The sequence below is a fragment of the Rhizobium atlanticum genome (genome assembly GCF_030182485.1).
Classification (GTDB): Bacteria; Pseudomonadota; Alphaproteobacteria; order Rhizobiales; family Rhizobiaceae; genus Rhizobium.
On the sequence record NZ_JAQJCJ010000032.1, the window covers coordinates 1 to 40,964 of the forward strand.

Sequence of the window (40,964 nt, forward strand, 5' to 3'; positions counted from 1 at the left end):
TGAGTGAGCCGCATCGGGTTCTTCACACCGAAGTCAGCACCCGTGGCCGAGCCGACCTCCAACTCCATCAGCCGCTCGGCAGCAAGACCGATCATCTCACGCAACAAATCTGCATCGGCACTCTTCTCAACAAGCGAACGCACGTTCATCATGTCATTGGTCATCGGTGATCTTTCCGTCAGGTTGGTCTTGAACAACCCGACCCTAGCGGAAAACACTGATGGCCGCCCGCAAAGCCGATCACCCGCTACAGCGCAACGAGAAGCGCGCGGGCGCTCGGCTTTACTCCCTACCGTCACCTACGCCACGTACTGGGACACGATCGGTAAATGGCCAACGCGGTTGCTTTGTGATCAGCCGTTATCTTCGACGAACCGAATAGCGTCTTGCAAGAAGCTCCGGAAATAGTCAGGATTTTCGCACATCGGAAAGTGCCCAAGCCCCTCCATAACGACATGACGGCTGCCAGGAATGAGGGCCGCTAGCGCTGCTCCGTCTGCAGGCGTCGCAGAGTAGTCATAGGTCCCGGAGAGAAGAACGGTCGGTGTTCGCTTGGCATCAATCTTCGGACCGACGACGGCACCGTCGAACTCGTCGCTGTAGAACGAAAGATCGCCGGGATAAACTCCAGGAGCACCCTGCGAGTAGATCCAACTGGCGCGGCGTCGCTCTTCTTGCGGGCTGAGCGGGCTCATGATTCCGCGGACATAGGCTGAGTTATGAAGCGACCCATGAACGTTGACGTTGTGTTGAAAGGGGTTGCGACGGCCCTTTGACTTCAACGGCGGCTCGACCGCAATTACACCCATTAGACGTTCCGGTCGCTCCGCCGCCAGCACCATGCACATCGCCGCGCCCATAGATCCTCCAACGACGATAGCTCTGTCTCCGACGAGCTGGTCGAGTATCGCCGTGCACCAGGTCAGGTAGAGATCCGTTGTGAGTTGATAGGGCGAGCCGTCCCAAGTTAAAGGAGGCATCGAACGTCCGTGAAACGGCAGATCAACTGAGATCAATCGGTTCGTACGCGCAAACCCAGTGTCGGAGAGTTGCGGTAGAAACTGACGGCCGTCTGCGCCAGCCGTATGGAGGAAAAGGATAGGAGTTCCTGCACCGGCTTCCTCGTAAAAGATATCGTGTTCTACGCCGCCGACCTCTACCCGCTTATAGCGTCCGGTGACCTGTTCAATATTTCGATCGATCTTCGGCGCAACTAGGGGCGGAGACGCTACGACGATTTCGAACAGTCGCTCCAGAGCGGGACGCGCTTGAGCGATTGCTACGGGCGAACCAGATAACGTGAACTCAGGGTTAGCGAGTTGAAAGGCGGTGAACGAATGGTAGGTTGCCGGCGGCGGCACCTGCATAACCTTTTCCCAAGCTCCTTCTGGGGCACTCAGTATGACGTCAGCATTTTCGTCCGCGCCGTCCAGTGCGACTATCCCGCCTCCCACAGCAAGTGATGACTTTTCTGGTCCAACTTGCAACGAGATCCGTGTTGTAAGACCTGGGGTCAGTCGCGGTAGCTCCGGATCTTCGATCGCCAGGGTTACGCGTTTAATCAGCTCGGCATGGGCGCCCATACGTCCTCCCTAACAAAATGATGTTGTTGGGAAGCCGCACTTCCTGTGTCTCACCTCCCATAAGAGAGGTAAGCAGATTTTCAGACAATCTGTCAACCTTAGCCGTCGCCTGAACTTCGTTTTGTGGAACTACTCGGAGGTTTCGACGGGGTTCTTGCTCAAGTAGTCCAACGCCACCTTAGCCGCGATTTCGATATGGCGCTTGCAAAGCGCGGCTGCCCTGTCGCCATCACGCAACGCAATAGCGGCCGCAATCTCTCTTATTTCGAAAACGCTGTTCTGCAGCCGCCCTGGCTGGGTCATCGATGTCATCCGCAACAATGTGACCCGGTTGTGCAACGACGTGAGCATTTGCTTCACAAACACGTTCTTGCTGCCGGTCATCAAACAATCGTAAAAAGCGGTCTTGGCTTCGATGATCCGCGTTCCGGAACCGCTCTTGGCTGCGGCTTCGAACGCTTCCACGGTCTCGAGGAGAGCAACGATCTCTTCATTCGAACCGTTCTCGGCGAACTCCTGGCCGGCAAAGCTTTCAAGCAGCGCGCGTACACTATAAAGCTGCCTAGCCTCCTCGTAGCTGATAGTGCTGACAACCGGCCCCCGATGCGGATAGCTAGTAATAAGCCCTTCAGCTTCTAACTGGCGTAGCGCCTCGCGAACTGAAGTTCGGCCAACCCCGATAAGTTCGCACAACTCGCGCTCCACCAGCCGCTGCCCGGGCTTGAAACGGCCACTTGAAATAGCCTGCCGGAGCTTATCCTCAACAAGGATTCGAAGAGAGGCGTTTTGACGTCTAATCTGGAGGTCGATCGTTCCCATTCACAACAAACCTTCGATGAAATTTCTAGTGACGCACAGAATCAATATACTGCCGGAGCGTTTCGTAGGACAACCCGATTGTCTGCAAACAGCAAAAAATTTCAATCGGTTTATTGTGGGTCACAGGAGAACTCTAGCGAACTGGAGGTCTGGCGCAAGGGGAGAAAATTTCTGTAGCACCTCAGGGTCATGACCCGGAATGATGAGTCCGTTTGCTCCGGCAAGGACGCGGAGCTTGTTGTAACCCTCGATGACCTCTAGGTAATCTGCAAACAGGGGAAACGCGCCGTCATTTTCAAGATAGTGCTGGAAATGAAGCGCGTCGGAAGCGATAACCAGCAAAGCGCCGCCTGTTGCCACCGTAACAACTTGCAAACCTTTCGAGTGACCGCCAACCAGATGCACCCTGCATCCAGGAACAATTTCCCCATCCCCATCATGGAACCGTACCCGTGACTGAAAAACGAGCCGGACCGCGTCGACGACACCTTCTGTAGCAAAAGGCCGACGCATTCGCTCATGGCACATACACCGCCCCGTTCCATACGCCATCTCCCGATCCTGAATGTGAAAAGTGGCGTTAGGAAAGGCCGGGAGGTTTCCGGCGTGATCGTAGTGCAGGTGTGTCACAACGACATCAGTAATTTCGCTGGATTTGATGCCAAGGCTGCTCAGTGCTGCCACCGGATGGATCAAGAGGGTCCGCCCTCTGGCCGCGCCCTCTCCGGCTTCGAAACCAGTGTCAACAAGAATTAATCGGTCCTCGAGACGGATCAGCCACACGAAGTAGTCGATTTGTGATGGACGATCATGAATGTCATTCGTCTCTAGTATCAGGTCACTTACTGGTCTTTGCGCGGTGCCGTAATGGATGGCGAGCACTGTCCACTCGTTCAAGAGAATTCTCCCCGCCATCAGTCCATCAAGACTAGGTGTCGATTGATCTCGGCCCTGTCAAGACGGTCGAAAACCTCATTGATCTCATCAAGGGGGCCAGTGCTCGACAGCAATTTGTCCACTGGCAGCTTACCTTTGAGGTAAAGGTCGATATAGCGGGGTATGTCGCGCGATGGCACGCAGGAACCCATATAGCTGCCCTTGATCGTTCTCTCCTCTCCGACCAACGGCAAGGGCGAAACCTCGAAACGGGAATTTGCGCTGGCCAGTCCGGCCGTAGCGGTCATCCCTCCGCGCCGGGTAATCTCATATGCAAGCTCGAATGCCTTTTTGGATCCAGCCATCTCTATCGCGTAGTCTACCCCGCCGCTTGTCGCGCCTTTTACTTGGGCAACAATATTCGGCGAGGTGGCCAAAAAAGTCTTCGTCGCTCCCAGCTCCTTGGCAAGATCCAGCTTCGCTTGGATTAGGTCGATCGCCACGATATCGCTTGCACCGCTCGCAACAGCGCCAAGTATCGCCGAAAGGCCTACGCCGCCGAGCCCGATTACCGCCACACTACGGCCTGGGCGGACCCCACACGTGTTCATCACAGCTCCAACGCCGGTCATAACGGCACAGCCGAAGAGAGCAGCTGTCGCCAAATCGATATCTTTGGTCACTTTGACTACCGAGCTCGCCGACACGACAGCATATTCGGAAAACGCAGAAACGCCGCTATGGTGGTTAATTTCGTATCCTCTCAAACGGATGTGCTTGCCGCCGGATAGAAGCGTTCCTGCAGCATTGGCCTGGTAGCCCGGTTCGCAGAGGCTGGCGCGGCCTTCAGCGCAATATGAGCAATGGCCACAAACCGGCAGAAATGACATGACTACATGGTCACCAACCTCAACCTTCTCGACACTCGGTCCGATTGCTGCGACGACGCCAGATGCCTCATGGCCTAGAGCGACTGGAAGCGGACGCGGTCTGTCCCCATTGATTGCGGACAGGTCAGAGTGGCAGACACCGGCAGCCTTGATCTTGACCAACACCTCCATGGGGCCAGGCGGCGTCAGTTCCACAAGCTCAATCTTAAGAGGTTTCGAATTTGAATAGGGCTTCGGCAGACCCGACTCCCTGAGGATTACCGAACGCATCTGCATCTTTGAAATTCCTTATCGATGTGCAAGCAACTGCATTGGAGAGGGGATATAGCGGAATCCGTCTCCGTTTCGCACCACATGCCCGGCACCTGGCCATGCGAAGTGATAGGACATTACCGCAATGCGATCTGTCGCCAGCATATCAAGCACGCGCGTGCGGGATCTAGCTGACAGCTTCGGGTCCGTGTCGTATCGGAATTCCATCATCGGCCTCTCCATCAACAGGATATGATGGTGCGTAAGGTCGCCGAGAAAACAGAGGCGATCGTTTCCCGACTGCAGCATAAAACAATGATGACCGAGCGTGTGGCCGGGGGCCGAAATCGCGTGAACGCCCGGCAAGAACTCCTCGCCGTCTTTGAAAAAGAAGGTCCGATCCTTGTGGGGAAGCAGGTTTCGCCGAGCGTTATCGATTTGAAATTGAAATGAAGAATCGATCGACGACCCGTCCGTCCAGTCCGTGAAGTCTCGCTCACTGATGAAGATGTCGGCGTTCGGGAAATTTAACCTTCCATTGGCATCGCACAGACCGCCGATATGATCGATATGGGCGTGCGACAGAACCACCGCATCGATCTCCGTCGGATCTCGACCTGCCTCTCTCAGGCTGGCTAGGAGTCGACCTGTGGTGGGCCCGAAAGCTTTGGAAGACCCCATCCCGGTATCAAATAGAATTGTTCTTCCATTTATCTCAACAAGCGGCACGTTTTGCTCGAGTACAACTTTGTTCGTTGGCAGGAAATTGTCCTCTAGCATCAGGCTGACCGTGCGTGGCTCTACCCCCAAGAAGTTCAGGCGAGGATCTCCTAGCTCTAACGGCCCGTCGGACAGTACCGTGATTTTTCCATCGCCAAATTCGAACGGATAAAAATACGGAAGCTTGGCCAGGTGATGCATACTAAGAGACACTGATTTTCCTCCCATCAGGTGCTTGGCGACATTTTTGGCAGATTGTATGATAATCTGTCAAATATTTTTGAAGAAAGCCATATCGAGAGCGACTGCCTTGCTTTAGGAGCCGGTGTACCGCGTTTTCCCCGGCCTACCGAATGCCGCGCAGTAGGAGCAGAGCATTCGAGAATGCGGCTCGCGGGGCCGCACAACGCATGGTCGTTGACCCAGCGTTGCCCCCTGTTCCGCGAAAAACCGCAGACATTCAGAGATTGACGAGGCTCAAGTTGAGTTGTCTCACAGCGCGCACCGCATCACCGTCCATCAGACAGGTGACATTTTCCCTTATTCGCGCTCATCATCGCGAAGCGGCGTAACGATCTGAAACGAAGCCGGTGGCGGACGCGCGCACCCAAAGAGCGATCAATTCCATCTTCGGCAGGGCCTTGCTGTAAAAGAAGCCTTGCGCCGAACCGCATCCGTTCGCTGCGAGAAATGCTGCCTGCTCGGCGGTCTCAACACCTTCCGCCACCACGTCCTGCCCAAGACATTGTGCAATGGACAGAATCGCTTTGACCAATTCTTCGTTCCTTTTGTCCGAGCTATTTATGAATGACCGATCGATCTTCAGCGTGTCGATCGGGAAGCGGGCTAGATAGTTGAGCGCCGAGTAACCGGTGCCAAAATCATCGATAGCAATCGAAAATCCCATTTGACGCAGCTTAAGAAGCGTCTGCAGGGTCTCGCCCTTCCGATCGAGAAGCAGACTCTCCGTGATTTCGATTTCGATCCATTCCGCGCGGCAACCGGTTTCACCGAGGATTGCAGCGATCTCGTTTACCAACCGTGAGCATTGGAATTGCTTACCCGAAAGGTTGACTGCAATCTTGTGCAGGTGGTGGCAATCGGCGTTCAGCTCCTTCGCCGTCTTGCACGCTTCACGCAGCACCCATCGCCCGAGTTCAACGATCAGCCCGGTATCCTCAGCGACCGGAATGAATCGAACCGGCGGAATCATGCCCATCTCGGGATGAGGCCATCTCAACAACGCTTCCGATCCTATCATTACGCCGCTGTCCAGAAGCACCTTGGGCTGGTAGTGCAGCTCCAATTCTTCGCGCTCGATAGCGCGGCGCAATTCAGATTCCAACTGCATCCGCTCCTCCACGCCCACAGTCAAATCCTTCGAATAAAAGCGAAAACTGTTTCTCCCCGAGCGTTTGGCAAGATACATCGCAGAGTCGGCGTATTTCACCAGATCGTTGACATCTGTGCTGTCGTCGGGCGAGATCGCGATGCCTACACTGCATGACACGTAGACTTCCTTGCCATCCAATAGGAAAGATTCCTTGAATCTCTCGAGGATCGAGCACGCAACCCAATCGAGATCGTCGGTTGTCTGGATTTCCGGCAACAGAATCGCGAACTCGTCGCCGCCGAGACGCGCAACCGTGTCGAGATCGCGGACAGATTTCTTAAGCCGGGTAGCGACCTGGCAGAGTAGTTGATCACCCACAGGGTGACCCATCGTATCGTTCACGACTTTGAAATGGTCGATGTCAATCAGCATTACCCCTGTCCGCCGACGTTGAGACGACGCGTCACTGACGACCTTTTGCAATCGCTCGTTAAACAGCAAGCGGTTCGGCAAAGAAGTCACCGGATCGTAAAAGGCCATTTGCCTGATTTTTTCCCGCGAGGCGTTCAGTTCCGTGACATCGCGAGAGACCCCGAGGACTCCTGTAACCTCTCCCCCGGCGCCGAGGACCGCAAGTTTACGTGTTTCGAGAAGAATGGACTGACCGTTCTCCGGGGAAACCACCCAATTCTCGTCGATAAGTATGCCACCGGCTTCGATCGTGGCCTCATCAGATTTTCCGGAAATGTGAGCTCTCTCAGCCCCGAACAATTCAAGGTCCGTTTTTCCAACGACCTCCGCCTCCGATTTCCCGGTCAGCCGCTCAAATGCATGATTGCACAACAGGTGTACGCCATCGACATTCTTTACCCAAACCATGTCAGGAATGGTTTGCAGCACACTTAGCAATTGCGTCCGCACGGAGTTGATGGCGTCTTCCGCCTGCCTTCGTTCCGTGACATCACGCGAAAATGCCAGGAGCGTGGTGGCGGCGTCAGGATCGGCGCTTGGTCGTCTAGCCACCGACAACTCGAACCATCGGGTCTCGCCGTTTGGCAAGGATACGCTAATGCATCGACCGTAGGCAACTCCTTCACTGCTTGCAGTTCGAAGCGCCTCCATTGCAATAGCCGCTTGATCAGGCGCAAGAACTTGGTCGACCGTCCTACCCAGTAGCATTTCCCGCTGCTGGGCTAGTAGTTCGGGATTTCTGGTCCAGACCTGAAGATATCGCCCATCCTCGTCGACCTCAAACAGAACGTCTGGAATAGCGGTGACGATCCCTTGGGCTAGTTCGAGAGCGTTTTTGAGTTCCTGCTCCGCCAACTTGTGTTCGGTTATGTCGATGATAACGCCAATCAGACCCGCGGGCTCGTCGTCGTGACCTCTGAAAACTGCCTTGTTGCAGACAACATCCAGGATGGCGCCGTTTGCGAGAGCGATCTTACGCTCGGAGACTTGGGCTCCACCCCTTTCAAGAAGGCCTTTCTCTTCAATAGAATAAATTTCCGCCAGTTGCGTTGAACTGAGATCAAAATCTGTATTCCCGATGATCTCGTCGCGCGAGCGACCGAGGAGATCTTCGAAAACCTTGTTGCAACCGACATAGCGACCGTGCAGATCTTTGAAGAAAATTGGGAGGGGCAACACGCCGATCAATGCTTCAAGCAGCGCTCCTCGGTCGGCTGAGGTATCATGATGCAGCGCTTCGTCTCTCCGGCGATTGCGCCTTTTCTGAAAAAAGGAGCGTTGCCAAAGCGGTTGTAAAGTCGAATTCATCGTGAAGCTCCTTACCGAGGGCCAAGACAGATGCATCATCCATCCGATCAGGAATTCCGGGAACGCCACCCAAATCATTCGAGCAACAAATTGATGCAGATATGTCAGTAAGGCGTCGAACCGCGCGTCGGCCTGAGCCGGATAGTGCGGTCGGAAATGAACTTTGCTTTCACATTCGAAGCAACAACCTTCGCGGCAGCACGTAGATCGAAAGGCGCAATGAGTATGTTGTCCCGTTTGGCGAGAGGAGGGCCGGAGGAAGAATGCTACCGCGGAGCAAATATGTTCGTTGGAACCGGATCGCTTGTCTCATGTCTCCTGAGGCGACCCGGGCATTTCCCAATTTGAACTGTCATTCCTTAGCGCAGCCTACCTTGCACGAGAGCCGATCATGAAGGCACCGCATTCCACACAGACCCCGCATGCGATCTTCAATCGGCCGGCTTCCAGGAGAGCGGATCCGCTGGGTTATCGAAATATTTAGCAGCAGCGCTGGCAGACCACCAAGCTGTATTCTTCGGCTCGATCCAATCCTCAGAGTTAGGATCGCAATCAGCTGGCAAAACCGCCATTACATCCTCTATGGTACTGGGAATTGCTGGCCGCAGGATTGTCTGAATTTTGGGGCCCTGTCCCTCAAGAGTTCGCATCATTACGTCCCATACGAAACCCGCCTCAGAGCGCGGCGGCCAGAAATGAAAACTCTTGCTTACGAAGTCGGGGTTCCGTCGCCAGTAACAGGCTGCCGAAGCTTCGCCCCCTAGAACGATTGGGATCATGTCGCGCCCGGACTGGCGCACCGCGTTGATAACACCATTCTCAGCTCCCGACTGAACGATAATACCATCAATTCGACCGGGATTCGCTGCAAGGAATTTTTGCACCTCGGCCTGCGCGACCTTGTCTGTCCACTTCCCGTCGACATGACCTACGATCTTTATCTCGGGATAATACTCCAGAGCCTTCTTTGCGCCGACGTCAAAGCTGTCCGAGGAGGCAAAGCCGGAGATCCCCGAAACGAGAAGCACATTGCCACTTCCTTCGATTTCTTCAGCGAGCCACTTCGCCGCCTCAAACCCGCCTTGCATGTTGTTCTCAGTTGCGTTGACGGCGAACGGCGATGTTACGTAACCAGAGTACGAGAACACAGGCACTCCTTTTGAATACGCATACTCTATCGTAGGATTAAGCGCCGTGAGGTTCGAACAGCAGATAATAATTGCATCAACGCCGTCGTCTACCATCTGCCGCATCTGCCTGATCTGGACAGCGTCTTCAAGATTTGACTGGGTGACGATGAACTCGGAGACCAGCCCCGCTTTCTTGAAAGCTGGAACAATCTTGTTTGTGAACTCATCAAGAATACTCGCACGCCAAGAATTGTCAGCATATGTCGATGCGTACCCAATTTTCCACGGCGGTGCTCGCTGTGCCTTAAACGTGCGGAAGACAGATTCACCTGTAGGCAACTTTGGATCGAGCAACTCGTAGGTTTTTCGTTCCTCCCGCGGCAATTCCGTAAGGCCACCGGCGGCCGCTACAGAAGGGATCACCAAGCCGGTGATTAGAATAATGGCTCTTGTAATTTCACGTATGCGCACGGATTTGATACCTCTCGTGTCTCTGAGCATTGCAAAGCAGTTGATCTCTTGAAGGTTGATCGGCTCTAGGTGGGTTTTTTACAGTCAGACGGGCGGCGAAAGGGAGACCAAGAGCCTAAGGCCGGATTTCGCTTCCGTAAGCGGATTTCCCTTCAGTAGAACGCCGCTATCACAGTGGCCATCCGACGCGTGGCAGTCTCGTTCGATGCGTAGCTTACGCCACTAACCTAACCCGACGCGTCGACTTATCTTCGGTCAATTTGAATGAAGCGAGCCGCTCGCTGAGTTCGTTAGTCTGATCCGAGAGAGTCTTTGCCGCGGCATTTGTCTGCTCGGCCATGGCAGCGTTTTGTTGTGTTCCCTGGTCAAGTACATTGACGTTATTGTTGATCTCGGCGAGGGACGCCGCTTGCTCGCGGCTCGAATTGACGATTTGATCAATCCGATCGGAAATCTTCAAGATCGACGCCGTTATGTTGTGTAACGCCTCACCTGCTTTCCCCACGTAATCTGAGCCGATCGCCACCTCCGAAGAGGATTCCGAAATCAGGTGGCGAATCTCGCGGGCTGCAGCTGATGATTTCTGGGCAAGTTCGCGCACTTCCTGGGCTACGACTGCAAAACCCTTTCCGGCATCTCCAGCACGAGCCGCCTCGACACCAGCATTTAGTGCCAAAAGATTTGTCTGGAACGCAATCGTATCGATCAAACCAATGATTTGGCCGATCTTGTGGGACGCGTCTTCTATTCTGCCCATTGCGTTGATCGCATCGGTCACAATGGTTGCCGCACCCTCGGCGTGTTCTTTAACAACGGACACGAAAGCCTGGGTTTCATAGGCATTCTCGGATGATTTTCTGACCGTGACCGTCACCTGTTCGACGGCGGCCGCAGCCTCCTCCAGTGAGGCGGCTTGCAATTCAGTTCGCCGCGACAGATCATCTGAGGCTTTGAAAAGCTCGCTGGTTCCCCATTGAATTTGATTGGTATTCTCGTCGATATGAGACACTGTCTCTCTCAGGATCGAAAGCGAGTGATTGAAATCGCGCCTCAGCGGCTCAAGATTGGGATGGAATTGGCGGTCAATTTCTTGAGAGATGTCGCCACGCGCCAATCGAGATAACGCCTCTCCTAGAATGGTGACGGCAGTTGCGACCTCCTCCTCCATCTGAGCGCGTTCGCGTTCACGATCCATCCGCTCCTGTTCAACGGTTTTCCTATCGGCTTCCGTTCGTGTCTCGATGTCCATCTTCGAGACAGCATTTTCACGGAAAACCTCGAGTGCGCGAGCCATTTCACCTATTTCGTCTCTCCGGTCACGTCCGACAATCTGCGATCGAAGATCGCCCTTTGCCAGCTCTTGCATGCGCTTCGCGATCCGTTCGATCGGGGCGCGAAGTGTCGCCATCAGGCCGGCGCCAGCCGCCAAGGCTACCAAGACGCCGGACACTGTGGCGATAGTTGACAGCAAGCGGGCAAGATTGCTTTCATTGCGAGCATCGTTTTCCTGAGTTGCTGCAAAGGTTACGAGGTTTTTCCAGATCTCCTGGCCGGTTTTGTCCGCCTCAGAATATTGCGCTTGGCGGGCTTCCGCTATCTTGACCAGCTTCTCTGTGTTCTCTTGGATAGAATCCACCTGGGCGAATAGATCTTCCTGCATTTTATCGAAGCCAGATATCGAGCTGGCAACGCCTCCAACTGCCACGGTGTCACGCGCCAATTTTGTAAGTTGCTCAACGAGGCGCTGCTGATTCTCTGCGTTGGCTGTACGGAACAGGTTATTGATTTCGATTTCGATCGAATCGGCGTCCTGGCCGATCGTTGTCGCCGTCGCAACAAGCATTTCGGAATCCGTCAACGCTTTATCCAACGCCCGGATCGCATTTGTTCCTTCAATCATGTGCTGGATCGCATCCACTCGCAGGTTCGTCGCAAAGCTCTGTAGGTCAGAGCCGGCAAGCCGTGTGGAAGGGTCGACAAATTCGGGGTTGGCGATTAGCTTGGCGATAGTCCTCTCAATTTTAGTAACGGCCTGCTCGTCAGCAGTCGAGACTACCCGCTTAACTGTTTTTAGCGACTTTTTGATCACAAGCCCTTGCTGGGCGACAGTCGGAGGCTGCTTCGCTCCGTCCGGCAAGCTCACCAAGTCTTCCGCCATGTGTTGCATAACTGATGCCGTATCGAGTGAGCGGGTAGCCTCCCGGAGCATGGTTTTCCCGGAGTTCTCCTGATTGCGTACTTGTGAGCGCACATCAACCGCAGCCAATTTAAGGGCGCCTCCGACCTCCTTGATCTTCGACAAGTTGGAAACAATGTCGCTGCGAACGGATTCCTCGTCATTATGCAAAGACCACATGCGGCCGATGCTGCCCGAGATAACGGACATTGCCGATACACTGTTTTCGAGCGCACCAGTTTCGCTCCCGCTACCTGCCGCCGCTTCCTGGAGCGACTGCATGGTTGCGCTCTGCCCGTTTAAACTTGTCAGCGCCTCATCTCGGTACTCCGTTGAGCTTTGCGCCAAAAAGCGGTTCATACTTTCCGCGACACTTCGAAACCCGCTCAAGGTCTGAAGAACCTCATTTGAAAGCCGAAGACGAGACTGAAGCAAGCCAGTTGCTTTTAAGCCGACCCCACCAACTGCCGCCAATATCAGGATCAAGGGTACAAGTACCAATAACACCTTTGCTCTTATGGTAAAGGTGGACAACAGGCGATCGACGAACATACTTACCTCCAAAGGGCTCAAACGGTGCTGGGGCCTCGCTTTTGGAATAGTAATGTTTGAGCCTGAACGAACATGGATAAGAGTTTCACTAAAACAATCGAAACTTTTTTACGTGTTGTTAGGATTTGACCTCTTGCCCATTGCGTCTTTCGAGAAACTTAACGGAAGGTTAATACCTGCAGATTTGCCGGATCAGAACGTGGGAGTGGATCTATCTGCACCGAGGATCGATCTCCAGCACGTTCCCTGTCAGCTTTCCGGACAGTTCCGAATTCGCCAGGAATTGCACGGCGTGGATCACTGTTCGAAGCACGTCATTTTCGCTTGAAGACGTAGAGTTCACATCGCTGGCGTGTACAGCATTTATCCTCAGCCCGGAACCGAAATATTGCCTAGCAATTGCGGAGGTAGTAGTGCGCAACGCCGCTTGAAGGACGGCTTCTGCTTCCAGCGAGGTCGTCTCTTCGAACCATGCGACGTCCACTACGGCAAGCTCCGCGCCCTGAAGTCGAGAGCTAAAGGCACCTGTAACTCTGATTAGATTGGATACGGCATCAAGCCCCAGATTCGCGCTGGATAGCGATCCCGTTACAGTTTGGGTTGTTTCATTTCTGCGGAAAACTATGTTCACCAGAACGTCGACCCGTCTCCAGCGCAAATACACCTGGTCAGCCATTGAGTTGACGTAAACGTCTCTGTTCGGGTTGACTTTGACCGGTAAAAAATTGTTTCCCTGGCCTTCAGCCAGGGAGGCGAAGTCGGCGGGATTGGCGTCGCCTACGGCGACCCGATAGCCTTTTTCTATAAATGAGCGCGCCAAACAAAGACCAACAGGATTTGACGCGCCTATCAAGACACAGACTTTTTCCCCAGGAGAAATGTTGGCGTCACTGTCACGTTCAACCAGTACCTCGGTCGATGGAGTATGACACGCCTTGTGAGTCAGAGACGCTTGTATCACGCGCCGGTCGCCGCTTCCGGCAGATTAAGAAGGTCGACAATTTGTGCATTTTTGGCCAAGTTTAGCACTTATAACTCCCGGTCCGTCGCTGCGTCTCCCGCGAACAAGCAATGCGCGGGCGATATAGTAAAATTTTTGTCCGACAATCTGTCAATTCCTTTTTGCGATTTTCGGCGGACACAGGTCGAGACCGGCGTCATTTTGAGGCCTCATGCACGCAATGCCGTAAGCATCGGTATTCCGACACCCGGTTGAGTTTGATGTGGTCTTTCCTGTTAGTCTTCTCTCGCCGCCACGTTCCGATTTGATCGCGCTTTTCGCGTTCGCGCGGCACAGACAACAGCACGCCTATGGCAGCACAAGCTGTTTGACCATCATCAGGTTTCGTCCTTAAGCTCTTCTTTTGCCCAATCAGACGCCCGGAGTCCGTACCCGCTAAGAAGAGCGCAAAGTCAACTCAATGCGACGAGGCGCGGCTTACGCATTGATATTTGCCGCGACCGCCTCGCTTAGTAGGCCAAAAGAACTCGTCGACGTCTTTGCGTCTCCGAGTGTTGAGCCTGGAGCGTGCCTCTCTTATACGTCATAACCGAAGTATGCTGATGCGCAGGATAAGAGGACCAGCGTGTGGCGAAATCGTGGGGCCATCCTACAGCACAATCATTTTTCTCCGTGTCGACTCAACGGCCTCCAAGGTCGGTTGGCGTAGGTTCTCTCCCACTCATAGCACTCCCACCCTTCCCGTGACGGGCTGCGATCGAAAGCAGCCCGTCACCCCTCGCCTTGGGAGGCATCTTTAGATTGATTTGCCGTGCGGGAACTCCACTAGAACCGTGGCAGATTTCCCTGATGCTGCCTTGCCTTTGATCAGGAATAGCATTAACGTATATCAGACAATCTGTCAATCTGTTCGAGGCTTGTGGAAGCCAGTCATCGCATCATTAGAGGCTTCCCAACTGCAGCGCTGAAAAACTAGGAGGCCATCTCGAGCGGGAGAACGTGGATGTCGGTGCTGGTGATGATCCGCCATGACGAAAGCCTAGGGAATGAGAGATTCAACCGGCCTCCACAAAGGTCCGAATCGGTCATGTACGCGATCAAAATCGCTCGCACGCCATCCGGTCTCGAGCTTTGAAGGTTTGGAAAACTAGTCCCGGCATGTGCGAGTTGGTGTTCATAGATAGGTTTATATTGGATGACCGAAAGTTTGTTCAGCAAGCCCGATGAAGGGACCTTAGTGAAAGACAACTTTATCGAGGGCTCCGATCCCGAACGTCTTTTGCCTTTGATATCATCGCCCCTGGCGTCCTCTGACCTTGCTCAACACGACAGTAGATCGCTTAACTCTCGCTGCAGTCGAATTTCCCTTGATGGTTTTGGCGTTGCGGATGCCCATCATGAAGGGGCGTTCTCGGTCATGATAGATTCCCCAGTTGACGTCGTAACGGTCTTCCTGCCGGCGTCCGGGAATGCAGTCTTTCATTGGTCTGGGCAACAGGTAGAGTCGCCGCATGTTGCAAATGCTCCGCTGAATGCCCGACAAGATGGCATAAGATCTCAACTGTCATTGACGATCGATACGCAATCCTTGCGTGACAAGCTTTCTCGCATGCTCGATCGGACGATCAGCGGAAATCTGCAAATTCAGCCGACCCTTGATCTTGCATCGAGCGCGGGAACGCTCATGCGAGAACTAGCCCTGTCTGCCCATCGCGGCCTCAGTGCCGGGGGGGCTCTGCGACAATGCCCGTCGGCCTATAGCTCGCTCCTCGACGCGATAGAGTACCTTTTGATCGAAAGCTGTATGCATCGCTATACCGATGAACTTCGTCGTCCGTCTCCGTCTCCCACGCCTCGCCACGTGAAACGGGCAATGGAGTTTATGGAAGAGCATATGGCTCAACCCATTTCCCTTAACGATATCGCCGCTGCGGCCAAGGTCAGCGTGCGGACTTTGCAGCACGGCTTCCGACAATTTCGTAATACCAGCCCCACAATGCACCTCCGAGACTTGCGTATGTGCGCAGCTCGACAGGAACTGCTGCAAAACGGCGCTAAAATCAGCGTTTCGGAAATAGCGCTTAAGTGGGGCTTCACACACCTCGGCCGTTTTGCTGCAGAGTACAAGAGACGTTACGGCGAACTGCCATCTAAAACAGTGCATATGATGGCCTCTCCGCCCGAAAGCTGACCCGGAAATAGCCCTTCGCGATGGCGCTGTGGTTCGCAGCGCTCCACCGGGCTATACCATCGCTGCGCCCTTAATTTTTCGGTCTGTCGCCACAGACGGTCAGCAGCCGAGCGTACAGTGCTTCAAGGTGATTGGTGATTTGGATCATTTGCAGCCGCTCTTGCTCCAGGCGCTGCGACTGTGCATCTTCGTGGCTTTCTAAGTGGGTATCTGTCTTAGCCTGTTGCCCGAAATTGATTGCGATAACTTTGGACATCTTCGAACTCTCGTTGAATTTCGTTAATACTCCGCGTCTTGAAGGAAGACAGTCGCGGAAGGTGAAAAAGCAAAAGTCTGCTAGGCAGCTGCGATGCGTCCTGATTGGTGCCAAACCTTTGCTCAAAACTAAGGGAGCATTCCATCCCTTGTTCAAGCGGAGTGATTCCGTAGCTGAAGGTTGGGTCGAAGTCGCGCCTAAGTCCGAACCGGTTGGATCCGATCGCCGTTGATCGATAGAATGCCAGAGACCTGATCGACGACCGGGCCGATGATACCATCTGCTACCTCAACGACGACAATGGCGCTGTGGCTAGACCGATGGGATTGGTTATCTCGGCAGCAAGCTCTATCACCGGAATGACAGAACCGGCAGATCCCTGAACCGAGAACATGCGTTAGGGGCAGCGGCGTCGCCTCTGCTAACCCCCGGATTTCCGGGATCAACGTCGTCTTCATGCAGAACTGCTGGCTGCCAGATGGAAACCGATAATATCCTGCGGTGAATTATGACATGATTCATTAAAACTCTTCCCATTCCTTAGTCGCGACAGCGGCTGTAGTACGTCCGCCGAAGGCGCCGGCAAGCTTCTGGGAGAGGGCACGCGCTGGCGAGGCGGCCGGCTTACCGTTCTGGTGGGCAACACGCCGTACAAAAGTCGAACCGTCGAGCCTGAAGCGCGCAATAAGCCGCGCCAGATTGGAAGCCTCATCCGCCAACCGGTTGGTGGCCGCCGTCGATTCTTCCACCATCGCCGCATTCTGCTGGGTCGTCTGATCCATCTGGTTGACCGCAGTGCTGACTTCCGCCAGCCCGGTCGATTGCTCTCGTGCCGCCGTCGAGATCGTATGAACGTGCTCGTTCACCTTGATCACGTGGCCTCGGATTAGACCAAGGGCATCGCCTGTGGCCGTTACCAGCCTGACCCCAGTTTTGACCTCGTCGCCGGACCGGTTGATCAGCGCCTTGATATCCTTGGCGGCAGTGGCGGAGCGCTGTGCCAGTTCACGCACCTCCTGAGCCACAACGGCGAAACCCTTTCCAGCGTCACCCGCACGCGCCGCCTCGACGCCGGCGTTAAGGGCCAAAAGATTGGTCTGGAAGGCGATCTCGTCAATGACGTTAATGATCTGGCCGATTTCATCCGAGGCCTGCTCGATGCGGCCCATGGCGGCGACCGCGTCTTTGACAACCGCGCTCGACTGCTCGGTGCTTCTGCGTGCCTCATCGACCATATGGCTGGCTTCCGTGGCTCTTTCTGTCGAGCTTTTTACCGCCACCGTGATTTCCTCAAGCGCCGAAGAGGTCTCCTCCAGGGCCGCGGCTTGCTGTTCCGTGCGCTTTGAAAGGTCGCCTGAGGCGATGCGCATCTCGCCGGCTCCGCCGTTGATCGTGTCGACGGCGGAGCGAACCTCGCCTAATACGGATCGAAGGGCTGCCATGGTGGCGTTGACATTACTCTTCAGTTCACCAAAGGCTCCCTGAAACTCGCCGCACATGTTTTCCGTCAGATCCCCATCGGCAAGCGCTGAGATAACTCGGCGAGTTTCGGCGATGCCCCGGTCAACAGAGGTGACCAGCTCATTGACGCTTCCTGCAAAACGGTCGAGAGCCGCATCGCCGTATTTCTTGGTGATGCGATGGGTGAAGTCACCGGCTACGGCGGCTGACACCACCTCGGCAATGCTCGACTGCAAGTCGGCGCTCTTGGCCTGCAACGCGGCCTCCTGCGCGTTCAGATCGCGGGCCTTGATGCTGTTTTGCTTGAATACCTCAACGGCTCTCGACATCTTGCCGATTTCGTCGGCGCGCATTGCGAAAGGAACCTCAGTGTCGAGATTACCATCTGCCAGTACGCCCATCGTGGTAGTCAACCGCGAGATCGGATCGGTAATCTTCCGGATGCAGTAAAGCAGGGCTATAATGCCCGTCGTAGTTGCCAGCGCCATGGCAAGAATGGTGACCAAAACCGTCGATGAAACGGCGCCCATCGTGTTTCCGACGGCCGCGACTCCACCACGCTTGTTAACTGCGACATCCTGGTCAAGGAGCGCTCCGCTATCATTATACAGTTTCGTCGTGGCGTCACTCGTTAGAAGAGCAAATGCTTCATCCTTCTTGCCTGCCTGCATTAGTTTAACAATCCGCTCGCCATCCTCCTGATATTGCGTCCACAAAGCGGAGAACGCGTCATAGGCCTGACGCTCCTCGCCGGATGTCACCATCGGCTCATATTCACCACGGGCATTCGCGAGATCCTCCATCTTCTGGCGGAAGGTGGTGATATTATGCGCAAGGCTCGTCGAATCTGATGAGTTTGTCACCAGCCTGAACTGCAGGATGCGGTAGTCCCCGGTGATCGTATTGATCCGATTTATCACATCGATCGATGGCAGCCAGTTGCTGGCAACTTCGGATATATTGCTCCTAATGGACAGCAGCTTGACGATACTCACGATGCCCTGGCCCGCCGCGAGAAGAGAGAGCAGAACAAATATCAAAGATAAAGCGAGTCTAATGGACTTGGGCATAAAGGCAAACCTTTTAGGTGAGGTGGACGATCGACTTGTCTACTCAAATCTTCCAATTGCCGTTTCATTCATTCGAACGGCAGATCAATCTTGTGGGTCTGTGACATAGCTGAGAATACCTATTGGTTGCGTTGGTTAATGAAGCCTTTCCTGCCCGTCTCGAATGCAAAAAGACGACGTTTTAAGGATAGTCAGGCGTCCAATGGATCGTCCGCGCTTACAAGGAGGATGCAGCCGGCAAAATTTCATTTGGCGCCGTTCGAAGAGCATCATCGTTTTCAGCAACCGAGTTTCGCCCCGCCACGAGCGACCTAGAGCAAGTCCTGCGATCGATGAATCGATTGTGATGTGACGGCGTCCATCGAAGCTGATTCAACTCCACAGAGAAGAGGTGGATGATGGGACAGGCCCTGAGCGATGATCTTCGAATACGGGTTTTGAAAGCGTCTGCGGCGGGCATGTCGGCTCGACAGGCTGCGGCTCGTTTCGGAGTTGGGATTTCGACGGCGATCCGCTGGATTGCAAGAGCGAAAGAGGGTGAGCTGACTGCTCGGCCACAGGGCTGGAGACGACCTTCGGCAGTGGATGCACACGAGGAATTCGTTGTCGCGTTGATCAACGAGCGTAGGGATGTGACGCTCGATGAGATGGTTGAGCGCTTGTCCGTCGAGCGGCAGGTGAAGATCAGCCGCAGCGCACTTGGCGCTTGGCTTCGAAGCCGTGGGTGGACCTTTAAAAAGGACCGCACACGCACTGGAGCAGGACCGACCGGACGTCCTGAAGCGCCGGCGCGCCTGGTTCGATGGTCAATTGGACCTCGATCCGGAGAAACTGATCTTCATCGACGAAAGTGTGCTGCAGAGGCACGGAAGGAGTTCAGTGTGAGCTAACCCCGTAACGTGAAGCTGCGTGAATGATGGAGGATGGCCCTCCGGGATCGGCTTTCAGGAGCGGGTCTCAAACCAGTCCGAGCTGCTGCGGTAAAGAGCCGTGGTGGTGAGCGCCGGATGAAAAGTTCGGACGAGATCCGAGCAGGTGCGTGTCCGAAGACGAACGAAAGTGAACCCTCCGAAGACGCGCCGTTATGAATATAAGCGTCGTCGAAACCAGGACTGTTTCGTCATCCTGGGACAAGTCCGCCGGGTGCCTGATGATTGGGCGGGCGGCGACCGGCGTAGAGGGGGCGTGAGTTGGACACAGGCTTTCACCCGGAACTGCAGGAACCAGGCTCCTGATGCCAAGGGAGAAGCCCAAGCGGAGAAACCGTAAGGCGAGAGTACCGATGCAGGAGACTGGGGCGGACCGATCCGTATGAGCGTTGAGGGCCCTGTAATGGGGCCGGAGCAAAGGGATCGGATCAGGTGGTCGTATTGTTTGGAACAACTGGAAACAGGACTTCGATAGGTACGACAGACAAGCCGTTTCGGATTGAGAAGCGGCAAGTGTACGAAGCTTACAAAGCGGTCAAAGCCAACCGTGGTGCAGCCGGGTGGACGGTGAGACCCTGGAGATGTTTGACAAAGACCTTGCGAGAAATCTCTACAAGATCTGGAATCGGCGGTCAGTGATCGGATCGCGCAGATGGTGGTCAAGCAGATGATTGATCCGGAATCCGACATCAAAGCTGTTCGACAATCTTCCGCATGATCTCTTGCTGAAGACGGTCAGAAAAGACGTTAAATGCAACTGGGCTCTGCTCTACATCGAAAGATGGTTGACCGCGCCTATGGAAAAGAACGGAGAAGTCATTGAGCGGATGCGTGGTACCCCGCAAGGGGGCGTGGTCAGCCCGATCCTATCGAATCTCTTCCTGCATTACGCGTTTGACGTCTGGATGACCCGGACGCATCCGGATCTACCATAAAGGCCTGGCGCCGGCGAAGATCGGCGGCTACGTCAAACCGACACTGAGGGTGCGGCCGCCGACAACTACACCTTGACGCGTCGCTGGTTGACGCGAATGGCTTTCGCTTGACCCTCCACGCTGGCACGTGCAGCATCGTCGGCCTGATCGATTTCAGGACGAACGCGTGCATCGATCGGGTGGTGATCATGCTCCTGCTCAGGACTCCGATACGTTGAAACGACAACGCCACGGTGCAACAGCTCGTTCATGTCGTGTTACCTCTTCGAAGGCTACAAGCTATCTGGGAAAGACTTACCTTGTAGGGCATTGGCGGAAGGATCGACAATCGAAAAGACAGGCAGAAATCTCGTCTGCAAGGCCGGCCCCAGAAGGGGTCGGAAGGGAAGATCCGTAGGACAGCTCCCGCGAAACCTCTAGAAAAGTCCAGCCTTTTGAGACCTCGCAACCGGCGGAGAGGATGTTGCTGTCCTGCCTCTATTCAACAGACCTCTCCCCCTTTAAGTTCAGTCGGCGAGCGACCCTTGGGCGATCGCTATGCGCCGATCCCGCCCATGCAGACGTATTTCATGGATAAGAAGTCATCCATTCCGTACTTTGAGCCCTCTCGGCCGAAGCCGGATTGCTTGACGCCGCCGAATGGCGCTAATTCGGTGGAAATCAGACCCGTGTTCACGCCAACCATGCCGTATTCCAGCGCCTCTGTGACCTTCCAAACGTTCCTGAGGTCGTTGGCGAAAAAGTAGGCTGCCAAGCCGAATTCCGTATCGTTCGCGAGTTCGATGACTTCCTCGACAGTATCGAACTTGAACACCGGAGCCAGAGGCGCGAAGGTTTCCTCACGCGCAACCTTCATATCCTTTGTGGCACCCGAGAGAAGCGTTGGTTGGACGAACGTGCCTCCGCGAGCATCGCGGTCACCACCAACCACGACAGTCGCACCCTTGGTCACAGCGTCATCGATATGACCATAGAGCTTTGCTACCGCTTCATCGTTGATCAACGGGCCGATCGTCGCCCCGCTCTCAAACCCGTCAAGAACCTGCAAGGCACTCACGCGCATTGCCAGCTTCTCGACGAACCTGTCATGGATCCCGCTCTGTACGTAAATACGGTTCGCGCACACGCAGGTTTGACCCGCGTTACGAAACTTAGAAAGCATAGCCCCCTCGACCGCCTGGTCGAGATCTGCATCGTCGAAAACGATAAACGGCGCATTGCCGCCGAGTTCCAGGCTCAGCTTCATGATCTTCTGGGCGCCTTGCGCCATCAAGATACGGCCAACTTCGGTCGAACCGGTGAAGGTCAGTTTCTTGACGACCGGGTTGGAGCAGACCTCCTCGCCAAACATTCTTGCATTATCCGTCGGGAGGACGCTGAACAAGCCATCGGGTATTCCGGCACGCTCCGCGAGGATCGCCAATGCAAGCGCCGATAACGGAGTCTCGGCAGCAGGCTTGAATACGATCGCGCAGCCGGACGCGAGCGCCGGCGCGATCTTGCGGCACACCATCGCCGACGGAAAGTTCCAAGGAGCGATGGCGGCCACAACGCCAACCGGCTGCTTGATGACAAGCAGTCGCTTGTCGGCCTGGTGACCTGGAATGGTGTCACCATAGACACGCTTGGCTTCCTCACCGAACCATTCGATGTAGGAAGCGCCGTAAGCAATCTCGCCACGCGCTTCCGCCAGTGGCTTGCCCATTTCCGATGTCAGAATTACGGCCAGGTCTTCAGCGTTAGCTACCACCTCTTCGTAGAACTTCCGCATGATCAGCGAGCGTTCCTTCGCCGAAACCCTAGCCCACTTCTTCTGTGCAGCCTTTGCAGCATCGATAGAGGCTCGCACTTCAGCAAGGCCAGCGCTAGGCAAAGAGGCAAGGACGTCCATCGTGGAGGGGTTTAGCACGTTGATGCGTGTGCCGTTTACCCCTTCGCTCGACCACTTTCCTCCAACCAGCATCTGCTCGCGAACGAGAGTCTGGTCCTTCAAACGGCCTAGCAGGGTGCTGGAGATTGCCATGGATCTTCCTTTCTATGCATTGATCATATCTGATTTCGAATGTGTGGTGACCGTGCGTATATCGCGACCATCGGAACGATGAGCAGACCGACGACAGCCTGCTGCGCCGGAAAGTTCAGTCCGAGGCCAACTAGAAGCGAGGTCAGTACAGTCAGGACAAGAACACCGAGCACTGTCGCGCCATAGCCGCCCGCCCCACCAAGAAGCGACGTCCCTCCAATCACCACCGCTGCTACGGTGGTGAAAAGATAAGGGTCGCCCACGCCGACGAAGCCACCACCGGAAAACCCTAGTAGCAGCATGCCCGTGATTGCAGACATGGCACCGCTGACGCTATGGATGACGGTCCAGACCTTGAATTCGGAGATTCCGAGGCGGGCGGCCGCCGTCCGGCTTCCGCCGACGGCGTAAATGCTGCGGCCAAACCAGGTGTTGTACATGAACCATCCAAGCGCGATGGCGACGATAGCCCAGATCACGATGACCGGAGGCAGCGACAGGCCGAAAAACTTTCCGTTGAACGCCGAAATGTTCCTCAGCCATTCGGGTACCGGAGCAAACACTGTACCACCAAACGCCGAGCCGAGTGAGGTGTAGATCTGGACCGCACCGACGGCCGCGAAGCCAACTCCGAGCGACATGATCAGCGCTTGCCCTTGGAGACGGAAGCTCAGGGCGCCATTGGCGGCCCCGACAAGCGCACCGAGGAGCATGACAACCAGCATCGCGAGGGGAGCGGGAATACCTGCGACCATAAGGCTGGGAAGGAGGATGTTCGCGCCTCCAATAATATATGGTATCGAAAGATCGAGCGCACCGACCAGAGCGCACAGGGTCTGGCCAATGGAGGCAAGCCCCAGAAACGCTGCGAGAAGAAGGATTGAACGCGCGTTTTGGGATGATACGAAGCCGGGGACCAGCAATGCACCGAGTGCTAAGAGAGAGGCCAGAAGAACAAAGCCAATGACGATGCTCCGATGAGCCTTGAGCGGGTTAGACTTCTGAGCCGATTTGATTTCGGAATTCATAACTGTCGCGACCATTATCTTGCTCCTTACACAACCGCGCGGCGACTGATGACAAAGACGTTCACGAGAAGTGATCCGACGAGGATTAAGCCGAATGCCATCTGGGTAACGAACCCCGAAACCGTGCCGAAGTTGAAGGTGGAGAGGAGATAGGAGATGAGGAACATGTTGATCGCGCCAAGCGTAGATCCAAGTGCTCCACCACGACCACCGGAGAGGCTCGCACCTCCGAGAACCAGGGCCGTAACAGCCTGAAGGGTGTAGGTGCTGCCCTGCGTCGGATCACCAGAGGAGATCAGCGCCGTGTAGCTGAGGGCGGCAAGTCCAGCGAATGCTCCACCAACAACGTGGGCGATGATGCGGACTGCGTCCACTCGAACGCCGCTCGTATACGCCATGCGCTCATCCGCACCCGTCATGCGAAGGTTGCGGTAAAACATAGTCCCCCTGAGAAGGAGCCATAATGCATACGCTGCAACCAGCAACAGCAAAACAGGTGACATGATGTCGGTCCCCGCCCCCCAGCTAAGCATCCAGTCGGGCGCGACTCCACCCGGTCGGGACATCACCATCAGGTTCAACCCGGAGAGGACAAGAAAACCCGACAGCGTAACGATTATCGGAGCGACACGCACATAAATGATAACCAGCGCCTGGAGTAGCTGGAATGCCGCTCCCAGGCCGACTGCCCATACTATCACTGCGATAGGGTTGGTAATTCCGTTACCCACAAGCCAGGTAATAAGGGTAACGTTGATGAACCCCATCAAGGGGCCAACTGAAAGGTCCACTGCTCCACGACCCGCCATGACAATGGGGGTGAGGGCAAGCGCCGTTAGAATCAAGGGCGTGGCGACAAGGATTGCACCTGCGAGGCCGTTGTTCGTGAATAGCCCGTGTCCGCGTAGGGCAACGGCGACCAAAAGGACAATGAATAGGCCGGCCGGCACGAAGAGGGAACGGTCCTGGGTGATTTGACGGAATGCGATTCCAGACATCATGCAGTCCTTTCCAGATCGAACTCGATGGAGGCGTTTGGCGATTTTCCAAACATTGCGGCCAAGATTGGCTCTTCCGCTATGTCCTCGCCTGCTAGCGACCGGAAAAGCCTTCCAGCAAAGAAGACGTCGACGCGGTCCGCAAAGCCGATGAACTCTTCGATTTCGCTTGATAGATAAATCACGCTGCCACCCTTCTCCGTGAACAGGCGCAGTTCGCGGTAGAGATCGCGCTTCGTTCCGAGGTCGACACCGCGAGCGGGATCGTTAAGGACGATGACGGACGGTTCGTTTGCAAAGGCACGGCCGATCAAAACTTTTTGCTGATTTCCGCCCGACAGTGAGGTGATCTTGTTCGCCGGACTTCCAATCTTAATCCGGAGCCGATCCACCTCGCGTTTGAACATGGGTTTGAGGCCGGCCTTATTGATTATACCAAGAGGACCGAGGTTCTTTCGATAGACGCCGATGGCAAGATTTTCGAAGATGCTCTGCTGAGGGAAGATACCTTCACGCTTGCGGTCGCCGGAAATATACGAGATTCCTGCTTTGGTAGCGTCTTCGAGCGATGCGACCTTTTTCATTCTCTCGGTGCTGGATGACCAGACTTGGACATTACCACCAAAAGGCTGGATGATACCCGCAACGGCGCGTACGAAAGCGTCCTGCCCCTGCCCGTCGAGTCCTGCAACACCGATGATCGCTCCTTTCGGTAGATCGAAATCGAAGGGCGCTGCCGCGCTGTGAGTAACGAGGTCTCTTACCGCTACCACGGCCGGCGCGGCGGCGCCTACTTGCTTTGATTCGTACGCCTTCGCGTCGCTTGCGTTTCGGTCCGCGGGCGTCATCATTGAAAGCAGGTTCTCTTCAGTTATTTCATGCTTCTCGAGCGTACCAATGGTGACGCCGTCGCGAAGGATCGTGGCTCGATCGGCGATGCGGACAAGTTCAGCGATCCGATGCGTTACGATCAGCACGGTCGCACCTTCCCTACGGAGACGATCAATTTCCTCGTGGAGGCGGATCGTGGAATCGAGGTCTAATGCCGCAGACGATTCATCGAGGATGAGGACCTTCGGCCTGCGCAAGACCGCTCGCGCAATAACTATCCATTGCTTGACGCTCAGAGGCAATGCCCCAACGTTCTGATCGAGATCCACGGGCTTGCCGACGAGGCGTTTCAGGATCTCCTCAGCCTCGGTACGCCGACCACTGCCGCCCTGCGAGCGGAAGATGCCGTCGCGCCCGACATACAGGTTTTCCAATACACTGGCCTCGTCGGCCACCAGCACTTCCTGGAAGATCGTTGTCAGCCCGATGCGCTTGGCGTCAGTCGGAGTCGAAATCTCTTCTCCAAGGACCGAAACGCTCCCGGAATCTGGGTGCAACACTCCAGACATGATCTTCGCCATCGTGCTTTTGCCACTTCCATTCTCTCCGACGATGGCGTGCACTTCTCCGGCCCGGGCTTCAAAATCACACTTCTTTAAGGCCTTAGTCTCGCCGAAAGACTTGGCAACATTGATCAACTTGATCGTAGTTTGGTTTTGCATCGGAGATCCTCTAATCCCAACGGCCGCGCGAGGCGGTCCTCCCACAAGAGAAACTTCTGTCCGGTGGCAAGACCCACCGGGCAGAACAGTTTCACTTCGACACAGGCTTCCAGGGATTAGCCGGGCGTTCGAAGTAGTCTGCAGCAATCGCAGCAGGAAACCACCCGTCCGCCTTGGGCTCCACGAAGTCTGTCGAGTTCAAGTCGCAATCTTCTGGTATTGCCGCGCGGACTTCATCGATGGTGTAAGGCAAGACGGGTCGAAGGAAGGACTGAACCTTAGGGCCTTGTCCCTCCAATGTGCGGAGCATGATCTCCCACATCTGTTGCATCTCGCGACGCGGCGGCCAAATATGGAAACTCCTGTCCACAAACTCGGGGTTCTTGCGCCAGTAGCACGCGGCGGAAGCTTCCCCCCCGAGAGTAATCGGGATCATGTCTCGACCTGACTGCAGCATTGCGTTGAGAACGCCGTTCTCTTGGGCCCCCTGCGTGAGGATCCCATCAATCTTCGTCGGGTTCGTCGCAAGAAACTTCTGAACTTCGACCTGGGCCACCTGGTCGGTCCACTTCCCTGCAACTTCACCGACGATCTTTATGTCGGGGTACTTAGCAAGTGCTTCCTTAGCCGCTTTGTCAAAGCTGTCCGAAGAAGCGAAACCGGGAATACCAGAAACGAGAAGGATATTGCCCTTCTTTCCTATTTTTTCCGCCAGCCACGTCGCCATCTCGGCACCGCCCTGCGCGTGATTGGCCGCGCCATTGATGGCGTATGGCGACGTCACGTAGCCCGAAAATGAGAACACCGGCACACCGGCTTTGTAGGCATATTCGATCGTCTGATTAAGAGCCGTGACGTTCGAGCAGCAGATGATGATTGCATCGACGCCTTCGTCCACCATTTGACGCATCTGCTGGATCTGAACGGCGTCTTTAAGATCCGACTGGGTGACCACGACATCAGACACCAGGCCCGCAGCCTTTGATCGCGGTAAAAGATCGCTCATGACCGCATCGAGAGCTGCGGCTCGCCAGGTGTTGCCAGCGTAGCTGCTTGCATAGCCGATCTTCCACGGAGGACCCTTTTTGGGCTTGAAGTCTTTGTAGGCGCTCGCCCCCAATGGAATCTGCGGATCTACAGTTTCATAGATCTTCTTTTCTGTAGCCGGTAGCTGATCGACACCATCCGCGTAAGCGGTTGTCGCCAGGGCGCTAACCGAGATCAGCGCCCCAAGTGTGACATTCAGAATGCACCTCATTGAAGTTCTCCTCCCGAGAAAAGGATCAGGCAACCTTAGACCGGGCTGCTGATGACTGTTGGATCTCCTCAAGAATCGGCAACAGATACTTCCGGAACTCGCTATAGTCCTCAGTAACGGGAAAATGTCCGAGCTTTTCCATTGTCCAAAACTTGGAGCCTTTGACCAGGTCTGCAGCAATCTTGGTATCGGCCGGGGACGTGTTTGGATCGTATTCGCCCGTGAGGAAGTATAGCATACATTTCGACGTATCGATTTTGCTGGCTTCTTCTGGCGACACATCGTGGTCGTAGTAGTAGTAATAAAGATCACCCGCGAAGATTCCCGGTCCACCGCAGCTGTATTCCCACTGGATTTCACGGACATTCGCTTCTGGCGAGTACGGTGAGATATTCAGCATCATCGCCGCACCGATGGAGGTGCGATTGACGTTTGGATTGTCGAACTCCCTGCGGATGCCAGCCATACCGACGTCGACGTACTCCGCCGCCGAGCGCAACGCACCTTCGACCGAGATCGTGGCGCGGAAGTTGTCCGGATAGTTCGATGCCAGGTCGATCGCGAGATGGCCGCCCATGGAGCTGCCCAAATAAACGGGGCGGTCTAGGTCGAGCGCTTTTGAGAGTTCGAGCTGGAAGTCCATCATGAACTTCTTGGTCATGTTGTATTCCTTCTCCCACCAGCGAACGCCGTAGGGGGGAAGGGACTTGCCGTGATACGGCAGATCGAACGCGATGACGCGAAAATTTTTCGTCACGTCGGAATCGCAAAGCATATGACGGTATTGGCGACCGTCGGACCCTGCCGTATGACCGACGAGAAGCGGAATCCCCTGGCCCGCTTCTTCGTAATAGACGCGGTACTCGATACCTTCTACGGTGAGATAGAGATAACGGCCGATAATGGGGTCAAACTTGGTCATGCTGCTGCTCCTTCAGAACGGGCATTGCGCATCAGGGTGGTCATGCGGTTGAGAGCAGGCAGATACGCGAAGGTTTCGTTGTTACTGCTAAGGTAGAGGCCATGCTTGATGTTTGATGACTGCAAGCACTGATAAAACGGCAAGGGTTTGTGCTGAAGCAGCGCCTCCCACTGTGAACCGGTCCCGCGTATGACGATAGTGCACTTGTCGTCGTCGTATTCGGCCTCTTCCACCTTTAGCAACGTACCGTCCTCGAAATGAAGCGCTACACTGCGGGTAGGGAAATCGCATTTTAATATACCGTTAAGATAACGAGTTTCGCGCTTGAACTCGAAATCCTCCCGCACGAATTCTATGAATTTCTTGAGATCTATCGCCATTTTAGGCTCCTCCCTTGTTGATAAGCGCTGAGAACTCCGCGCATGTTGTACATGCCCCCTCACGGGACAGCACATTCTCAAATGCCCATTTCGGTGAATACTTCCTGGGCATGCCTGAAACTGTCGATGCCTGCTGGCACACCAACGTAGATAGCCACCTGAAGGAAGATCTCCTGGATCTCCTGTTTCGTAACACCGTTGTTGATGGCGCCGCGGATGTGGCCTCTGAGCTCGTGCGGTCGGTTTAAAACCGCTATCATTCCAAGGTTGAGGATCGATCGAGCGCGACGGTCGAGGCCAGGTCGGTTCCAGATATTGTCCCAACAATACTCGGTGACGAGTTCCTGCATCGGCCAGGTGAAGTCGGTCGCCTTTCCGAGGGCCGCATCAACGTAAGCGTCCCCCATCACCTGCCGACGAGTAGCAAGTCCGCGCTTGAACTGCTCCGATGGAGCTGTTCGCTCGCCGGCCTTAGACCCCTTATCTTTCCTGTCCAAAGTGGCCATTGGGTTTCGCTCCCTTCATCATATTTGACAGATTATCAGACAATTTTCAACTGTCAGTTTGGCGTAGTTTTTCGCGGTCAGGCCTGATCTTTCACGAACTGCGCAATTTTCGTATGGTCGACATCGGGGCCTAAAGCATGCCGAGCAGCATCCCAGGCATCAGCGGTACCGGCCAATGTCGGCAGCTGGAGATTGAGCGCCTTCGACAAGTCCGCTGCAATCCTAATGTCTTTCGCCATAAGCCCCAAAGCAAAACCAGAGCCAAAAGTCTCCGAGAGGATGAACTGCTTCATCTTCACTTCTGTTGCGTTGTTCTTGCCAGACGACGAGTTGAGAATATCGACGATCGTTCTAGGATCGAGACCAAACGTTCGGCCAAGAAGAACGCCTTCGATAGCTGCCAGAACCCCGGCTCCCGATACGAAATTGTTGATGGCTTTCATGGCGTGCCCTGAGCCGATCGGGCCTGTCCTAAAAATCTGGCCGCCCATGGCGCACAGGATGGGATCAGCTTGATCGATATCGTCAGAAGCACCGCCTGCCATGATAGTAAGAGAGCCTTCGACGGCTCGCTTCACTCCGCCTGACACGGGAGCATCGACCAGCCGCAAGCCCTTCTGATGCAAGCGTTCTGCGAGCTCACGAGTATCATTGGGCGCCGATGAGCTCATGTCGATGACAAGCGCGTCAGCACTCAGGGATTGCCAGGCCCCATCCTTGAAGAGCGCGTCTTGAACAACCTTGCCGTTGGGAAGCATGGTAACCGCAACATCGGCCCCATTGAATGCTTCCGCTACCGTCTCTGCCGGAACGCCGCCGACGGCCGCGAACCTTTCCCTAGCCTCGGCCGATAGATCAAAGCCAGTGACTTCGAATTGAGCCGACAACAGATGTTGTGCCATCGGCCCGCCCATTGCGCCGAGACCAATAAAGGCGACGCGCAGATTTTTTCGTGGTGACAACGTCCCGCTCCCGAATGTGAGGCAAGCACAATCAGCTACCTCCGTTAGTGAGGAGTAGTTAACGACCTATCAGACAATCTGTCAATCGGAAAATTCATGCTTGGGCCGGCCCTCCCTCGCTACGACGCCAATTTTGCCGTCGCTTCTTCAATCACCTCACTTAAAATGACCGTGCAAGCAGCACCCATCTTATCGTCCGATGGACACCAGAGAGGTTGTTGCGTTGTCAAAAGCACCGTGCCCTGAAGGATTTAATTACACCCGGCCACCTCCAGCATCAGACAATCTGTCAATTTTCAGAAAATCTTATGGCATCAGCCTGAGGTGTTGTTGCGCAGGTACTCGAGTGCGACTTTCGCAGCCATATCAATGTGGTGCTTACAAGCGGCCGCAGCCCTGGGTCCGTTGCGATTTTGGATCGCTTCGGCAATCTCTTTGATTTCTGCAATGCTATGTTTGAGGCGCCCCGGTTGTGTCATCGAAGTCATGCGCAGAAGATTGATCCGGTTGTGCAGCGATGTTAGCATTTGCCTGACGAAGACGTTTTTGCTGCCATCCATCAAGCAGTCATAGAAGGCGTTTTTGGCAGCGATGAGCCTGTGTCCCACGCCGCTTTCCGCCGACGCTTCGAATTCTCTAACGGCATCTTGCAAAGTGGCAATATCTTCCGCCGTTCCATTTTCGGCGAACTGCTGACCAGCAAACCCCTCGAGCAGCGCGCGGACGGTGTAGAGCTGAGCGGCCTCCTCATAGGTTATGATACTGACAACTGGACCCTTGTGGGGGAAGCTTGTGATCAATCCCTCTGCCTCAAGCTGCCGAAGCGCTTCACGGACGGACGTGCGACCCACGCCGATCATTTCGCAAAGCTCGCGCTCGACGAGCCTTTGCCCCGGCTTGAACTTGCCCGTCGCAATAGCCTGTCTGAGCCTTTCTTCGACTTGCACTCGAAGAGAGGCATTTTGCCGAGCGACCTGCAGCTCCACATCTACCATGATCAATGTCCTACGTAGCACTAATGAATTTGAGCTAAATATATGGCTGCTTCGCGGGGAACTTTCAATCAGATTGTCTGATGAGCGGTCATTAGCAACTATTCTAGAGGATTGAGCCCGCTGTGTAGAGGTCGGCTTCCCGATCCATGAGGAACCGATCGGTTGGCGCGCCATAAGTGGAAATTCTAGTCCAAATGGCCTAGTTCAATTGGTGTCCTGATGGCCGACAATGTCCGCCCGCCGATTTCTCAAAACCAGCCACGGTTGCGACCCTGATCGACGAGGTGTCCACGGTCACCGACACCACCGCATCTTCCAGGAGCACCCGTTCGACTAAGGGCCGGGTGCAGCTTGGCAATCGGCAAAAGCCGCATCAGCAGACGATAGTGGTTCCGATCGCGCTTCCAGTCCGGAGGCGGCATCGATCTTGAGCACCTCAAGATCCGCCATCTTTCTTCGCCTGCCAGCCTGGCTCGTACTTGCGCTATCGCTCCCGCGATTCCCATTCTAACCACTTTTCTCTCTGACCATCTCTCTTGAAAAATTGTAACCTTCGTGCTACATATCTAGTGCAATCTGTAGTGCGAAGGTGACAAATTCCGACACCTCACAACGCTCCGGCCGCTGTGCGGCGCGCGCTGCGCAAACTGGGCGCAGACATCCACGACGCACGTCGACGTCGCCGCCTGCCTATGGCGGTAGTAGCCGAACGTGCCTTCACCTCACGCTCAACGCTTCAAAAGATCGAGGCCGGCGACACCAATGTCAGCATCGGCATCTATGCAGGCGTCCTCCAGGCACTCGGCCTGCTAGATGGGCTGAGCCAAGTCGCCGACATCCGTAACGACAGCGTCGGCCAGTCTCTGGCCAATGCAGAGTTGCCCAAGCACGCTCACCCAAGGCGATCACCGGGATCGTCACGCGATGGCTGATTTCGAAGTTCATCTCGACCTTCACGGCCGCACACGTCCCATCTGGCCCGGAGCAATCGCGCCCGTGGTGCCGAAACAATCGTGTTTGAGTATGATCGTGCCTGGCTCGAGGACCCCGGCCGCTTCTCGCTGCAGCCCGCTCTAGCTCTGAGCTGGGGAGAAAAATCACGGCTTTCTGTGGCTCAATAAAGCCAGCTGGTCGTTGTCCCCTGCCTATGACCTCAATCCAGTGCCTACGGATGTCAAGGCGCGCGCGCTGACGACAAACATTGATCTTGATGAAGGCACCTGCTCCCTTGACCTGCTGGAAGAAGCTGCAGGGCTCTACGCCCTAACGCTCGCCGAGGCTCGCGCGATCATTAAGGAAGTCGCGACACCGCAAGGTGGCGCGAGACCGCCAAGGCGGTCGGTGCGCGGTCAGCCGAGATCAACCGTATGGCCAGTGCGTTCGATCACGATGATTTGCAGCGAGCGCCAGCCCTATGACGAGAGCCTTCCTCCACAGTTTCAATCCGCCCTCTGCCGGCCCGATCACTGAACCGGATTACGGCATCGTTGCGTTGTAAAGGACGGATGTCCAATGGCAATTTTCCGATCTGCGGTCCTGGCTGAATTTGCGATGGAATTGTTTCAAGCGCCTCCGTGACCAACGAGCGAAAACCAATAATTATGTGATTCGGTGAGATCGAGACGCTACTCTACGAACAAACTATGTCACTGCCAGCGGATCCTCAATCACATCGACGATCGATGGCTGGCCAAGCACGTCCGCGAAGCGCTGTAGCATGGCAACAGTACTCGATGACATCTCCGCCCTGGAGCCCGGGATATAGCAAGCGGCTGCATAAGCGAGTTGCCGTTGCCTCGGTTCCGTTAGCAACAGCGGCAGCGTCTCCATTGCTTGCTCCGGCTCAAAGGTGACGATAGCCGTCTGCACGCGAGTGATTTCGGCCAAATGATCAGCGCTTAGTGAGCGGAAGGGCTCGTCCTCGGTCAGCACCCGTGACCAGCGCGCCAGGCGGTCGCGTCGGATCCCGCCACGATCGCTCACCAGGAGTACGACCATACGGATGATGGCATCGGCGAGTCCGCCGATCGCGATCCTCCTGAGCGCATTGGCGATGTCCGGCTGCCATCTCATATCGTCAAGTGTCGTCCCTTTGCGGTATGCTTCGTGGGGATTGTCAAAATATCGCTGCCAAGGGTTGTTCCAGATCATGTGAAACGCGAGCTCATAACCCATGTCGCGCCAGTCGCGCATGACCACGATCGCCTGTTCGACAGCCTTGAAATAGAGCGCTTCCGCAGCCAGGAAAGGATTTTCCGCTGCTGCGTTCGCCCGGGAGTTCCGTACCTGCTCTGAAATTGACTTATAGCCAACCATGATCGGATTCTGAGAAGACAGCAGCGATCGCTCCAGCCGCTTTGGATGGAACATTCGGCTGGCGTCTGCTGAGATGTCTGTGACCGCGGCCTGCACAAAGGGGCGGGCAACTGTGTGATAGATCTGCGCTTGCAGTTCAGAGACGCGGGCGACGGCAGCGAAGGGACCTCCATCGTCATGGCCATCGTTAAACTCACGGATATTCTCGAAGGTGCGCTCGATCAGTTCAACACTATAGCTCTTGTGTCCAGCATCTTCTTGAATGTCCGTGATGCGCATCTCGTAAAGGCCAGGCAACAACGCCTCAATTGCCTCGAGCGTGCTTGCAACCTCATTGTATTCTTTGTTGATTACTCTCGAGGAAACGAATGTACCGAGGTGACCGACGTCGTTGTGTACCATATAAATAATGTGCTGGCCGAGAAGGCGGATTTCCTCCTCGTTGTCATAGATTTCGGGGATCCAATTCAGCGCCTGCTGCGGCGGCGTTACATTGTCGCCATGACTGGCAAATATGATAATAGGCGCCCTGATCTTCTTAAGGTCGAAATGCCGCCGGTCCGGCTCCCCATACGCCTTGTTGTGCGCCAGTCGATTACCAACAAAGAGGTGCTCAACTATCCAGCGGATCTCGTCTCCCCGCATCAGGCAGAAGCCGCCCCACCACTTCTCAGCCTTAAGGAAGGCTTCGCTCGCCGCATCCACATCTCGGAACAGTTCGACATACTTCATGAATAACTGGCGCTCGGGATTGAGCGTTTAGAAATTCTGTACGAGATGGGCGCCGTCGAAGATGCCTCCGCCCAGATCTGACAAAAACATGGTTATCCAAGCTCCCCCGAAGAGGCCCGCCATGTAGCGGAGGGTATTTTCACCGATATTTCCCGAGGTAGGTGTCACCGGCGATCCGTTGAGGATGATCGGGCCAGCTAAGTCGAGATTTGTCGCAACCATCAGAAGGGTAGCCCAGCCAGCTTGGCAGTTGCCGACTACGACTGGAAGGCGGGCAAGCGGATGCAGGCGCATGACCTCACGAACAAAGGCCGCTTCCGCATACGTGACATTAGAGAGATACTGCCCCCCCTCTGGCTCTCGGCGGAAGGACACCAAATAAACCGGGTGACCTTCCCGGAACGCTACGCCGACCTGGCTGTCTTCTTTGTGGCCACCGACGCCGGGACTATGTCCGGCGCGCGGGCAAATGATTATGAAGGGGCGCTTCGTGTCATCGACGTTAACACCTTGGGGCGGGATCATTCGAAGTAACACGTAATTGGATTTCAAGGGCAGATCGTTTCCATCCATAACTGTCTCGTAGTCGCAGAAGAAAACCGGCGGACAGCCTGCCGCTTCATGTTCGAGGAAGATGTCGCCGCGCTGTCGGAGAAGATCCATGCACAATATGGCGCGCTCACTAGCGTCGCGCAGGTATTCCGCCCAAGCGTAGCCCAAATTCCCATTGCCGTGCACCTCGCGTAGACTCTCGGCAAGACGTTCGGCCTCAGTAAAGAGCTTTCCCTGGCGGGTAGAGTGGCTGTCGCACATGACTTGCACGCGGCGCAATAAGGCAACCTGCAGAATTTTAGCGGTTTCAGCGCCCGCTTCCGCCAAGCGTTGGAACATCGGGAATAGACTTTGGGTCACTTGGCTCTCCAGTTCCGTGGATGGCGCTTCAATCCACCGGAGCGGGTTTAGAGATGTAAGAATATCCGCCATCGTTTCAACTCCTCTATGGTTATGATCCCGTACGCATACATACGTGCCAGATCGATCGTGCTTCCGTCTGGCGAGGTGCTCGGTAGGCAATGCCGACGCCTAGGAAAGCAGTTTGACGACTTCCGACCCCAACGAGTTACCGCCGCATTCATCCCCTGCAATGTCTATGCCAAGCACTGGGTCAGCCAGCTACGCCGGGAGAGGGGCAGCAAGCTCGTCGCCAGGGAATGCCACACAAAGTCTTCATTCAGCCTGGATCAGCAGTTTCTCCCAGCTCGTTGGAGACTATCGGAGGACAGGAGGTGATGGATTCGCCTGCGGTGTGGGATCCCACCAACTAGGATGTTTCAGCGGCCGTCCGCGTGGCTTTGGTTGGGGCTAAGGCTGGTGGTGGCATGGTTTATAGACGATGCCTTCTGTCTGACGCTCACCGATGACGGCAGTCTTCATCCGGTCGCAAAGCACTCCCGCGGAGCGCCGCCGAGAGCCTCGAAGGCCGCGATGTGGAAACGCAGGCCGGTCATCTCATGCATGACGAAGCGTGCCCAGATGGGACGGCTATGACCCGGCACTATCGTGAACTGCCAGATGATCCTCGGCGCCAGTTAAAGTGCCGATCGCGTGACACCGCCATTTTCGCTGGCGTTAGTGTTGGTCAGGTTTACAGCAGATCACCGATAACAGTGGACAGGTTAAACGGAACGATTCCGATCTCACCACGCGGCATCCTGTCGAGCAAGTCGACCGTGCGGGCAAAGGTTTCGACTTGCTGAAAGGCGTAATCAGGGTCGAGCCGGTCCAAGCCTCCGCCCGGCAAGACCTGGCAAAGATAGTCCGGTATCGGACAGCTTGATATCGTCGGAATTCCTGATGCGTATAATGGCTGTCCTTCGCCCAACATCACCTGCGCCGCCGCTGGGGCGACTATCAGCGCGCGTACCTTTTTGCGCCCGCGTGCGGCAGCGATGTACACGCCACTCATCGACTTATTACTGGTATAGATCAAATCGAGTTCCGGCTTCCCGGTGGGCGCGGGGTGCCCTTTTGCAAAGTCATCTCGCCACTCGGTACATCCAAGATGCTCAATCGTAGCTCCTGCAACGGCTTTAGCATGGCCGGGTTTGCCGTCCCACAATTCTGGATGCATTTCGAGCCAGGTCGCCGTCGCCTGATTCCCGTGGCGGCCGAACTGGGCAAGCTGGAAATGACCCGTGACGAGTACGAAGACGAGGCTTCGGTTGCGGGCAGATTTCGGTAGCGAGGAGAAATAATGCGCCAGAGCGAGTACCCCAGCACCGCCGTTCTCTTCGCACGCATTAGGTCCATCGGTGTGGGTGTTGATGATGATTGTCTCAAGCAGGTTGCAGCCCGGCAAAACCGCATAAATCGTATCGGTCGCAACGTCTTCCAACGTGCCATCCAAGGTCAGGCGACCGCTCAAACCGTGCTTGATCGCGGCTTTGATCCGCTCTCCTTCAGATTGCGCCACCCATATTGCAGGTAAGCCCCAATACGGTGTGGTGAATGGCAGCACCTGCCCCTTCAACTGCACTTCCGAGACGCCTTCGAAAATGCAAACGACGGCTAAAACCCCTGCTTCACGCGCCTTGTCGATCGGTACGCCAAGCAAACCGGTGATAAGCGGCGTGGTTACGGCTTTGGGAAAGTCTATGCCTTCCGGCAGGCTGCCGCGTCGATTGGTCACCAGTTCGAGGAATGCCGCCAGATCCCGACGCTTTACCGTCACCACCGCAATTTTGCCGCGGGCTTTCTCAAACGCCTGAACCCGACCGTTGAAAAGAACCATCTTACCCGAGATACCGCCGGGAGGTGTAAGCCCGGAATACGGGAACGGCGCCGCTACCTCAATTACTTCACCATTTGACAGTTTGAACGCGGTGGTTCGTGGCATCCACCGGCGCATCGTGAGTTGATCGCGCTTCACCTCAAGGCCCATCCCTCTCAACTCACCAGCAAGATAATCGATTGCCCGTGCTTGCGCCGGGCTGCCGGTCAATCGGGGGCCGAAACTGTTGAGCCTTTTGATCCAACTCCAAAGTTTCCGCTGATCAGGGAGTGCGGGGATGGACGGCTTTCGCTGCTCACTGAATCCGGTGCTGGGAAAAGCCGGGAATACGATCCCGGCGAGAAGAGCAGTGAGCCCAACAGTCGAAAAATCTCTTCGTTTCAAGACTAACCTCCGCGCCTCTCTATCACGATACCTATGGCCGCACGCCGCCCGTGTCCTTGCAAATCCAGTGCCATTAAAAGCACACGTCTAATCTTCAGTTTTGAATTGAACGCGCAGTCTGAATCGGTTTTGGACCGCGTGCGAAGTCAATGCAGCTTTCGGACAGACTCCGCGCAAGCATCTGAAGTGGTTGAAGAGTCACTTTACTGATCTAGGAACGCGTCGTTGGTTCAATGCCTTTAAGAGCGACTTTATCTTGAGCCTAGTCTCGGGTCGGCCAAAAACCTTTGCCTGCTTGCAGACGACCATCAGTCGCCGAATGCAGCGGCAAGACTGTAAACTGTTGACCACGATAGGCGCTGCGCGTTGGACCTTTGTCACAACAACCTATCAAAACCCTCTATTTTATCCGGCGGACTTTCATTGCCGCCAAGGTTCTGGAGCTAGCGGCAAATCAGCCCCGACTGCCAATCTATTCGATGCTTGCGTCGCTGATAGTGATGCTGGCGCCCGAACCGCCGCCTGTTTGAGGCTCCAGCCGGATAATGACGGTCTGTGGCTGACGGCAAGACGGGTCATCGGGCAAGGGAAACCCAAATCGTTGAGGCTTTGCCCCGTCCAATACCGAAAACGCCTTGTTCGGAAAAATACCAAACCTACCAATTTCGCGAACGTTACTGCCGCAGTCAAGCGAAACGACCGTCGTCACTGGTCCTGAAGTCGACGGTTCATAACCAGTGACAGTAAGGACGACCCGCGCACTGGTATCAGCCGATGAGTGGACTGCTCTGCTCGATATGGTTATCGTCGCGGGCTTACTGGTCGTTGCCCGCATGTCGCTCTCGTTAGCTTGAACCGGGCTGACGATGCGCAGCATCGATAATGCCGCCGCACGAATAGCGATAAGCACCCAACGATGATAGCGCATCGATGTCTCCACAACCCAGCCAGTCCGGATGTTAGGCGGACACTATGGCTATTTCTAGCTTTGCGGGCTCTACGGCGCCGGGTTTGCCCGCTCCCGATCCGACAGGAATGAGCTGCAGGTCGATGGCCTCGCCATCCGTCTGCCCCCTTCCGCCGTAAACCCGCTGGATCGCGTCCGTCAGATCGAGGACGAAGGATGGTTTGCGATGATGGTCGCCGTCATGACCGAGAACGGCGAAAGAACCGACGTAATGGGGATCGGTGACGGGCGTATCGGCCTTAAGGTCGTTCTTGCCGAGAAACACCCGAACGCTGGTCGTGCTGGCACTGGTGATCTCGACATCGCGCAGGAATGCCAGCACACGAGGAGCGGAGGCCGCCTGCTCCTGTGCCGCGCCGAAATCCATTGTATCCATGCCGGATGGCAGAGGCGGTTGGCGGACGATCTCCTGCAATGCGCCCGCCGGGATCTTGATCGGCAGCGAAAGCGGCACGTTTTCCGTTGCCGCCTTGCTGTTGTCCGTGGAGGTGGTCGTCACGCCGGCGACTGCAGCATCGGTCGCCGTCGCCGCGATCACGGACGTGAGTTTATCGTTCAGGGCCAGCGTTTTGGCGCTCGCCGCCGCGACCTTGAAGTAGGTCCGGAAACCATAATTGTATCCGAGTTCCTCTGGAACATAAAGGTCAGAGACCTTCGGGGACCAGAAGTTGCCGTCGACATCGTAAAAATTGTCGGTGAACGGCATGTCGGCCCAGAGCCGATCCGTGCTGTTGGCGTTGCGCAAATTCCACGTCGCCCAGATGCGGTCGATGTTGCAATGATGCATGAAGAAGATCGGATCGCGGGGCGACGACATTTCCGGCATCCAGCCACCGATATTGTTGTGCACCTGATTGTGCGGTGTGTATTCCAGCGTCCCCTGCGTGCCGCTGCTGGTGGTGACCCAGGAAGGATCGAGTGAGTTCTGTCCCTGGGGGCGGGTGGTGCCGAAGACCTCGTATGGCTTCGCCGTTAGGATGGTGTTGAGAACCTGTGGCCCAACTATATTGTCCGGCATCGGCTGCGTGATTGGCCAGGTGCGCGACGAAACATAAAGTGGATTGTCCTTGCCGTCGGGCGTCTTTTGCATTGTGAACACTTCGGGCAGGTACGGATTGTCGGTCCAGTCCCAGAACGGCATAGCGAAATCGTTGTTCTTGGTCACGTGCCGAACGATGCGCTCGTACATAGCCGTATAGGCCCTGTGCCACGGCAGGAAATACCAGTTGCCATGCGGGCAGTATTTGACGACGTCACCGCTGCCGTGAATTTTCGAGAGGTTGACCCAGTTGAATTTGTCGCTGGCGGGAAGGGCGTTGAGAAGGCGCACTGCGTCGCGATAGGTCTCGATGATCGGGTCGTTCCAGGCCAAGCCCTGCAGTGAGCGCCGCCAAGGGATTGACGGTATCTGCGCGAAGGCTTTTGTCCCCGGTAGGCCGCTGGCGAGCAGGCCTGCTGCAATGACGCCACCCTGAACGATGACATGTCTGCGTGTGATGCTCATCTTACTCTCCCTTGGATTTGAATTGTCCTTCGCCAAGATTAATGCCGCTTTTAGGACGGTTCCGCGCCGTCTGGGCGCGGGAGCAGTGGGCAATTCGCACCACCATAGAGCTTGCGTTGGCTCTTTCTGAGTTTCGGTGAATCGGCGGCACGAGAAATGAAGCAAGCGACGTGCCACTCGAAAATGCAGCGTAAAATGCGAGCTAAAAACGCTACTACCGATCGTCTTCCTGCATTCCAGTTGGAATCCAGATTCCGGAAAACTTAGTATCGCATTCCATGATCGTTCGAGCGACGGCTTGCCGACCAGCCACGGCAAGCACGTTCGGTTGCGAAAACCTCAAATGATCAAGCTGAAACAGTTGTTCAGACCGGTGAGAGGGCCCAAGATGCTGAAAACGCCCTGTGCGACGATAGAGAAGCACGCATCTCGAACAGGCTTTCGCTATCGGACCCCCAGCAATGACGGAGCCGTAGCCCGCTCGCTCTCAAATTCAAAACTGCGAAGCAGGCACCACTCCGTGGCTTGACGGGTGCGTAGAGCAGAGCGGGACAAACCGATTGTCGTGATCTCGACAAATGCGACAAAGGGCGGCGGCTGTCCGACATTTGCGAGAATAGCGGCGGGATCTCCGCGCGGGAACAACGGGCTCACCAAGTGATCCCACTTTCAGTCCCATTGTGCCCACTCATTCGGGCTTACTGTCGGACCCTATCGAGACCTCGCCGCAGCTGCGAAGCCCCACTCATATCCGTTTGAATTTGGCATCAAGGCTTGACGCTTGCCGTCCACACGGGGCAATTCGGGCAGTGTATTAGCCTGCTGTCCCGCTCGTTTCCTGACCCGACATCACAGCGGGGCAGGCCGATTTGGGGATCATCGCTCATTTGGGCCATGGTCTCAAGCGTCATATACCTGGCGCGTTGAACGGCCCATTCATCATTCTGTTCGAGCAGCAATGCACCGACGAGACGGACGATGGCTTCGTCGTTCGGAAAGATGCCGACGACCTCGGTGCGTCGCTTGATTTCGCCGTTGAGACGCTCAATTGGATTCGTCGAGTGCAGCTTTGCCCGGTGCTCTTTCGGGAAGGTCATGTAGGCGAGCACGTCCTCTTCAGCGTCGTCCATGATGGTGGCAAGCTTCGGCACTTTCGGCCTGATTTGATCGGCGACACTGCGCCATTGTGCGGCTTGCTGCCTCCGGGGTCTCCTGGGCAAAGGCCGTCGCGATGAAGGCGGATACGACCCGCCTGCCGCTC

General features: G+C 55.5%; 27 protein-coding genes and 7 pseudogenes. 5 read left to right on the forward strand and 29 right to left on the reverse strand.

Going from position 1 to position 40,964, the window contains the following annotated elements:
* The 10 genes and pseudogenes from PH551_RS29870 to PH551_RS29915 all read right to left on the reverse strand — a co-directional run.
* Window positions 1-164 (reverse strand): annotated as a pseudogene (locus PH551_RS29870) (IS256 family transposase); the annotation flags it as partial.
* 189 nt (window positions 165-353) lie between these two features.
* Complete coding sequence (locus PH551_RS29875; RefSeq protein WP_004673293.1) at window positions 354-1,583, reverse strand: alpha/beta fold hydrolase; 1,230 nt, start codon at window positions 1,581-1,583, stop codon at window positions 354-356.
* A 129-nt stretch (window positions 1,584-1,712) separates the two neighbouring features.
* Entirely contained in the window at window positions 1,713-2,402 is a 690-nt protein-coding gene (locus PH551_RS29880) for a GntR family transcriptional regulator (protein WP_004673291.1), read from the reverse strand.
* 120 nt (window positions 2,403-2,522) lie between these two features.
* Window positions 2,523-3,317: an N-acyl homoserine lactonase family protein gene (locus PH551_RS29885; RefSeq protein ID WP_018247149.1), complete on the reverse strand. Its 795-nt coding sequence runs from the start codon at window positions 3,315-3,317 to the stop codon at window positions 2,523-2,525.
* Window positions 3,317-4,444, reverse strand: coding sequence for a zinc-dependent alcohol dehydrogenase family protein (locus tag PH551_RS29890; protein WP_004673287.1), 1,128 nt, complete (start codon window positions 4,442-4,444; stop codon window positions 3,317-3,319). Before PH551_RS29890 ends, PH551_RS29885 begins: the two co-directional genes overlap by 1 nt.
* Window positions 4,445-4,456: 12 nt before the next feature.
* On the reverse strand, window positions 4,457-5,341 hold the full coding sequence (locus PH551_RS29895) for an MBL fold metallo-hydrolase (RefSeq protein ID WP_011053353.1): 885 nt from the start codon (window positions 5,339-5,341) through the stop codon (window positions 4,457-4,459).
* A gap of 352 nt (window positions 5,342-5,693) precedes the next feature.
* Entirely contained in the window at window positions 5,694-8,252 is a 2,559-nt protein-coding gene (locus PH551_RS29900; protein WP_004673285.1) for a sensor domain-containing protein, read from the reverse strand.
* Window positions 8,253-8,683: 431 nt separating this feature from the next.
* The gene (locus PH551_RS29905; RefSeq protein ID WP_018247148.1) at window positions 8,684-9,883 is read right to left on the reverse strand and encodes an ABC transporter substrate-binding protein; all 1,200 of its coding nucleotides are present in this window, start codon (window positions 9,881-9,883) and stop codon (window positions 8,684-8,686) included.
* Window positions 9,884-10,067: 184 nt separating this feature from the next.
* A complete protein-coding gene (locus tag PH551_RS29910; RefSeq protein ID WP_008534365.1) occupies window positions 10,068-12,581 on the reverse strand; it encodes a methyl-accepting chemotaxis protein in 2,514 nt (837 codons plus the stop codon).
* A 211-nt stretch (window positions 12,582-12,792) separates the two neighbouring features.
* The gene (locus PH551_RS29915; protein WP_011053351.1) at window positions 12,793-13,542 is read right to left on the reverse strand and encodes an SDR family oxidoreductase; all 750 of its coding nucleotides are present in this window, start codon (window positions 13,540-13,542) and stop codon (window positions 12,793-12,795) included.
* Between the two features lie 1,195 nt (window positions 13,543-14,737).
* On the opposite strand from PH551_RS29915, the gene PH551_RS29920 reads away from it, so the two are divergent.
* Window positions 14,738-15,733 carry an AraC family transcriptional regulator gene (locus tag PH551_RS29920; RefSeq protein ID WP_004673281.1) on the forward strand — a complete coding sequence of 332 codons (996 nt, stop codon included), beginning with the start codon at window positions 14,738-14,740 and terminating at the stop codon, window positions 15,731-15,733.
* Window positions 15,734-15,803: 70 nt separating this feature from the next.
* Here PH551_RS29920 and PH551_RS29925 read toward each other — a convergent pair whose 3' ends face one another.
* Together PH551_RS29925 and PH551_RS29930 are read right to left on the reverse strand one after the other, a co-directional pair.
* Window positions 15,804-15,989, reverse strand: coding sequence for a hypothetical protein (locus PH551_RS29925; RefSeq protein WP_004673279.1), 186 nt, complete (start codon window positions 15,987-15,989; stop codon window positions 15,804-15,806).
* A 521-nt stretch (window positions 15,990-16,510) separates the two neighbouring features.
* Complete coding sequence (locus tag PH551_RS29930; protein ID WP_004673275.1) at window positions 16,511-18,520, reverse strand: HAMP domain-containing methyl-accepting chemotaxis protein; 2,010 nt, start codon at window positions 18,518-18,520, stop codon at window positions 16,511-16,513.
* Between the two features lie 398 nt (window positions 18,521-18,918).
* Here PH551_RS29930 and PH551_RS29935 point away from each other — a divergent pair.
* Window positions 18,919-19,378: pseudogene (locus PH551_RS29935) on the forward strand (helix-turn-helix domain-containing protein); the annotation flags it as partial.
* Window positions 19,379-19,890: 512 nt separating this feature from the next.
* Window positions 19,891-20,381 (forward strand): annotated as a pseudogene (locus PH551_RS32975) (reverse transcriptase domain-containing protein); the annotation flags it as partial.
* 68 nt (window positions 20,382-20,449) lie between these two features.
* On the opposite strand, the gene PH551_RS29945 reads toward PH551_RS32975, so the two are convergent.
* The 11 genes from PH551_RS29945 to PH551_RS29995 all read right to left on the reverse strand — a co-directional run bounded on the left by PH551_RS29945 (window position 20,450) and on the right by PH551_RS29995 (window position 31,009).
* Entirely contained in the window at window positions 20,450-20,635 is a 186-nt protein-coding gene (locus tag PH551_RS29945) for a hypothetical protein (RefSeq protein ID WP_004668636.1), read from the reverse strand.
* A gap of 284 nt (window positions 20,636-20,919) precedes the next feature.
* Window positions 20,920-22,407 (reverse strand): NAD-dependent succinate-semialdehyde dehydrogenase, encoded by a 1,488-nt coding sequence (locus PH551_RS29950; RefSeq protein WP_004668634.1) that lies wholly within the window; start codon window positions 22,405-22,407, stop codon window positions 20,920-20,922.
* A gap of 23 nt (window positions 22,408-22,430) precedes the next feature.
* Entirely contained in the window at window positions 22,431-23,450 is a 1,020-nt protein-coding gene (locus PH551_RS29955) for an ABC transporter permease (RefSeq protein ID WP_004668632.1), read from the reverse strand.
* A gap of 11 nt (window positions 23,451-23,461) precedes the next feature.
* Window positions 23,462-24,436, reverse strand: a complete 975-nt coding sequence (locus tag PH551_RS29960; protein ID WP_008534336.1) for an ABC transporter permease — start codon at window positions 24,434-24,436, stop codon at window positions 23,462-23,464.
* A complete protein-coding gene (locus PH551_RS29965) occupies window positions 24,433-25,986 on the reverse strand; it encodes a sugar ABC transporter ATP-binding protein (RefSeq protein ID WP_004668627.1) in 1,554 nt (517 codons plus the stop codon). Before PH551_RS29965 ends, PH551_RS29960 begins: the two co-directional genes overlap by 4 nt.
* Before the next feature lie 91 nt (window positions 25,987-26,077).
* The gene (locus PH551_RS29970) at window positions 26,078-27,244 is read right to left on the reverse strand and encodes an ABC transporter substrate-binding protein (protein WP_004668626.1); all 1,167 of its coding nucleotides are present in this window, start codon (window positions 27,242-27,244) and stop codon (window positions 26,078-26,080) included.
* Window positions 27,245-27,269: 25 nt separating this feature from the next.
* Window positions 27,270-28,166, reverse strand: coding sequence for an alpha/beta fold hydrolase (locus PH551_RS29975; RefSeq protein ID WP_004668623.1), 897 nt, complete (start codon window positions 28,164-28,166; stop codon window positions 27,270-27,272).
* On the reverse strand, window positions 28,163-28,546 hold the full coding sequence (locus tag PH551_RS29980; RefSeq protein WP_004668622.1) for a hypothetical protein: 384 nt from the start codon (window positions 28,544-28,546) through the stop codon (window positions 28,163-28,165). Before PH551_RS29980 ends, PH551_RS29975 begins: the two co-directional genes overlap by 4 nt.
* Before the next feature lie 77 nt (window positions 28,547-28,623).
* Window positions 28,624-29,052, reverse strand: coding sequence for a carboxymuconolactone decarboxylase family protein (locus PH551_RS29985; RefSeq protein WP_004668619.1), 429 nt, complete (start codon window positions 29,050-29,052; stop codon window positions 28,624-28,626).
* Between the two features lie 77 nt (window positions 29,053-29,129).
* A complete protein-coding gene (locus tag PH551_RS29990; protein ID WP_004668614.1) occupies window positions 29,130-30,014 on the reverse strand; it encodes an NAD(P)-dependent oxidoreductase in 885 nt (294 codons plus the stop codon).
* Between the two features lie 314 nt (window positions 30,015-30,328).
* Window positions 30,329-31,009 (reverse strand): GntR family transcriptional regulator, encoded by a 681-nt coding sequence (locus tag PH551_RS29995; protein ID WP_004668612.1) that lies wholly within the window; start codon window positions 31,007-31,009, stop codon window positions 30,329-30,331.
* A gap of 596 nt (window positions 31,010-31,605) precedes the next feature.
* Here PH551_RS29995 and PH551_RS30000 point away from each other — a divergent pair.
* The gene (locus tag PH551_RS30000; protein ID WP_026188835.1) at window positions 31,606-31,941 is read left to right on the forward strand and encodes a helix-turn-helix domain-containing protein; all 336 of its coding nucleotides are present in this window, start codon (window positions 31,606-31,608) and stop codon (window positions 31,939-31,941) included.
* 160 nt (window positions 31,942-32,101) lie between these two features.
* Window positions 32,102-32,427 (forward strand): annotated as a pseudogene (locus PH551_RS32980) (HipA domain-containing protein); the annotation flags it as partial.
* A 223-nt stretch (window positions 32,428-32,650) separates the two neighbouring features.
* Here the strand turns inward: PH551_RS32980 and PH551_RS30005 are convergent.
* The 6 genes and pseudogenes from PH551_RS30005 to PH551_RS30030 all read right to left on the reverse strand — a co-directional run.
* Window positions 32,651-35,041 (reverse strand): annotated as a pseudogene (locus PH551_RS30005) (DUF3141 domain-containing protein).
* Between the two features lie 402 nt (window positions 35,042-35,443).
* A pseudogene (locus PH551_RS30010) lies at window positions 35,444-35,637 on the reverse strand (IS21 family transposase); the annotation flags it as partial.
* Between the two features lie 65 nt (window positions 35,638-35,702).
* The gene (locus PH551_RS30015; RefSeq protein ID WP_004668604.1) at window positions 35,703-37,232 is read right to left on the reverse strand and encodes a zinc-binding metallopeptidase family protein; all 1,530 of its coding nucleotides are present in this window, start codon (window positions 37,230-37,232) and stop codon (window positions 35,703-35,705) included.
* 472 nt (window positions 37,233-37,704) lie between these two features.
* Window positions 37,705-38,160, reverse strand: a complete 456-nt coding sequence (locus PH551_RS30020) for a hypothetical protein (protein WP_004668602.1) — start codon at window positions 38,158-38,160, stop codon at window positions 37,705-37,707.
* Window positions 38,161-38,191: 31 nt separating this feature from the next.
* Entirely contained in the window at window positions 38,192-39,703 is a 1,512-nt protein-coding gene (locus tag PH551_RS30025; RefSeq protein WP_004668600.1) for a tyrosinase family protein, read from the reverse strand.
* An 857-nt stretch (window positions 39,704-40,560) separates the two neighbouring features.
* Window positions 40,561-40,964: pseudogene (locus tag PH551_RS30030) on the reverse strand (transposase); the annotation flags it as partial.

What these genes read in the sequence shown, in the direction of transcription:
- PH551_RS29875 (WP_004673293.1), bottom strand. Translation starts at nt 1,583, where the DNA reads ATGGGCGCCCATGCCGAGCTGATTAAACGCGTAACCCTGGCGATCGAA.
- PH551_RS29880 (WP_004673291.1), bottom strand. Translation starts at nt 2,402, where the DNA reads ATGGGAACGATCGACCTCCAGATTAGACGTCAAAACGCCTCTCTTCGA.
- PH551_RS29885 (WP_018247149.1), bottom strand. Translation starts at nt 3,317, where the DNA reads ATGGCGGGGAGAATTCTCTTGAACGAGTGGACAGTGCTCGCCATCCAT.
- PH551_RS29890 (WP_004673287.1), bottom strand. Translation starts at nt 4,444, where the DNA reads ATGCAGATGCGTTCGGTAATCCTCAGGGAGTCGGGTCTGCCGAAGCCC.
- PH551_RS29895 (WP_011053353.1), bottom strand. Translation starts at nt 5,341, where the DNA reads ATGCATCACCTGGCCAAGCTTCCGTATTTTTATCCGTTCGAATTTGGC.
- PH551_RS29900 (WP_004673285.1), bottom strand. Translation starts at nt 8,252, where the DNA reads ATGAATTCGACTTTACAACCGCTTTGGCAACGCTCCTTTTTTCAGAAA.
- PH551_RS29905 (WP_018247148.1), bottom strand. Translation starts at nt 9,883, where the DNA reads ATGCTCAGAGACACGAGAGGTATCAAATCCGTGCGCATACGTGAAATT.
- PH551_RS29910 (WP_008534365.1), bottom strand. Translation starts at nt 12,581, where the DNA reads ATGTTCGTCGATCGCCTGTTGTCCACCTTTACCATAAGAGCAAAGGTG.
- PH551_RS29920 (WP_004673281.1), top strand. Translation starts at nt 14,738, where the DNA reads ATGACCGAAAGTTTGTTCAGCAAGCCCGATGAAGGGACCTTAGTGAAA.
- PH551_RS29925 (WP_004673279.1), bottom strand. Translation starts at nt 15,989, where the DNA reads ATGTCCAAAGTTATCGCAATCAATTTCGGGCAACAGGCTAAGACAGAT.
- PH551_RS29930 (WP_004673275.1), bottom strand. Translation starts at nt 18,520, where the DNA reads ATGCCCAAGTCCATTAGACTCGCTTTATCTTTGATATTTGTTCTGCTC.
- PH551_RS29945 (WP_004668636.1), bottom strand. Translation starts at nt 20,635, where the DNA reads ATGAACGAGCTGTTGCACCGTGGCGTTGTCGTTTCAACGTATCGGAGT.
- PH551_RS29950 (WP_004668634.1), bottom strand. Translation starts at nt 22,407, where the DNA reads ATGGCAATCTCCAGCACCCTGCTAGGCCGTTTGAAGGACCAGACTCTC.
- PH551_RS29955 (WP_004668632.1), bottom strand. Translation starts at nt 23,450, where the DNA reads ATGGTCGCGACAGTTATGAATTCCGAAATCAAATCGGCTCAGAAGTCT.
- PH551_RS29960 (WP_008534336.1), bottom strand. Translation starts at nt 24,436, where the DNA reads ATGATGTCTGGAATCGCATTCCGTCAAATCACCCAGGACCGTTCCCTC.
- PH551_RS29965 (WP_004668627.1), bottom strand. Translation starts at nt 25,986, where the DNA reads ATGCAAAACCAAACTACGATCAAGTTGATCAATGTTGCCAAGTCTTTC.
- PH551_RS29970 (WP_004668626.1), bottom strand. Translation starts at nt 27,244, where the DNA reads ATGAGGTGCATTCTGAATGTCACACTTGGGGCGCTGATCTCGGTTAGC.
- PH551_RS29975 (WP_004668623.1), bottom strand. Translation starts at nt 28,166, where the DNA reads ATGACCAAGTTTGACCCCATTATCGGCCGTTATCTCTATCTCACCGTA.
- PH551_RS29980 (WP_004668622.1), bottom strand. Translation starts at nt 28,546, where the DNA reads ATGGCGATAGATCTCAAGAAATTCATAGAATTCGTGCGGGAGGATTTC.
- PH551_RS29985 (WP_004668619.1), bottom strand. Translation starts at nt 29,052, where the DNA reads ATGGCCACTTTGGACAGGAAAGATAAGGGGTCTAAGGCCGGCGAGCGA.
- PH551_RS29995 (WP_004668612.1), bottom strand. Translation starts at nt 31,009, where the DNA reads ATGGTAGATGTGGAGCTGCAGGTCGCTCGGCAAAATGCCTCTCTTCGA.
- PH551_RS30020 (WP_004668602.1), bottom strand. Translation starts at nt 38,160, where the DNA reads ATGCGCTATCATCGTTGGGTGCTTATCGCTATTCGTGCGGCGGCATTA.
- PH551_RS30025 (WP_004668600.1), bottom strand. Translation starts at nt 39,703, where the DNA reads ATGAGCATCACACGCAGACATGTCATCGTTCAGGGTGGCGTCATTGCA.